This is a genomic window from Roseateles hydrophilus (assembly GCF_026712245.1).
GTDB lineage: Bacteria > Pseudomonadota > Gammaproteobacteria > Burkholderiales > Burkholderiaceae_C > Pelomonas > Pelomonas hydrophilus.
In genome coordinates, this window is record NZ_JAPPUY010000006.1 from 165,904 (window position 1) to 221,210 (window position 55,307).

General features: G+C 69.3%; 53 protein-coding genes (2 of these 53 only partly in view). 24 read left to right on the forward strand and 29 right to left on the reverse strand.

Annotated elements, in window-relative coordinates; translation table 11 throughout:
• From NYO99_RS20405 to NYO99_RS20420, 4 genes are all read right to left on the reverse strand, one after another.
• Positions 1-506 carry the beginning of an IS110 family RNA-guided transposase gene (locus tag NYO99_RS20405; protein ID WP_268169140.1) on the reverse strand. Its footprint begins 511 nt before the window's first position, so only the first 506 of its 1,017 coding nucleotides appear in the window; the start codon lies at positions 504-506; its stop codon lies beyond the left edge, outside the window.
• Between the two features lie 1,003 nt (positions 507-1,509).
• Entirely contained in the window at positions 1,510-2,526 is a 1,017-nt protein-coding gene (locus tag NYO99_RS20410) for an IS110 family RNA-guided transposase (RefSeq protein WP_268169141.1), read from the reverse strand.
• Positions 2,527-3,299: 773 nt separating this feature from the next.
• A complete protein-coding gene (gluQRS, locus tag NYO99_RS20415) occupies positions 3,300-4,220 on the reverse strand; it encodes a tRNA glutamyl-Q(34) synthetase GluQRS (protein ID WP_268169142.1) in 921 nt (306 codons plus the stop codon).
• Positions 4,217-5,185, reverse strand: coding sequence for a LysR family transcriptional regulator (locus NYO99_RS20420; RefSeq protein WP_268169143.1), 969 nt, complete (start codon positions 5,183-5,185; stop codon positions 4,217-4,219). Before NYO99_RS20420 ends, gluQRS begins: the two co-directional genes overlap by 4 nt.
• Positions 5,186-5,285: 100 nt before the next feature.
• Between NYO99_RS20420 and NYO99_RS20425 the strand changes: the two genes are divergently transcribed.
• Positions 5,286-6,032, forward strand: a complete 747-nt coding sequence (locus NYO99_RS20425; protein ID WP_268169144.1) for a pirin family protein — start codon at positions 5,286-5,288, stop codon at positions 6,030-6,032.
• A 29-nt stretch (positions 6,033-6,061) separates the two neighbouring features.
• Positions 6,062-6,616: a flavodoxin family protein gene (locus NYO99_RS20430; protein ID WP_268169145.1), complete on the forward strand. Its 555-nt coding sequence runs from the start codon at positions 6,062-6,064 to the stop codon at positions 6,614-6,616.
• Here the strand turns inward: NYO99_RS20430 and NYO99_RS20435 are convergent.
• From NYO99_RS20435 to NYO99_RS20445, 3 genes are all read right to left on the reverse strand, one after another.
• Positions 6,609-7,799 (reverse strand): DUF1501 domain-containing protein, encoded by a 1,191-nt coding sequence (locus NYO99_RS20435; protein WP_268169146.1) that lies wholly within the window; start codon positions 7,797-7,799, stop codon positions 6,609-6,611. The two genes, NYO99_RS20430 and NYO99_RS20435, sit on opposite strands and share 8 nt — an antisense overlap.
• A 5-nt stretch (positions 7,800-7,804) precedes the next feature.
• The gene (locus tag NYO99_RS20440; RefSeq protein ID WP_268169147.1) at positions 7,805-9,331 is read right to left on the reverse strand and encodes a DUF1800 domain-containing protein; all 1,527 of its coding nucleotides are present in this window, start codon (positions 9,329-9,331) and stop codon (positions 7,805-7,807) included.
• A gap of 154 nt (positions 9,332-9,485) precedes the next feature.
• Positions 9,486-10,469: a sulfate ABC transporter substrate-binding protein gene (locus tag NYO99_RS20445; protein ID WP_268169148.1), complete on the reverse strand. Its 984-nt coding sequence runs from the start codon at positions 10,467-10,469 to the stop codon at positions 9,486-9,488.
• A 204-nt stretch (positions 10,470-10,673) separates the two neighbouring features.
• On the opposite strand from NYO99_RS20445, the gene NYO99_RS20450 reads away from it, so the two are divergent.
• A complete protein-coding gene (locus NYO99_RS20450; protein WP_268169149.1) occupies positions 10,674-11,606 on the forward strand; it encodes a dioxygenase family protein in 933 nt (310 codons plus the stop codon).
• Here the strand turns inward: NYO99_RS20450 and NYO99_RS20455 are convergent, their stop codons facing one another.
• On the reverse strand, positions 11,607-12,578 hold the full coding sequence (locus tag NYO99_RS20455) for a CysB family HTH-type transcriptional regulator (RefSeq protein ID WP_268169150.1): 972 nt from the start codon (positions 12,576-12,578) through the stop codon (positions 11,607-11,609).
• Between the two features lie 133 nt (positions 12,579-12,711).
• Between NYO99_RS20455 and NYO99_RS20460 the strand changes: the two genes are divergently transcribed.
• Positions 12,712-13,593 carry a dienelactone hydrolase family protein gene (locus NYO99_RS20460; protein ID WP_268169151.1) on the forward strand — a complete coding sequence of 294 codons (882 nt, stop codon included), beginning with the start codon at positions 12,712-12,714 and terminating at the stop codon, positions 13,591-13,593.
• Positions 13,594-14,303: 710 nt separating this feature from the next.
• Here NYO99_RS20460 and NYO99_RS20465 read toward each other — a convergent pair.
• From NYO99_RS20465 to NYO99_RS20495, 7 genes are all read right to left on the reverse strand, one after another.
• Positions 14,304-14,891, reverse strand: coding sequence for an RBBP9/YdeN family alpha/beta hydrolase (locus NYO99_RS20465; RefSeq protein WP_268169152.1), 588 nt, complete (start codon positions 14,889-14,891; stop codon positions 14,304-14,306).
• Between the two features lie 10 nt (positions 14,892-14,901).
• The gene (locus NYO99_RS20470) at positions 14,902-15,120 is read right to left on the reverse strand and encodes a TOBE domain-containing protein (protein ID WP_268169153.1); all 219 of its coding nucleotides are present in this window, start codon (positions 15,118-15,120) and stop codon (positions 14,902-14,904) included.
• 152 nt (positions 15,121-15,272) lie between these two features.
• On the reverse strand, positions 15,273-16,217 hold the full coding sequence (locus NYO99_RS20475; RefSeq protein WP_268169154.1) for a PEP-CTERM sorting domain-containing protein: 945 nt from the start codon (positions 16,215-16,217) through the stop codon (positions 15,273-15,275).
• Between the two features lie 142 nt (positions 16,218-16,359).
• Positions 16,360-17,418: a sulfate/molybdate ABC transporter ATP-binding protein gene (locus NYO99_RS20480; protein ID WP_268169155.1), complete on the reverse strand. Its 1,059-nt coding sequence runs from the start codon at positions 17,416-17,418 to the stop codon at positions 16,360-16,362.
• Positions 17,418-18,299: a sulfate ABC transporter permease subunit CysW gene (gene cysW / locus NYO99_RS20485; protein WP_268169156.1), complete on the reverse strand. Its 882-nt coding sequence runs from the start codon at positions 18,297-18,299 to the stop codon at positions 17,418-17,420. The genes NYO99_RS20480 and cysW overlap by 1 nt, the downstream gene beginning before the upstream one ends.
• Entirely contained in the window at positions 18,296-19,162 is an 867-nt protein-coding gene (gene cysT, locus NYO99_RS20490) for a sulfate ABC transporter permease subunit CysT (protein WP_422395520.1), read from the reverse strand. Before cysT ends, cysW begins: the two co-directional genes overlap by 4 nt.
• A 247-nt stretch (positions 19,163-19,409) precedes the next feature.
• Positions 19,410-20,420 carry a sulfate ABC transporter substrate-binding protein gene (locus tag NYO99_RS20495; RefSeq protein ID WP_268169157.1) on the reverse strand — a complete coding sequence of 337 codons (1,011 nt, stop codon included), beginning with the start codon at positions 20,418-20,420 and terminating at the stop codon, positions 19,410-19,412.
• Positions 20,421-20,548: 128 nt separating this feature from the next.
• Here NYO99_RS20495 and NYO99_RS20500 point away from each other — a divergent pair, with 128 nt between their 5' ends.
• The 4 genes from NYO99_RS20500 (at position 20,549) to NYO99_RS20515 (ending at position 25,328) form a co-directional block, all read left to right on the forward strand.
• Positions 20,549-21,718 carry a PAS domain-containing sensor histidine kinase gene (locus NYO99_RS20500; protein ID WP_268169158.1) on the forward strand — a complete coding sequence of 390 codons (1,170 nt, stop codon included), beginning with the start codon at positions 20,549-20,551 and terminating at the stop codon, positions 21,716-21,718.
• 85 nt (positions 21,719-21,803) lie between these two features.
• On the forward strand, positions 21,804-22,451 hold the full coding sequence (locus tag NYO99_RS20505; protein ID WP_268169159.1) for a response regulator: 648 nt from the start codon (positions 21,804-21,806) through the stop codon (positions 22,449-22,451).
• Between the two features lie 96 nt (positions 22,452-22,547).
• Positions 22,548-23,327: a hypothetical protein gene (locus NYO99_RS20510; RefSeq protein ID WP_268169160.1), complete on the forward strand. Its 780-nt coding sequence runs from the start codon at positions 22,548-22,550 to the stop codon at positions 23,325-23,327.
• Positions 23,328-23,447: 120 nt separating this feature from the next.
• Positions 23,448-25,328: a glycoside hydrolase family 43 protein gene (locus tag NYO99_RS20515; protein ID WP_268169161.1), complete on the forward strand. Its 1,881-nt coding sequence runs from the start codon at positions 23,448-23,450 to the stop codon at positions 25,326-25,328.
• 166 nt (positions 25,329-25,494) lie between these two features.
• Here the strand turns inward: NYO99_RS20515 and NYO99_RS20520 are convergent, their stop codons facing one another.
• The gene (locus NYO99_RS20520) at positions 25,495-25,902 is read right to left on the reverse strand and encodes a hypothetical protein (protein ID WP_268169162.1); all 408 of its coding nucleotides are present in this window, start codon (positions 25,900-25,902) and stop codon (positions 25,495-25,497) included.
• Positions 25,903-26,180: 278 nt separating this feature from the next.
• Positions 26,181-27,026, reverse strand: coding sequence for a hypothetical protein (locus NYO99_RS20525; RefSeq protein WP_268169163.1), 846 nt, complete (start codon positions 27,024-27,026; stop codon positions 26,181-26,183).
• A 369-nt stretch (positions 27,027-27,395) separates the two neighbouring features.
• On the opposite strand from NYO99_RS20525, the gene NYO99_RS20530 reads away from it, so the two are divergent.
• From NYO99_RS20530 to cynS, 4 genes are read left to right on the forward strand one after another with little or no spacing between them, the layout of a single operon-like run.
• On the forward strand, positions 27,396-28,778 hold the full coding sequence (locus NYO99_RS20530) for a CmpA/NrtA family ABC transporter substrate-binding protein (RefSeq protein WP_268169164.1): 1,383 nt from the start codon (positions 27,396-27,398) through the stop codon (positions 28,776-28,778).
• Positions 28,741-29,649: a nitrate ABC transporter permease gene (ntrB, locus tag NYO99_RS20535; RefSeq protein ID WP_268169165.1), complete on the forward strand. Its 909-nt coding sequence runs from the start codon at positions 28,741-28,743 to the stop codon at positions 29,647-29,649. The genes NYO99_RS20530 and ntrB overlap by 38 nt, the downstream gene beginning before the upstream one ends.
• The gene (locus NYO99_RS20540; protein ID WP_268169166.1) at positions 29,639-30,520 is read left to right on the forward strand and encodes an ABC transporter ATP-binding protein; all 882 of its coding nucleotides are present in this window, start codon (positions 29,639-29,641) and stop codon (positions 30,518-30,520) included. Before ntrB ends, NYO99_RS20540 begins: the two co-directional genes overlap by 11 nt.
• Positions 30,517-30,960, forward strand: a complete 444-nt coding sequence (cynS, locus tag NYO99_RS20545) for a cyanase (RefSeq protein ID WP_268169167.1) — start codon at positions 30,517-30,519, stop codon at positions 30,958-30,960. Before NYO99_RS20540 ends, cynS begins: the two co-directional genes overlap by 4 nt.
• Before the next feature lie 5 nt (positions 30,961-30,965).
• On the opposite strand, the gene NYO99_RS20550 is transcribed toward cynS, so the two are convergent.
• From NYO99_RS20550 to NYO99_RS20560, 3 genes are all read right to left on the reverse strand, one after another.
• Entirely contained in the window at positions 30,966-31,679 is a 714-nt protein-coding gene (locus NYO99_RS20550; protein WP_268169168.1) for a YebC/PmpR family DNA-binding transcriptional regulator, read from the reverse strand.
• Positions 31,680-31,772: 93 nt separating this feature from the next.
• Positions 31,773-32,000 (reverse strand): hypothetical protein, encoded by a 228-nt coding sequence (locus NYO99_RS20555; RefSeq protein WP_268169169.1) that lies wholly within the window; start codon positions 31,998-32,000, stop codon positions 31,773-31,775.
• Positions 31,997-33,076 carry a S1C family serine protease gene (locus NYO99_RS20560; RefSeq protein ID WP_268169170.1) on the reverse strand — a complete coding sequence of 360 codons (1,080 nt, stop codon included), beginning with the start codon at positions 33,074-33,076 and terminating at the stop codon, positions 31,997-31,999. The genes NYO99_RS20555 and NYO99_RS20560 overlap by 4 nt, the downstream gene beginning before the upstream one ends.
• A gap of 58 nt (positions 33,077-33,134) precedes the next feature.
• On the opposite strand from NYO99_RS20560, the gene NYO99_RS20565 reads away from it, so the two are divergent.
• The 5 genes from NYO99_RS20565 (at position 33,135) to upp (ending at position 36,701) form a co-directional block, all read left to right on the forward strand.
• The gene (locus NYO99_RS20565) at positions 33,135-33,746 is read left to right on the forward strand and encodes a hypothetical protein (RefSeq protein ID WP_268169171.1); all 612 of its coding nucleotides are present in this window, start codon (positions 33,135-33,137) and stop codon (positions 33,744-33,746) included.
• Positions 33,747-33,828: 82 nt separating this feature from the next.
• Complete coding sequence (locus NYO99_RS20570; RefSeq protein ID WP_422395525.1) at positions 33,829-34,467, forward strand: acetyltransferase domain-containing protein; 639 nt, start codon at positions 33,829-33,831, stop codon at positions 34,465-34,467.
• 15 nt (positions 34,468-34,482) lie between these two features.
• Positions 34,483-35,277: a polysaccharide deacetylase family protein gene (locus tag NYO99_RS20575; protein WP_268169173.1), complete on the forward strand. Its 795-nt coding sequence runs from the start codon at positions 34,483-34,485 to the stop codon at positions 35,275-35,277.
• Positions 35,278-35,287: 10 nt separating this feature from the next.
• A complete protein-coding gene (gene rlmB / locus NYO99_RS20580; RefSeq protein ID WP_268169174.1) occupies positions 35,288-36,040 on the forward strand; it encodes a 23S rRNA (guanosine(2251)-2'-O)-methyltransferase RlmB in 753 nt (250 codons plus the stop codon).
• 34 nt (positions 36,041-36,074) lie between these two features.
• A complete protein-coding gene (gene upp, locus NYO99_RS20585; protein ID WP_268169175.1) occupies positions 36,075-36,701 on the forward strand; it encodes a uracil phosphoribosyltransferase in 627 nt (208 codons plus the stop codon).
• Between the two features lie 148 nt (positions 36,702-36,849).
• On the opposite strand, the gene NYO99_RS20590 is transcribed toward upp, so the two are convergent.
• Both NYO99_RS20590 and NYO99_RS20595 read right to left on the reverse strand, forming a co-directional pair.
• On the reverse strand, positions 36,850-38,031 hold the full coding sequence (locus tag NYO99_RS20590) for an acetylornithine transaminase (protein ID WP_268169176.1): 1,182 nt from the start codon (positions 38,029-38,031) through the stop codon (positions 36,850-36,852).
• Positions 38,028-38,630 (reverse strand): DJ-1/PfpI family protein, encoded by a 603-nt coding sequence (locus NYO99_RS20595; protein WP_268169177.1) that lies wholly within the window; start codon positions 38,628-38,630, stop codon positions 38,028-38,030. The genes NYO99_RS20590 and NYO99_RS20595 overlap by 4 nt, the downstream gene beginning before the upstream one ends.
• Before the next feature lie 106 nt (positions 38,631-38,736).
• On the opposite strand from NYO99_RS20595, the gene NYO99_RS20600 reads away from it, so the two are divergent.
• Positions 38,737-39,696: a GlxA family transcriptional regulator gene (locus NYO99_RS20600; protein WP_268169178.1), complete on the forward strand. Its 960-nt coding sequence runs from the start codon at positions 38,737-38,739 to the stop codon at positions 39,694-39,696.
• Between the two features lie 3 nt (positions 39,697-39,699).
• Here the strand turns inward: NYO99_RS20600 and NYO99_RS20605 are convergent, their stop codons facing one another.
• Genes NYO99_RS20605 through NYO99_RS20615 form a run of 3 tightly spaced genes read right to left on the reverse strand, consistent with a single transcriptional unit; the run spans position 39,700 to position 41,790 of the window.
• The gene (locus tag NYO99_RS20605) at positions 39,700-40,227 is read right to left on the reverse strand and encodes a chromate transporter (protein WP_268169179.1); all 528 of its coding nucleotides are present in this window, start codon (positions 40,225-40,227) and stop codon (positions 39,700-39,702) included.
• Positions 40,228-40,234: 7 nt separating this feature from the next.
• Positions 40,235-40,786 (reverse strand): chromate transporter, encoded by a 552-nt coding sequence (locus NYO99_RS20610; protein ID WP_268169180.1) that lies wholly within the window; start codon positions 40,784-40,786, stop codon positions 40,235-40,237.
• Positions 40,783-41,790, reverse strand: a complete 1,008-nt coding sequence (locus NYO99_RS20615) for a D-2-hydroxyacid dehydrogenase family protein (RefSeq protein ID WP_268169181.1) — start codon at positions 41,788-41,790, stop codon at positions 40,783-40,785. The genes NYO99_RS20610 and NYO99_RS20615 overlap by 4 nt, the downstream gene beginning before the upstream one ends.
• 82 nt (positions 41,791-41,872) lie before the next feature.
• Between NYO99_RS20615 and NYO99_RS20620 the strand changes: the two genes are divergently transcribed.
• From NYO99_RS20620 to NYO99_RS20645, 6 genes are all read left to right on the forward strand, one after another.
• Entirely contained in the window at positions 41,873-42,382 is a 510-nt protein-coding gene (locus tag NYO99_RS20620) for a DUF1993 domain-containing protein (protein WP_268169182.1), read from the forward strand.
• Positions 42,383-42,556: 174 nt separating this feature from the next.
• Entirely contained in the window at positions 42,557-44,419 is a 1,863-nt protein-coding gene (locus NYO99_RS20625; RefSeq protein WP_268169183.1) for an O-linked N-acetylglucosamine transferase, SPINDLY family protein, read from the forward strand.
• 20 nt (positions 44,420-44,439) lie between these two features.
• Complete coding sequence (locus NYO99_RS20630; RefSeq protein WP_268169184.1) at positions 44,440-46,773, forward strand: type I secretion system permease/ATPase; 2,334 nt, start codon at positions 44,440-44,442, stop codon at positions 46,771-46,773.
• A 44-nt stretch (positions 46,774-46,817) separates the two neighbouring features.
• Positions 46,818-47,999 (forward strand): HlyD family type I secretion periplasmic adaptor subunit, encoded by a 1,182-nt coding sequence (locus tag NYO99_RS20635; RefSeq protein ID WP_268169185.1) that lies wholly within the window; start codon positions 46,818-46,820, stop codon positions 47,997-47,999.
• Between the two features lie 112 nt (positions 48,000-48,111).
• Positions 48,112-49,452: a TolC family protein gene (locus tag NYO99_RS20640; protein ID WP_268169186.1), complete on the forward strand. Its 1,341-nt coding sequence runs from the start codon at positions 48,112-48,114 to the stop codon at positions 49,450-49,452.
• 115 nt (positions 49,453-49,567) lie between these two features.
• Complete coding sequence (locus NYO99_RS20645) at positions 49,568-51,259, forward strand: hypothetical protein (RefSeq protein WP_268169187.1); 1,692 nt, start codon at positions 49,568-49,570, stop codon at positions 51,257-51,259.
• Between the two features lie 8 nt (positions 51,260-51,267).
• Here NYO99_RS20645 and NYO99_RS20650 read toward each other — a convergent pair whose 3' ends face one another.
• The 4 genes in view from NYO99_RS20650 to NYO99_RS20665 are tightly spaced (at most 31 nt apart) and all read right to left on the reverse strand, a layout consistent with a single transcriptional unit that may run on beyond the window.
• Complete coding sequence (locus NYO99_RS20650; RefSeq protein ID WP_268169188.1) at positions 51,268-53,244, reverse strand: hypothetical protein; 1,977 nt, start codon at positions 53,242-53,244, stop codon at positions 51,268-51,270.
• 2 nt (positions 53,245-53,246) lie between these two features.
• Positions 53,247-54,242: a hypothetical protein gene (locus NYO99_RS20655; protein WP_268169189.1), complete on the reverse strand. Its 996-nt coding sequence runs from the start codon at positions 54,240-54,242 to the stop codon at positions 53,247-53,249.
• Positions 54,243-55,100, reverse strand: a complete 858-nt coding sequence (locus NYO99_RS20660; protein WP_268169190.1) for an N-acetylneuraminate synthase family protein — start codon at positions 55,098-55,100, stop codon at positions 54,243-54,245.
• Positions 55,101-55,131: 31 nt separating this feature from the next.
• A protein-coding gene (locus NYO99_RS20665; RefSeq protein WP_268169191.1) for a Gfo/Idh/MocA family oxidoreductase crosses the window boundary here: on the reverse strand, positions 55,132-55,307 show its end. 1,069 nt of this gene lie beyond the right edge of the window; the window shows 176 of its 1,245 coding nt (coding positions 1,070-1,245); its start codon lies beyond the right edge, outside the window; it ends in the stop codon at positions 55,132-55,134.

A 55,307-nucleotide genomic window follows, 5' to 3' on the forward strand; every position in this document is an offset into this window, starting at 1 on the left:
AGGCACTCGCAGGCACGGCGGCGCACGGTGGCGGCCTTGAGCGGCAGCACGATGCCGAACTCGCTGAGCAAGCCGCGGATGCGGTTGATCGTGGCGGTGCGCTGCTCGACAAACCCCTGGCGGGCGCGGTGCACCATCAGGCGCGACTGCTGTTCGAGGTTCTTGAGCGGCACGAAGCGCATGTGGGGCCGCTGGATGGCCTCGCAGATCGCTGCAGCGTCGGCGGCGTCGTTCTTGCCGCGCTTGCCCGTCATGCGGTAAGGCGTGACGAACTTCGGTGCGATCAGCCGCACGGTGTGGCCCGAGGCCTGGAACAGCCGCGCCCAGTGGTGGGCGCCGGAGCAGGCCTCCATGCCGATGACACACGGTGGCAGGCTGGCGATGAGCTCGTGGAGCTTGTCGCGCGGCACTGCCGGGCGGATCAGTTCGGCCTTGCCGGCGTCGTTGACGCCATGAACCGCAAAAACGTTCTTGGCGAGGTCGATACCCACGGTCAGAATCGTCATGGACTTCCCCTTCCGGATGAGTTGATGAGAGATCGCACTTCCCATCGTGGCACCTGGTTGCCGTTTGCCGCAACGTGGCTAGTTCGGGACGGGGAAGTCCCTTTCATTCGTTAGGTTTGCCATGGGATCGTCAATACCGGCCCTCATCGCGATTTTGTTGGCGCCATTGGTGCAGCAACTCCCGATGGTGCTCTTGTCCGCGCTAATCTTTGCTGCACTCAGGAAACGGGAAGAAAGTCTGTCCTCCCTGAAGATATGGAGTGCTTCCTTTCAAATCTACGCTTTGGCAGCGGTAATACATCTGTCAGCCTGGCTAATTTGGTATGCCCGGAATTTCTCGACCAAAGATGGATTCCTCGCCCGTCCTTCATTCCTGGTCACAAATCCCATTGTTTATCTATTTCTGGGAAGTAGTGTTTATTTTGCAGTGTTGGGTTCGCAGGGCAAATTCTCCCGACCCGCCCTATTCAAATCATGGATTTATTTCCTTTCCGCAGGCCTATTGTTGCTACTCTTGACGCGGCTCAGTGGGTTGTCATTTTGAGAAAATTCATGCAAGCGTGGAAACTCAGTGCTATTGAGGCACAGAAACCTAACCTGGCATTGCAGCGGACGCCTTCGGCGCACGCTGAATTTCAACTACAAGGGCTTCCCCGTCCGTCAAGCCAAACGAATCCCTGATGGCCCGCCGTGCGGGCCATCTCTTCATCTGCATTCCCTTCTAGACCTGCCACCGTGGCGTCAGCGTGCGCTGACGAGAAGAACAACAAGGTGCGGACTGGCCAAACTACAAACGGTCATCGATGTGGCGTTCGATGCCACGGACCCTGATGAAGGACGCACGCGGGGGACCCATTCGTTAGCCGGCAAGCTTGCGCCGCCCTTGAATTCATCGGTCACGCCCCGCGCAGGTCCAAACCTGTTGTCATCAACGCTTGCCGTCACACGGCGGTGGTTCTGTGTTTCTCTGGCTTCGGTGTGTGGCGAGTCGGGTCGGATTGGGTCAAGCAGGCAGCACGAACTCATCGCCGCGCCGCAGGACCGCCCAGGCCATGCGTGCGTTCTTGGCTGCGATGGCCACCACGGCCCGCCAGTAGCCGCGCCGCTCAGCCAAGGCGAGGGCCCAGCGGCTGACGGGGTCGGCCTTGTTCTTGGCGGCGGCCAGCAGCGCCTTGGCGCCCAGTACAAGCAGGCTGCGCAGGTAGGCGTCGCCGGCCTTGGTGATGCGCCCGAGCCGGGTTTTGCCACCCGAGCTGTACTGGCCCGGCGTCAGGCCCAGCCAGGCGGCGAACTGGCGGCCGCAATCGAAGTCGTGCCCGTTGCCGATCATGGCCAGCAGGCAGGTGGCCGTGGTGGGCCCCACGCCGCCGAGCTGCATCAGCTGCTTGGCCCGCTCGTCGTCCTTGGCCATGGCCTGGATGTGGGTGTCGTACTGCGCAATGCGCTCGTCCAGGTGGGTGACCTCGCTGAGCAGGTCGCCGATGACGGTGTTGGCGTGGCCCGGCAGGTCTTCCAGGCACTCGCAGGCGCGGCGGCGCACGGTGGCGGCCTTGAGCGGCAGCACGATGCCGAACTCGCTGAGCAAGCCGCGGATGCGGTTGATCGTGGCGGTGCGCTGCTCGACAAACCCCTGGCGGGCGCGGTGCACCATCAGGCGCGACTGCTGTTCGAGGGTCTTGAGCGGCACGAAGCGCATGTGGGGCCGCTGGATGGCCTCGCAGATCGCTGCGGCGTCGGCGGCGTCGTTCTTGCCGCGCTTGCCCGTCATGCGGTAAGGCGTGACGAACTTCGGTGCGATCAGCCGCACGGTGTGGCCCGAGGCCTGGAACAGCCGCGCCCAGTGGTGGGCGCCGGAGCAGGCCTCCATGCCGATGACACACGGCGGCAGGCTGGCGATGAGCTCGTGGAGCTTGTCGCGCGGCACCGCCGGGCGGATCAGTTCGGCCTTGCCGGCCTCGTTGATGCCATGAACCGCAAAAACGTTCTTGGCGAGGTCGATACCCACGGTCAGAATCGTCATGGACTTCCCCTTCCGGATGAGTTGATGAGAGATCGCACTTCCCATCGTGGCACCTGGTTGCCGTTTGCCGCAACGCGGCTAGTTCGGGACGGGGAAGTCCCTTTCATTCGTTAGGCCGCATAGCCCTCCGTCTTGCCATCTCGAACCTTCGTCGCCGCGTGAGCTACTGGTCTACTCCAGACGATCCCCATTTCGCCGCAGGTCACTACGTGGAGCCTTGGGAACTGGAATACATCAGCTCCGCGTCAAGTGCAGTTCGCGCGCTGCTCACACAGGAGGCAGCAACCGGCAACAAGCTCGTTGCAGTGACCAGGCGGTCCTTCCAGTTCAGTCGCGCTCTTGGCACCAGCGTACTGTCCTTGCCCGAGGGCTTGGCATTCGTCACTCCTCTCAGCTCCCATGGCGCACGCGTACTCGACGGAGATGAAGACGGTGTTGTCCTGTGCCTAGCGTCTGGCGCACGCGCGTTCCCTCATGGGCATGAGCGACAACCCGACGACTGGCTGCAACCGAATGCGGCCTAACCCTTCGCTCAAGGCGACCCCCAACGGCATGGCACCTGGGCCGCTGCGGTCGGCTTACTATCTTGCCCTTCGCGGCCCAGGCGCCACACCGCCGGGGTCGCCTTAGCTCAAAAGTTGGGCAGCTGCATCCCGGCTTTGACCAGTCTCTGACCGTGCCGTAGCGAATTACCGCTCCTGGCCGTCATCCGCCGCCCAACGATTCGTTGTGGCCGCGGCCTTTCCCGTCGGACGGTATCCCGCGCAGCGGGTTCACCCCACCGCATCTCCACGTGGCGCCGTGTCACAAGACAGACGGTTGGCCTGCCGCCATTGCTCAGCCGCAGCGGCCAGCAGCTCCGCAGGCGTTGCGGCGCTCTCGGTGAGCGTGAGCCCCAGCCGCACCGCAGCCTCGCGCAGCCGCGCGAGCGGGGCGGCGAGATCGAGGGCCGCCGCACCGTTCTGCTTGGACAGCTTGTGCCCGTCCGCCGCCAGCACCAGCGGCGTGTGCAGGTAGCGCGGTGTGGCCACGCCCAGCGCGCGCTGCAGCGCGATCTGCCGCGGCGTGTTGTCGGCCAGGTCTTCGCCGCGCACGACGTCGGTGATGCCCTGCTCGGCGTCGTCCACGACGACCGCGAGCTGGTAGGCCCACAGGCCGTCGGCGCGCTTCAGCACGAAGTCGCCGACGTCGGCGTCGAGGTCCTGCGACTGCGCGCCGAGCCGGCGGTCCTGCCACGCGATGCAGCCTTGCACGCGGTAGCGCCAGGCGCGCGGCGGGCGAGCGCCGGTGCCCGCGCGGCAGGTGCCGGGGTAGACCAGCTCGCCGTGCTTGGGGCGCGGGCCAAGGCTGCGTTCGTAGGCGGCGGCGATCTCGGCACGCGTGCAGGCGCAGCCGTAGGCGTGGCCGGCGGCGATCAGGCGGTCCAGCGCGGCCTGGTAGCGGTCCCCGCGTTGCGATTGCCACACGGGCGTTTCGTCCGGGTGCAGGCCCAGCGCAGCAAGCTGGCCCAGGATGAGCTCGCCCGTGCCCGGCGGGCAGCGCGGGCCGTCCACGTCCTCGATGCGCACCAGCCACTGGCCGCCGTGGGCGCGGGCGTCCAGCCAGCTGGCCAGCGCTGCCACCAGCGAGCCGTCGTGCAGCGGGCCGGTGGGCGAGGGCGCAAAACGGCCTCGGTAGCGGGCGCTTCCGGTCACAGCACCAGGCCTTCGTGCTGCTCCAGCAGGGCGCGGCGCGTGGCCTCGCTGCGCAGCTTGTCCAGCCACCAGGCCAGGGCCTTGCCGGGCGCCTGGCCGGTGTCGCGCCAGGCGTAGTGCATGACGCCGGAGCGCCGGCCCTCGTAGGTGGCCTTGCGCACCAGGCGGCCGGCGTCCAGGTGGCGGCGCACCATGCTGACGGGCAGTGAGCCGCAGCCCAGGCCGCGCAGCAGGGCTTCGAGCTTGGTGGCCATGGAGGGCATGGTCAGCACGTCCTGCCCGGGCAGCAGGCCCACGGTGATGGGCGCCAGCGTGCGGGCGCTGTCGGCCACGGCCACGATGCGGTGTTCGGCGATTTGCGCGGCCGTCAGCGGCTCGGGCAGCGCGGCCAGCGGGTGGTGCGGCGCGATGCAGAACGCGAACTCCAGCTCGCCGGCCGGCTCGCAGTGGATGTTGCTGCTGGCGGCCTGCGCGGGCACGCCCAGTGCGAGGTCGGCCTGGCCGTGCAGCAGCGCCTCCCAGGTGCCGGCCAGCACCTCCACGCGCAGCTTCAGCCGCGTCGGCGGCGGTGTGCCGTCCTCGCAGCGCTCGGCGTAGAAGGCCTCCATCAGGTCGAACACCGCGCGGCGGGCGACGGCGTCGTCCATCACCAGCGTGAGCTCGCTCTCCCAGCCGGTGGCGATACGGCGCACGCGGTTGGCCACGGCGTCCAACTCCTGCAGCAGGCGCCGGCCTTCCATCAGCAGCTCCTGGCCGGCGGAGGTCAGCACGGCCTGGCGGGAGCTGCGGTCGAACAGCAGCACGTCCAGCGCGTCCTCCAGCTGGCGCACGGAGTAGGTCAGCGCCGACGGCACGCGGCCCATCTCGCGCGCGGCGGCGGCAAAGCTGCCGGTGCGGGCAATGGTGTCCATCATGGACAGGGCCTCGGGGGTCAGGGCACGGCGCTTGTCTTGGGCATGGGGCATGCGTTCAGTCTATTTGAACGGTGTCCTCAAGCCGCGCTGGTCGATAGGGGATAGGCTGGCTCCTACATTGACTCCATCGCCAACAAGCAAGGAGCCTCAGATGACCACCCAACTGATCAAGTCTTCGGACCGCGGCTATGCCGACCATGGCTGGCTGAAGTCCTTCCACAGCTTCTCGTTCGCCGACTACTACGACCCGGCGCGCATGGGCTTCGGCGCGCTGCGCGTCATCAACGAGGACCGCGTGGCCCCGGGCCGTGGCTTCGGCACGCATGGCCACCGAGACATGGAGATCATCAGCTACGTGCTGTCGGGCGAGCTGGCGCACAAGGACAGCATGGGCAATGGCGAGCGCGGGGCGGCGCAGAACGGCAAGGAGGCGGGCGTCATCCGCCCCGGTGACGTGCAGCGCATGAGCGCCGGCACGGGCGTCATGCACAGCGAGTTCAACCATGCCAAGGACGAGACCACGCATTTCCTGCAGATCTGGATCCAGCCCGACCGCCGCGGCATTGCGCCCAGCTATGAGCAGAAGCATTTCGACCCGGCGTCCAAGCGCGGCAAGCTGCGCCTGGTGGCGGCCAACGATGGCGAGGCACAGGCGCAGGGCGCGGTGACCATCCATGCTGACGCGAAGCTGTATGCCGGCCTGTTCGACGGCGCGGAGAGTGCCGAGCTGGCGCTCGACCCCGCCCGCCTGGCCTACATCCATGTCGTGCGCGGAGCGCTGACCGTCAACGGCCAAGCCCTGACGGCGGGCGATGCCTTGCAGGTGCGTGCAGCATCGCGGCTTTCGCTGTCCGCCGGCCACGACGCTGAAGTCCTCGTCTTCGACCTCGCCGCCTGAATCCCTTCCACCCCTCACAAGGAACTGTCATGAGCAAGATCGTCGTTCTGTACCACTCCGGCTACGGCCACACCAAGAAGGTCGCCGAGGCCGTGGCCGGCACTGCTGGCGCGCAGCTGATCGCCATCGACGCCGAAGGCAACATCACCGAGGCCGACTGGGCCACGCTGGCGGCGGCCGACGGCATCATCTTCGGCACGCCGACCTACATGGGCGGCCCGAGCTGGCAGTTCAAGAAGTTCGCCGACGCGAGCAGCAAGCCCTGGTACGCCCAGCTGTGGAAGGACAAGATCGCCGCCGGCTTCACCAACAGCGCCACGCTCAATGGTGACAAGCAGGGCACCATCCAGTACCTGCATGCGCTGAGCCAGCAGCACAGCATGATCTGGGTCGGCACCGGCATGAAGGCGCCCAACCACAAGGCCGCCACGCGCGACGACGTCAACAACCTCGGCGGCTATGCCGGTCTCATCACGGCCACGCCCAGCGACGCCTCGGCCGAGGAGATGGTGCCGGGCGACATCGCCACGGCCAAGGCCTTCGGCGAGCGCGTGAAGGCGGTTGTGGAGCGCTGGACTAAATAAGGCCCAGGTCGCGCGGGCTGGCGCCAGGAAAGACCTGCGCCAGCTGCGCGTCGTTCAGGCCGTACATGCGCCGGAACAGGCCACCCAGCGTGGCCCGCACCTCGTTGAGCACGGGCCAGTCGCGGTTCTGGTGCAGCGTGGCCGCGCTGACGGCCACCTGCTCGCCCGCGATGCGCCCGCCGCGCACGGCGCCGCCCAGCACCCAGTAGGCGCTGCCGTGGCCGTGGTCGGTGCCGCGGTTGCCGTTCTCGCGGAAGGTGCGGCCGAACTCGCTCATCACCACGACGACGGTGTGGCGCCATTGCGGCCCCATCTCGTCGGCAAACAGCGCCAGGCCGCGCCCCAGCTCGCCCAGCCGCGTGGCCAGCGTGCCAGTGGCGCCGCCCTGGCCCACGTGGGTGTCCCAGCCGCCCACGTCGATGAAGCCCAGCGTGACACGCTCGCGCATCAGCCGCGCGACGCGGCGCGCCTCCAGCGCGAAGCCCTTGGGCGCGATGGCGCCACGGCTGGCGGCCTGCATCTCGGCGGCCATCTCTTCGGCCTTCATGCCGGCCATCTCTCGGGCGACCTCGTCGCGCACCTCGAAGCCGCCGCTCACGGCCTCGGCGAAGCGTGTGCCGGCGTACATGCCGCTGATGAGCTGGGCCTGGGCCGGCGTGATGGCCGGCTTGTTCACGTCGCGAAGCGCCTGGTTGGCCACCGGCTGCTCGCCGCGCAGGATCAGCGGCAGCTGGTCGGTGAAGGCCATGGCCTGCAGGCGCGTGGGGCTGCCCAGCACCGTGGCCAGCCGGTTCATGAAGCCGCTGCGGAAGTCGCGCGGCCCCTGCTCGGCCTGGCCCAGCTCGATGTGGTCCTGCGTCTCGAAATGGCTGCGCGACAGGTCGCGGCTGCCGGCAAACGGCACGAAGGCCGCTTGCTGGCGCCGCCACAGCGGGTGCACGCTGTCGGCCAGCGCGGGCGCCAGGCCCCAGTCGCTGTCCAGCGCCAGCGCGGCGGCCTTCGGGATCGCAATGTTGGGGCGCGCCTCGGCATAGAAGGGCGCCGTGGGCACCAGCAGGTTGGCGGCGTCGTAGCCGCCGCGCAGGAACACCACCAGCAGGCGCGGCGCGTCTGGTGCGCCGGCCCATACGCGGGCGGGCAGCGCGGCGCCCAGGCCCAGTTGAAGCAGCAGTCGTCGGTCCATGGCGCTCACCGGTGCATGAGTTCGGGGGAGGACAGCAGCAGGCCGTTCCATTCCTGCTGCGAGCCGGCCGCGGCCAGTGCCTGCCGCGTGGCTGCGGTCAGACGCGGCGCGATGGCGTCGAAGTACAGCGGCTGCGCCAGCTGCGGGAAGGCCGGCCGCTCGCGCGTGTCGCCCTCGGGCTTGAACAGGCCGGCGCTGCCGCTGCCCAGCGTGCGGGCGATCTCGAAGCGCGTGTTCAGCTGGCCGGGGCCGGCCCAGGCGCTTTCGTCCAGCGGGTAGCCATCGGGTGTCTGTCGGTTGAAGGGCGACTGCCCCAACCGGCCCAGCCAGCCCAGCATGGGGCCGGTGTTGAGCACCACGCGGTCGGCATAGGCCAGCCGCACCGCGCCGATCACGAAGTGCGCCGGGTCCTTGAACTTGGCGCCCAGCGAGGCCTCGAACTCGGGCGCGCTGACCATGGCGCGCAGCACCTCGTCCAGCCGGCCGTCGGTCTGCTGCCAGCGCTGCACCATGCGCGCCACCAGCGCGGGCGGCGGCGTGTCGGCCACGAAGTACTGGGCCAGCTTGCGCGACACGTGGCGGGCGGTGCTGGGGTGGCGGGCCAGCAGGTCCAGCACCTGGTCCAGCTCGGCCTCGCCCTGGCCCTTGATCGTGAGGCCCAGCAGCTGCTTGTCGCCGAAGTCGTGCCGCGCGGGGTGGAACTCGGTCAGCCCGGCCAGCCGGTAGCCGGCCTCGTGCTCGGGCTTGAGGCGGGGCCTGCTGCCGCTGGCGTTGACGCCCAGGCCGGTCAGCACGCGGGCGAGCTCCTGCACATCGCGCTGGCTGTAGCCGCCGTCCACGCCCAGCGTGTGCAGCTCCAGCAGCTCGCGCGCGTAGTTCTCGTTGAGGCGGCCGGCGGCGTTCTGGTCGTTGTCCAGGTAGCGCAGCATGGCCGGGTGGCGGGCCGTGTAGCCCAGCAGGTCGCGGAAGCGCCCGAGCGAGCGCTCGTGCAGGCCCTGCTCGTAGTCGCCCACCATGGCGCGCAGGTTGTGCTTGTACTGGTGGACGTTGAAGTGGTTGAACCAGAACCAGCCCAGCTGCGCCTGCAGTTGCTGCGGGGCGTACAGCGCCCGCAGCAGCTGGCGCGTGGCGGCGTCGCGGGCCAGCCGATTCATGGCGGCCTGGTACTGCTTCTGCGCCTCGGCCTTGGCCGTGTCGTCGGTCAGCGCATCGGCGGCCTTGCGCTGGGCTTCCATGCGCTGCACCAGCGCGGGCAGCGGCTCGCGCAGGCTGGGCAGCGCGTCGAGCTGGGCCTGGGCCGCCTCGGGCAGCGGGGCGTTGGTGGCCGGCTGCAGCTGGGCGGCCAGCCAGGTGCTGCGGCCCTGGCGGCGCAGTTGCGCCAGGTCTGCGCTGCGGGCACCCCAGGTCAGCCGGTCCAGCCACAGCGCGTCCCGTGCCGGGTCTTGCCCCGTCGCGGGCGATGTGGGCGCCGTGGCACAGCCGGTGAGGGCTGTCATGACCAGGGCGGCAAGGGTGAGGGCGAGCGTTCTCATGGCGGGCGCCATGATGGCGCGGCCGGGCTCGGCCGTCGATGGCGGCAACAAGACTTCACATGTCGGCGCTGCTGTCGTGCCTTGGCGCGGGCCGAGCGCCAGGCTGCCCCCAATGCCTGCGTTCAGCAGAAGCGCTTGGGGGCGAGGGCTTCGTTTACTTGATGTAGATCTTGTCGAACAGGCCGCCGTCGTCGAAGTGCGCCTTCTGCGCCGTGCGCCAGTCGCCGAACAGCTCGCCCAGCGTGAACAGCTTCACCGGCTGGAAGGTCTTCGCGTACTTCGCCGCCACCTTGCCATCACGCGGACGGTAGTAGTTCTGAGCGGCCAGCTCCTGGCCTTCGGGGCCGTACAGGAACTCCAGGTAGGCCTGGGCCTGCTTGCGCGTGCCGCGCTTGTCCACCACCTTGTCCACCACCGCCACCGGCGGCTCGGCCAGGATGGACAGGCTGGGCGTGACGATCTCGAACTTCTCCGGGCCTAGCTCCTTCACGGCCAGGAAGGCCTCGTTCTCCCACGCGATCAGCACGTCACCGATGCCGCGCTCGACAAACGTCGTCGTGGAGCCGCGCGCGCCGGAGTCCAGCACCTTGGTGTTGGCGTAGATCTTCTTGACGAACTCCTGCGCCGTGGCGGGCGTGCCGCCGTTCTTCAGGTTGTAGCCCCAGGCGGCCAGGTAGTTCCAGCGCGCGCCGCCGCTGGTCTTGGGGTTGGGGGTGATGACTTCCACGCCCGGCTTGACCAGGTCGTTCCAGTCCTTGATGCCCTTGGGGTTGCCCTTGCGCACCAGGAAGACGATGGTGGAGGTGTAGGGGCTGGCGTTCTGCGGCAGGCGCTTCTGCCAGTCCAGCGGCAGCAGCTTGTGGTCGGCCACGGCGTCGATGTCGTAGGCCAGGGCCAGCGTGACGACATCGGCCTCCAGGCCGTCGATGACGGAGCGGGCTTGCTTGCCCGAGCCGCCGTGCGAGGTCTTGATGGTGACGGTCTCGCCCGTCTTGGCCTTCCAGTGGGCCGCGAAGGCCTTGTTGAAGTCCTGGTAGAGCTCGCGCGTCGGGTCGTAGGAGACGTTGAGCAGCGTGGTCTGCGCAAAGGCGCCGGTGGCGGCAAGGGTCAGGGCGAGGGTGGCAAGAACGGTTCGCATGAAAGGCCTGCTGAAGTGATGGGCCTCACTCTAGGAAGGCGGCCCGGCACTCACAACGAAGGCTTGCGCAGCTGCTCATGCGTTTTTCGTTGCATCCGGCGGCGCATGTGTCGGCTTGGTGATATGGCAGCCACACACGGGAAACCCGGCCTTCCTACAGTGACCGCGAGACCCCAACGACGCCGCCGCAAAGGCGGCCTGCCCATGCGTTCCACTGCTGATTCCCCCACCCGCCCCGATGCCAATCGCCGCCGCCTGCTGGGCGCGTTAGGCGCCCTGTGTGCCCCGGCCGCCAGCCCGGCGGCCGATGGCGCCGTGCCGGTGACCACGGCCACGCCACTGGAGGCCGAACTGCAGCGACTGGCGGGTCAGGCGGCGGCGGGCTGCAGCGTGGTGGCCCACGAAACGGAAGGGCCTTTCCCGCTGCGCGCGGCGTTGGCCGGCTCGGCGCTGCTGCGCAGCGACATGACCGAGGGCCGCCCCGGCGTGCCGCTGACGCTGCGCGTCGTCGTGACGGACGCGAGCCGGCGCTGCGCCCCACTGGCGGGCGCCTGGGTCTACCTGTGGCATTGCGACAAAGACGGCGCCTACTCCGGCGACGAGCAGGCCGGCGCCGGCGCTGCCCAGCCCTCGACCTTCATGCGCGCTGTGCAGCGCTGCGATGCCGACGGCGCGGTGACGTTTCGCACCGTCTACCCCGGCTGGTACGAGGGCCGCATCACGCACATCCACTGCATGGTGTTCCTGCCCGGCAGCGCGCTGTCGGCACGCAGCGCCTCGGTGGCGACGACGCAGTTCGCGTTCCCGCCCGCGGTGACGGACACCGTCTACGCCAGCCCGCTGTACGGCCAGGGCCCCAACACCTCGGTGCGCAGCTTTGCGGAGGACATGGTGTTTGCCGACGGCACCGCCACCGAGATGCTGGCCCTGTCGGGCAGCGTGGCAGCCGGCTACCTGGCCGGCATCACGCTCGCAGTGGACCCGGCCGCGCCGCCGCGGGCGGAGCTGCTGGGCGAGCCGGGCGGCCCCGGCCGGGGCCCGCGTCCGCCGGACGGCGCGTTGCCGCCCCCGCCGCTGGGCCTGGGGCTGCGGCCCCTGCCTGGCGGGCCAGGACCGCGCTCGCGCCGTCCTGGCTGATCAGCCGCCCACGGCGCGCAGCAGCGGCGGCAGCGTGTCGCCGCTGTCGTCCGCCGTCAGCTGGCGCTGGGCGTCGACCACCTCGCGCGTCAACGGCGAAGCGAAGGTCTGGATGAAGGCGTACACGTAGTCGCGCAGGTAGGCGCTGCGGCGCACGGCCAGCCGCGTCATGTTGTCGGCGAACAGGTGGCGGGCGTCGAGTGCGCGCAGCTGGCGGTCGCGCTCGTCATCGAAGGCGATGGCCGCGACGATGCCCACGCCCAGGCCCAGCTCCACGTAGGTCTTGATGACGTCGGCGTCCATCGCGCTGAGCACGATGTGTGGCGCGAGCTGCGCGCTGGCGAAGGCCTCGTCGATGTGCGAGCGGCCGGTGTAGCCGGGCTCGTAGGTGACGATGGGGAACTGCGCCAGGCGGGCCAGCGTGAGCGGGCCGTCCAGCAGCGGGTGGCCCGGCGGCACGACGACCGAATGCGTCCAGCGGTAGCAGGGCAGGGCGATCAGCTCGGGGTACTCGGCCAGCGCCTCGGTGGCGATGCCCACGTCGGCCTCGCCGTCCAGCAGCAACTTGGCGATCTGCTGCGGCGAGCCTTGCTGCAGGTGCAGGCTGACGTCGGGGTGGTGGGCGCGGAAGTCGCGCACGGCGGGCGGCAGCGCGTAGCGCGCCTGGCTGTGCGTGGCGGCGATGCGCAAGCGGCCGCTGCCCGCCTGCGCGAAGTCATCGGCGGCGCGCTTGAGGTTCTCGGCCTCCTGCAGCAGCCGCTCGATGACGGGCAGCACATGCTCGCCCGGCTCGGTCAGCCCGGTCAGTCGCTTGCCGACGCGCACGAACAGCTCGATGCCCAGCTCCTCCTCCAACTCGCGGATCTGCCTGCTCACGCCGGGCTGCGAGGTGTGCAGGGCCTGGGCGACTTCGGTCAGGTTGAAGCCACGGCGCTGGGCCTCGCGAACGGAACGGAGCTGCTGGAAGTTCATGCGGCGGCATTCTGGTGAGTCGGGCTGCGCCTGTCGTCGAACGAATCGCGATATCGATATGCGTTTCCCGCCAGGCTCTCGGGGGCATTGCCGGCTCACTACAGTCGCGGCTTCCCGCACTTGGAGATCCGCGATGACCCGTCCGCACGAGATTCCGGCCGAGGCCTGGCCACTGTTTGACCGCTATGTGCACGGCGACCTCAGCCGCCGTGGGTTTCTGGACCAGGCGGCGCGCTTTGCCGGCGGCCCGGCCGGTGCGGCCGCGCTGCTGGCCGCACTCAGCCCCAATTTCGCCGCGGCGCAGCAGGTCAAGCCCGACGACGTGCGCCTCGGCACGCGCCGGCAGGCGTTTGCGTCGCCGGACGGCCATGGCGAAGTGAAGGGCTATCTCGCCAAGCCGGCGGGTGCGACGGGCAAGCTGCCCGCGGTGCTGGTGATCCACGAGAACCGCGGCCTGAACCCGCACATCGAGGACATCACCCGCCGCGTGGCACTGGCGGGCTATGTGGCCTATGCGCCTGACGCGCTGACACCGCTGGGCGGCTACCCGGGCACGGAGGACGAGGCCCGGGCCTTGTTCCAGAAGCTGGACCCGGCCAAGGCGCGCGCCGACATCGTGGCCAGCGCGCGCGGGCTGCTGAGGCTGGCCGATGCCAACGGCAAGGTCGGCGTGGTGGGTTTCTGCTACGGCGGTTCGCTGGCCAACCACATCGCCACGCAGGTGTCCGAGGTGGCGGTGGCCGTGCCGTTTTACGGTGGCGCCCCGGCGCTGGAGGACGTGCCGCGCATCAAGGCGCGACTGCTCATCCACCACGCGGCCAACGACGAACGCATCAACGCCGCCTGGCCGGCCTACGAGGCCGCCTTGAAGGCGGCCGGCGTGCGCTACGAGCAGCACAGCTACCCGGGCACACAGCATGGCTTCAACAATGACACGACGCCGCGGTATGACGCCGCGGCGGCGCAGTTGGCGTGGGAGCGGACGCTGGCGGCGTTCAAGCAGGCGCTGGGGTAGTGGGTGCGCGTGACGGTCGGGTAGGGGATGTCGACTAGCGGCCAGGAACGGGCGGCGGCCAAGGTTCGCTTTCGATGGCCACCCTTCCGGGCTGTTCCACAATCCGCGCCATGTCATTCGCCTTGGCTCTACTGATCTACGTAGGCGTCTACATCGCGTCACAGCGCTGGCTAGGCGACATCTTCACCGCCTACACGCGGATTTGCATCACCTTCCTACTGTCGCCTGCAGTTCTGTTCTGCTCTTTTGCATTGCTTGAGTTGCTAACTGGAGAGGGCAACGGGCTTGCTGCATTGGTGGCCATAGCCGTTTTCGGGCTTCCACTTTTCTTGCTTGCGTTGGTTGGCCTGTTTCTCGGGTCGGTAGTAGGTTGGGTTCGCTTGGGCGCAGGACCCAGCGTTGGCCGGCCTTCATCTGAAGAGCTTGCATCAGAAGCAACGTGTTCTCGCTGTGGACATCCGCTTGCTACACACCGCCTGAGTGATACCAAGCCGGTTTACTTGCAGTGCGACCATGCAGGGTGCGGATGCACTACGCATCAAGATGAGCAGCGTGGGAATTCCGTGTGAGTGAATGGAGCATAGGCAGGCTTCGAATCACTGCATCGAAGCGAGCGCCTCGGCGACACGAAGTACAGCTCCGGCTCGGGAACTGCCGGCCTCGGCTTCCTCGATGGTTGACGGGATCGCCGACTTTGCCAAGTCATCCGGCTACACCGCAAACGCCCATTCGCGGAACTCCGCGTGCCGGGGCCGTTGTTCCGCAGCGTGGCGCGCTCGCGCCGCATCGACCCAGCTCTTGGCCACGGGCAGCGGCCCGAAGCCGGCCTCTGCATTGATGTGGCCGACGGCGCCGAGGTTGCTGTAACTGGCGCCCCAGCGATGTGCCCACCGGGCGGCGCTGGCCGCGCTCATCCAGGGGTCGTTGCTGCTGGCGATCAGGCGCGCGCGACCCGGCAGGCGATGGTGGGGCAGGGCTTCAGCCAGGCCGAAGCGGTCGGGTTCGGCCGGGGCGACGAACAGCGCCTCGCGGATGGGCGAGTCGGGGTGGTCGGCCAGGTGTTTGGCCAGCGCCAGGCAGCCAAAGCTGTGGGCCACGGCCAGCCATTCACCTTCGCCAGCAACCTCCAGCGTGCGCTGGACGCGTTCGGCCCAGCGCTCCAGGTCGGGCTTGCTGGGGTCGCGTTGCACGACGCGGCGGGCGTCGCGGTACTGGCCCTGCAGCCAGGTCTGCCAGTGGGCCGGGCCGCTGTCGTGCAGGCCCGGGATGATGAGGACACGCGGCGGCTTGTAGGGCATGACCGTCTCCTCAGAGCGTGGCGATGGACACCTCGGTGGACTTGACCAGGGCCACGACCTCGCGGCCGACTTCGAGGCCGAGGTCCTTGACCGAGCGCGTCGTGATGACCGAGGTGACGATGTCGCCGCTGCGGGTCACGACGTCGACCTCGGAGACGACCGGGCCCTCGATGATTTCCTTGATGGTGCCGCGGAACTGGTTGCGGACGTTGATGGCGGTGATGGTCATGCTGAGCCTCAGGGAGTGAGGGCTCAGTGTGGAAGCCAGTGCGAGCGCGCGGAACGAAGGGTTTCGCAGAACGCCATGCGGTCGCCGAAGATGCAAGGGCCGGCCTTGCATGCAGCAAGGCCGGCCCCTGGGCTCGGTATTGGCTTGTGGACTCAGCGCTGCTTTTGCTGGCGGGCGCGCAGGCCCAGGCCCAGCAAGGCGACCGACACCAGGGCCAGGCTGCCTGGCTCAGGCAGTTTGTTGTCCGTGGTCTGCACCGTGAAGGTGGCGTTGGCGAATGCCAGTGTCTCGTCGCGGCTGCCGGCAGCGCCGTTGCCTTCGTAGTGGAAGTACCAGCGGTTGGTTGTCGGGTCCACGGTGAAGTTGGCCAGATCGCTCAACAGTGTGAGTGATGCGACGGTGCTGGTCGCGCCGTCACTCACGCGCTTGCGCAGGATGTTGGTGCTGTTGCCAGTCCAGGCTTGCGCATAGGTGATGTAGTCCTCGCCGCCAAAGTACTCCGCGACACCCCAGTGCGCCCAGTTCTCCGCACCCATCGCGTTGGTGGCCGAAGTCGAACCCAGGTTGGTCACGCTGCCCGTGTCGATGCTGACCTTGCGCGTTTGGCCTGACACGTCACGGACGATCACGCTGCCCCAGCCGGCATACACGCCGTTCTGACTGCTGCTCGTGCTGATCTGGAATGCCGTGCCCAGGGCCACGTTGTTGCTGGTGGGCTGGCCCAGCGCGTTCAGCTCGATCAGGTGGGTGATGTTGGTGGTGCCACCGTAGGTGTACGGCGTCGACGCAGAGGTGCCGAACGTGTAGGCCTTGCCGGTCGAGATGTCGGTGAACACGCCATCCATGACGCGCCCGGCATCGCCAGCGTAGACCAGCGAGTTCTTGTTGAAGCTGGCCAGCCGCCCGTCACCATTCAGAAGCACATTGCCGCCGCTCATCGCGATGCCACCGCGGTCATCGCCCGTGCGGGTATTGACTTCAACGGCCGTCACCTGGTTCAGGGTCAGGCTGTCGATACGGAAAGTGACAAGCGCGGCCTGGGCGACGCCGGTGGACAGCAGAGCGGTGGCAATCAGCGAACGAACGAGACGGGACATGTTCTTCCTTGTTGTTTGACTGTGCGCCCGTAGCGATTTCTGTGCCTGGCTGGAAAAATCCTTTTCGTTCAATGGCTTGTGTTTAGTGCATCCCTAGTTGTAGGGGTGGCTGTAAAACAGTGCGACACGCGTGAATCGGGGGTCAGATGCCGGCGCCGGCTTCGAACAAGCTCAACCGATTCGCCGCCAGCTTCACCCGCTGCCCGCCCTGCAGCCGCAGGGCTTCGGCCTGGTCGCGCGTCAACTCTGCCTCCAGCGGCTGGCCGTCCGGTCCGATCAGCTCGACCCGGGCGCTGGCGCCGAAGGACAGCACGCGCTCGACCGTGGCGGACAGGCCCTGCGCCGACTCGTCGGTCAGGATCTGCAGTTCGTGCGGCCGGGCGTAGGCCTGCACCTCGCCGCCTTCCTGTGAGCCGCCGTGCGGCAACTGGTGCTCGCCGATGTGCAGCACGCCGCCACGCGAGTGGCCGACGAAGCGGTTCACCGCGCCCAGGAAGCCGTAGACGAAGGGCGTCGCCGGGCGCTCGTAGACCTCCTGCGGCGTGCCGACCTGCTCCACGCGGCCGTGGTCCATCAGCACGATGCGGTCAGCCACTTCCAGCGCCTCGTCCTGGTCGTGCGTGACGAAGATGCTGGTGATGTGCAGCTCGTCATGCAGGCGGCGCAGCCAGCGGCGCAGCTCCTTGCGGACCTTGGCATCCAGCGCGCCGAAGGGCTCGTCCAGCAGCAGCACGCGGGGCTCGACCGCCAGCGCACGGGCCAGTGCGATGCGCTGGCGCTGGCCGCCTGAGAGCTGGGGCGGGAAGCGGTCGCCCAGCCAGTCCAGCTGCACGAGCTTCAGCAGCTCGGTCACGCGCTTCTTGATCTCGGCCTCGGGCAGCCGCTCCTTGCGCGGCTTCACACGCAGGCCGAAGGCGACGTTGTCGAACACCGTCATGTGGCGGAACAGCGCGTAGTGCTGGAACACGAAGCCGACCTGGCGCTCGCGCACATGGGTGTCGGACGCGTCCTCGCCGTCCAGCAGCACGCGCCCGGCGTCGGCCGTTTCCAGGCCGGCAATGATGCGCAGCAGCGTCGTCTTGCCGCAGCCCGACGGACCCAGCAGCGCGACCAGTTCGCCGCGCGGGAAGTCCAGGGACACGTCACCGAGGGCGGTGAAGTTGCCGAAGCGCTTGTGGATGTTCTGGACCTGGATGCCCATCATTCTTCCTTTGCCGACTGGCTGGCACGCCACTCGATGAATTGCTTGATCACCAGCGTCACCAGCGCGAGCAGCGCCAGCAGCGAGGCCACGGCAAACGCGGCAGCGAACTGGTATTCGTTGTAGAGGATCTCGACGTGCAGCGGCAGCGTGTTGGTCAGGCCGCGGATGTGGCCCGACACCACCGACACGGCGCCGAACTCGCCCATGGCCCGCGCGTTGCACAGGATGACGCCGTACAGCAGGCCCCATTTGATGTTGGGCAGCGTGACGCGGCGGAAGGTCTGCCAGCCGCTGGCGCCCAGCACGGTGGCAGCTTCTTCCTCGTCCTTGCCCTGGGCCTGCATCAGCGGGATCAGCTCGCGGGCGACGAACGGGAAGGTCACGAACACGGTGGCCAGCACGATGCCCGGCACGGCGAAGATGATCTTCACGTCGTGTTCTTGCAGCCAGGGGCCGAACCAGCCGTTGGCGCCGAACACCAGCACGTACATCAGGCCCGCCACGACGGGCGACACCGAGAACGGCAGGTCGATCAGCGTGATCAGGAACTGCTTGCCCGGGAACTCATGCTTGGCGATCAGCCAGGCCGCGCTGACGCCGAACACGAGGTTCAACGGCACGGCAATGGCCGCCGCCGTCAGCGTGAGCTTGATGGCCGACAAGGTCTCGGGGTCGGCCAGTGACGAGAAGTAGAGCTCCCAGCCCTTGCGCAGCGCCTCGGTGAACACCGCGACCAGCGGCAGCAGCAGGAAGATGGCGAAGAAGCCCAGCGCCAGCGTCAGCAGCGTGAACCGCACCAGCGGCGATTCGCGCGTGGCGGGGTTGTCCTGGTACTTGGCGCGGGCACGGGCCGGCGCGAGATGGAGGGCCGTGCTCATCGTGCACCTCGTTTGCTGGTCCAGGCCTGCAGCCCGTTGATGATGAGCAGCAGCACGAAGCTGACGATCAGCATGACGGCCGCAATGGCGGTGGCGCCGACGTAGTCGTACTGCTCCAACTTGGAGATGATCATCAGCGGCGTGATCTCGCTGACCATGGGGATGTTGCCGGCGATGAAGATCACCGAGCCGTACTCGCCCACCGCGCGCGCGAAGGCCAGCGCGAAGCCGGTCAGCAGTGCCGGCAGCAGCGTGGGCAGCACCACGTAGCGGAAGGTCGTCCAGCGCTGCGCGCCCAGGCTCGCGGCGGCTTCTTCCAGCTCGGTCTCCATGTCCTCCAGCACCGGCTGCACCGTGCGCACGATGAAGGGCAGGCCGATGAAGATCAGCGCCAGCAGCACGCCCAGCGGCGTGAAGGCGATCTTGAGGCCCTCGGGGCCGAACAGGAAGGCCAGTGCGCCGCCCGGGGCGAACAGCGAGCCAACCCAGCCGTTGGGCGCATACAGCGCCGTCAGCGCGATGCCGGCGACGGCCGTGGGCAGCGCGAAGGGCAGGTCGATGAGCGCATCGACCAGCTTCTTGCCCGGGAACTCGTAGCGCACGATGCACCACGCGAGCATCAGCCCGAACACGAGGTTGATGAGCGCGGCGATCAGCGACGCGCCGAAGCTGAGCTTGTACGACGCGACGACGCGCGGCGACGTGGCCGCGGCCCAGAAGGCGTCGAAACCGTGGCCCGATGACTTCAGGAACACCGCGGCCAGCGGGATCAGCACGATCAGCGACAGGTAGAACAGCGTGAAGCCCAGCGTCGGCGCGAAGCCGGGGAGCACGCGGCGTCTACCCAGGGAGAAGGAAGCCATAAATTGATTTATCTGGTGTATTCGGGCCGAGCGCCGGGCCGCCCCAAGCCGGCCCGCGTGGGCGATGTGCGAGCGGGGCACGCCCCGTGAGCATCGCGGTCCCCTCGGGGGCTGAGGCCGGGCACATGGAGCCCAGTGGGCGCGACGTGCCTGCCGAAGGGCTGCGGCACTGCCGCAGCGCGGTCTGCAGGACCGACCAGACCCGCCCGCGTCCAGCGCGGCGGGCTGGGCGAGGGGCCAACGGTCCTTATCGTTTGATGCTCGCCATCACCTGGTCAAACGAGCCGCCGTCCGCAAAGTGCTGCTTGCTGACCTTGGCCCAGCCGCCCAGCGTCTGGTCCACCGTGAACAGCTTGATGTTGGCGAAGCGCTGCTGGTGCTTCTTGAAGATGGCCGGGTCGCGCGGGCGGAAGTTGTTCTTGGCGATGATTTCCTGAGCCTCGGGTGTCCAGTGGAAGTCCAGGTAGGCCTTGGCCAGCGCGGCCGTGCCCTTCTTGGCGGCGACCTTGTCGACCAGCGCGACCGGCGCGTCCGTCTCGATGGAGATGCTGGGGTTGACCTGCTCGAAGTTGCCCTTGCCGAACTCGTTCTCGATCAGCTCCACCTCGGCCTCGAAGGTGACGAGCACGTCACCGATGCCGCGCTGTGTGAAGGTGGTCGTCGCGCCGCGGCCGCCGCCGTCCAGCACGGGCACGTTGGTCAGCACCTTGGTGACCAGCTCGCGCGCCTGGGCCTCGGTGCCGCCATTGGCGATGACGCTGCCCCAGATGGCCAGGTAGCTGTAGCGGCCGTTGCCCGTCACCTTGGGGTTGGGCAGGATGACCTGCACGCCGGGGCGGGCCAGGTCGGCCCAGTCCTTGATGCCCTTGGGGTTGCCCTTGCGCACCAGGAAGGTCATGGTCGACGAATAGGGCGCCGCGCCGTTGGGGAAGCGGCTGCGCCAGTCGGCCGGCGTGAGGCCGCTGCTGGCGAGCTGGTCCACATCGGTGGCCTGGTTCATCGTCACCACGTCGGCTTCCAGGCCGCCGATGACGGCGCCGATCTGCTTGCTGGAGCCGCCGTGGCTCTGGTTCACGGCGACGGTCACGCCCTTGGCCTTCTGGGCGGCGATGAAGGCCGGATTGATCTGCTTGTACAGCTCGCGGGCCACGTCGTACGAGACGTTCAGCAGCGTCGGGTCGGCGGCCAGCGCAGGCAGCGAGGCGGAGGCCGTCAGCAGGGCGAGGGCGGTGCGGCGGGTCAGCAGGGAGAGGGACATGTCGTGACCATCGGTGGAAGGAAAGCCGAGAGGGTGCCCCAAGTCCCTTATTCGCCAAACGACAGTTTGCTTATTTCCTTATTCGAAATGCACCAGTCGGTGGCACGTGGTTTGCTGGCCTGTTGCGCATGCCCTTGCCCGTGCCGCCCACGCTGACCGACCCGCCGCTGGCCTCCGAGGCAGCCCACCGCCGCCTGACGCTGCTGCTGGAAAGCACGGGCGAGGGCATCTTCGGCATCGACATGGCCGGCCGTTGCACCTTTGTGAACCGCGCCGCCTGCGAGCTGCTCGGCTGGCGCACCGACGAGGTGCTGGGGCGCAACATGCACCAGCTCATCCACCACTCGCGCGAAAGCGGTGCGCACTACCCCGAGTGCGACTGCCCCATCTTCAACGCCTTCCGCCGCGGCGACCCTTGCCGCATCGCCGACGAGGTGCTGTGGCGGGCCGACGGCAGCGCCTTCCCGGCGGAGTATTCGAGCTACCCGGTCATCGAGCACGGCGAGGTGCAGGGCGCCGTCGTCACCTTTGTCGACATCTCTGCCCGCCGCCAGGCCGAGGCCGCACTGCGCGCCAGCCACGACGAGCTGGAGCGGCGCGTGGCTGAGCGCACGGCCGAACTGCGCGAGCTGGCGCATCACCTGGAGGCCGCCCGCGAGGCCGAACGCAAGCGCATCGCCCGTGAGGTGCACGACGAACTCGGCTCGCTGCTGGTGGCGCTGAAGATGGACATGGGCTGGCTGGCGCGGCGCGTGGGCGACGCGGCCCAGCGCGAGGCCATGCTGGCCAAGTGCGACCGCATGGGCGGGCTGGTGGACACGGCCGTGGACGCGGTCGGCCGCATCATCACGGACCTGCGCCCCAGCATCCTGGACCACCAGGGCCTGTGGGCCGCGCTGGAGTGGCAGGCGCAGGAGTTTCAGCGGGCCGGCAGCGACGAGCGCGAGGTCGATGTCCAGATGCATGTTGCCGCCGACGTGATGCCGCCAGAAGGTGGCCTGGCCATCGCCGTGTTCCGCATCTTCCAGGAGGTGCTGTCCAACGTCGCCCGGCATGCGCGCGCGCGCCGGGTTCACATCCGCATCGACGTGGACGCGCCGCCCGGACCGGTGCTGTATCTGCAGGTGCGTGATGACGGCGTGGGGGCCACGCCCGCGGCGCTCGCCGATGCGCGCAGCTACGGCGTGCTGGGCATGCGCGAGCGGGCGGCGCATTTCGGCGGCCGCCTAACCATCGAGAGCCGCCCAGGGCGCGGCACGACGGTGCGGTTGGTGATGCCCTTGGAGACGCTGCAATGACGCGCACCGAGCGCCGGGCCGCCCCAAGCCGGGCCGCGCTCCGCTCGGGGGACCGGCCGACGTACTCGTCGGACGAGGGGAACGCATGATCCGCGTGCTGATCTGCGACGACCACCTCATCGTCCGCCAGGGCATCAAGCAGGTGCTGGCCGAGGCTGAGGACATCCGTGTGGTCGGCGAGGCCGCCAACGGGCCCGAGGCCATCCAGCAGGTGAGGGCGGCGCCGCCGGACGTCGTGCTGCTGGACATCGCGATGCCGCAGCGCGACGGGCTGGACATCCTGAAGGCGCTGAAGTCCGAGTTCCCCCGGCTGCCGGTGCTGATGCTCTCCACCTACCCGGACCGCCAGTACGCCGTGCGCAGCCTCAAGCTGGGCGCCGCCGGCTACCTGAACAAGAGCGCCGACAGCGAGCAGATGATCGACGCCGTGCGCAGCGTGGCACGCGGCAAGCTGTTCATCACGCCCAGCGTGGCTGAGCAGCTGGCCGGTGCCATTGGCGCGGGCGGGCGCACGCCGCAGCACGATCAGCCGCTGCACGAGACGCTGTCGCACCGCGAGCACCAGGTCTTCCAACTGCTGGCTGCCGGCCGCAGCGTGGGTGAAATCGCCGAGCAGTTGGTGTTGTCGCCCAACACCGTGTCCACCTACCGGGCCCGCGTGCTGGAGAAGCTCGGCGTGCGCAACGACGTGGAGCTGGCGCTGTTTGCGGTGCGTCGGGAGCAGGCGGTCTAGCGTCGCTTGCTTGAAAGTAAAACCGCGTTCCGTTTTGGCGCGGTACATTGCCGGCCGCATGAACCACCGCGCCGGCCGGCGCACAGAAAGAACCCCATGAGCGCCACCCAAGCCATCGCCGAAGCCTTCACCACTGCCCGCGCCGCCGGCCGTTCCCTGGACGCCTACCCCGGCACGCCGCCCGCCACGCTGGCCGAGGCCTACGCCATCCAGGCCGCCGCCATCGCCCACTGGCCCGACGCGGTCAAGGGCTGGAAGGTGGCCCGTGTGAACCCGGCCTTTGCCGCCCAGTTTCCTGAAGAACGCCTGATCGGCCCGGCCTTCGCGCCCAACGTCCACTTTGTCGAGGCCGCTGGCACCGCCACCTGCCCGGTGTTCGAGGGTGGCTTTGCGGCCGTGGAGGCCGAGGTCGTCATCGTCGTCGCCGAGGACCAGCCCGCCGGCAAGGCCGACTGGACGGCCGACACCGTGCGGCCCTTCGTCAAGTCCATGCACATCGGCGTGGAAGTCGCCAGCAGCCCGCTGGCGACGCTGAACGACATCGGCCCGGGCGCGGTGATCTCCGACTTCGGCAACAACTGGGGCGTCGTTGTCGGCGCCGAGATCGCCAATTGGCAAGCGCTGGAAACGATCGACGTCGAGACCTTCATCGACGGCGCCTCGGTCGGCACCGGCAAGGTCAACATCAAGGCCGGCCCGCTGGGCGCGCTGGCCTTCACGCTGAACAAGCGGGCTCAGCAGGGCACGGTGCTGAAGGCCGGCGACGTGATCTCCACCGGCATGATCACCGGCGTGCACGACATCCGCATCGGCCAGCAGTCGCGGCATGTATTCGCGGGCTGCGGTGAGGTTCAGGTGCAGATCACCAAGGCCTGACGACCTGCAGCCAGGCGCAGCCACCCGCTGCGCCTGGCGTTCGTGAAGACGCTTGCCGCCGCGCAGTCCGACGATCAAGAGGGTGGCCGCCTCTGCCGGGCGCCCCCTGAAAGTGCCGCCATGCCCATTGCCTCGCTCCGATTGAAGTTCTGTGCGGCTGTGCTGCTCGCCGCGTCCGCCACCATGGCTGCAGCGCAGACCAAGTGGCCGATCAACACCTGGGTGTTCACCTCGTTCCAGGGCAATGGCGACGGGCTGCACCTGTCGACCAGCGAGGACGGCCGCAGCTGGAAGGACCTGGGCAAGGTCTTCGTGAAGCCCTCGGTCGGCAGCGGCCTGATGCGCGACCCCCACATCCTGCGTGGGCCGGATGGCATCTTCCGCATGGTCTGGACGACCGGCTGGAAGGACAAGGGCATCGGCTACGCGTCGTCCAGCGACCTGGTGAACTGGTCCCGGCAGCAGTACCTGCCCCTGCTTGAGAAGGTGCCGGGCACCAACAACGCCTGGGCGCCTGAAACCTTTTTCGACGAGGCCGGGCAACAGTACGTCATCACCTGGTCGTCAGACATCGATGGGCGGTTCAAGGAGACCAAGTCCACGGAGCGGATGAACAACCGCACCTACTTCGTCACGACCAAGAACTTCGATACCTTCAGCGCCCCCCAGGTGCTGATCGACCCCGGCTTCGACCACATCGACACCACCTTGCTGCGCAGCGGCAAGCGCTACATCGCGGTGTTCAAGGAGGGTGACCGCCAGAAGGCCAAGGCCTGGGGCGCCATTCGTTGGGCGGTGGCGGATGCCGCCCTCGGGCCTTACCGCCTGATGCCCGAGCCGCTGGTGGCCGGCAAGCGAGTCGAGGGCCCGACGCTGGCTGTTGCAGGCGACAAGGTGCGGCTGTATGTCGACCATTACGCCGACGCCCGCTACGGCGCCTTCGAGACCACCGACTGGCAGACCTGGACCGATGTGTCCGAGGGCCTCGCCGTGGCCAAGGGCCAGCGCCACGGCACGGTGCTGGCCGTGCCTGCATGGCTGGCCAAGGACCTGGAGAGTGCGCAGCCCTCAGGCCAGCCGGCAGCGCCCGTGCCTGCGCCCCCGGCCGCACTGGACGGCTACACCGCCGACCCGGCCATCCGCGTGTTTGGCGACACCTACTACATCTATCCGACCTCGGACAAACCCAACTGGCAGACGACGGACTTCTCGGTGTGGTCCTCCAAGAACCTGGTCGACTGGAAGAACGAAGGCAAGGTGCTGGACGTCGCCAACGACCTGAAATGGGCTCGCATCGAGGCCTGGGCGCCGGATGTCATTGAGCGCAACGGCACCTACTTCATGTACTTCTGCGCCCAGGGCAACATCGGCGTTGCGACCGCTAAGTCGCCGCTGGGCCCCTTCGTCGATGCGCTGGGCAAGCCCCTGCTCGCCAAGGGCATGGGTGTGCAAACCAACACCATCGACCCTTACCCCTTCATCGATGACGATGGCCAGGCCTACCTCTATTTCGGCAACGGCAAGCTGGGCAACGTCGTCAAGCTCAAGCCCGACATGCTGACGCTGGACGGCCCGGTGCAGACCATCGCGTTGAAGGAGCACCGTGAAGGCGCCGTCGTGTTCAAGCGCGCGGGCAAGTACTACTTCATGTGGTCCATCGACGACGCCCGCAGCCCCAACTACCGCGTGGGCTGGGGCACGGCCGATTCGCCGCTCGGGCCGGTGACGTCGCCGCAGGACGGCTTCATCGTGCTGCAGAGGAACGGCAGCGCCGTGGGAACGGCTCACCACAGCGTCGTCAACGTGCCGGGTACCGACCGCTGGTACGTGGCCTATCACCGCCACGCGCTGCCGGAGGGCGGCGGCTTCCAGCGGCAGACGGTGCTTGCGAGGATGGAGTTCACGGCGGACGGGGCCATCCGGCCCATGGACCCGATGCGCGTGCCGTTCAAGCCTGGCGACCTGGGCGAACCCCTCGTCAACGGGCGCGGCCGGCCTTGAGGTGAGCGAGGCCCACCAGCCTGCTACCTGCGGAAAGTCTCGACGTAGCGCCTGGCCTCCTGCCCGACGACTTCGGCCAGCCCCGGCAGCTTCTCGACCAGCGGTGCCAGGTCTTGCAGCGCTTGCCCAGTGATGCAGCGGGGCGGCCCTCGGCCCCGATCGACTTTCAACGCTCGCCGTAGTCTGCACGCCAAGAGGCTGCGCTCAGCGCGCTGATGTCTCGATTGATGGCTGATTGAAGTGCCGATGGGTCAGTCGCCGCAGTTGCGGTCAGGGCGCGGTGCATGTGCTCTGCCAGCACCGACCCCACCGCATGAATCGCCTCGTGGCGCCGCAGCCCCTGGGCCTGCAGTCGCTGCATGGCCTGCACGGTCGGACCGAAGCCGGTGGCGATCTGGTTCTCCACGATTACGTGCAGGGCCGCATGGGCCTTTTGGCCACCAGCCCGCTCCTTGTGCACGCTGTGGAAGTGAGTGACCGCGTGGAGGCGTTGCGCCTCGGGCAGTGCCAGCCAGCTTGCTACATCGGGTGATGCATCGGGGTTGTAGGTGGTCAGGTGCTTGGCTGGGGACATGTCGTGCCTCGCCAGGATTCTGCAGAACCGGCTGGGTTCTGACGAGCGCGCGGTTCCAGCCTACAACTGCTCGCGCCGGCTGTGATTCGGGGTAGGTTGGGGTTAAGGAACTGAACCCCAACGATCGGGGCAGGTGTGAGGGTGTTGGGGTTCGCCTTGCTCACCCTAACCTACGGGCTGACCGCCTGTTCGTGTATTTGCTTCTTGGTTTGGGGCGGTGATGGGGACACCAATTTGTGCGTCGGGGCGCCGTTGGGGTTCGCCATGCTCACCCCAACCTACGGGCTGGGCTCGGTGGAGGAGTTAGCGGCCTCTCGCTCGGTAGGACGAAGGTCAACGCTATAGACGTCTCCGACTCGGTAGAGCAAAGACAGAAGAAACTCTCCTGCTGCCCCGGAGTAGGCATGAAGCATCTTGCGGCTGACCAGCACCGGCTGATTGATCTTCAGTTTTAACCATGGGCAGTCTGAACGGAGTCGCCTGTCAGCGCGGCCGCTGCGATGGGCTATCGCGTTTCTGATCTGCTGTAACTCAAAGAGAGTTTGGCCACAGCCGTCGGGCAACTGGAACGACAACCCGAACGGTTGCAACAAAGACTCAAACCGCGTGGCTCCACGCTTGAGAGGACTTGCGAGTTCTTGTTCTAGCAATTCCACCAGGAACTGCGCTTGCTCCGCCTTCTGAAGCAGCAGGTACTCGCCAAGTCTGACGCGCAGTTTTTGGACAGCCGGTACATCCAGTGCATCGCGTCGATGGGTGAGCCAAAGCGCGACGAATCCTTTCACGAAGTGTTCCATCCAGCTCCAAAGAGCGACGACAGCAAGTCCGTGCAACACGGGAAAGTCCTTTTCTACCTCTGTGCCTGCGAGTTCCGATTCCTTCTGGGCACGCTCCAACTTCTTCACAGAATCTGGGTGATCGGAATTGCCTTCCACATCAGCCAGCACTTTGACGATCTTCGGCATTCCGCGAAGCACGCTGATTCCTCGGGCGCTGATATCAGTGATCTGCATGAGTAGTTCGTGCGAGTTCAGTGACTCCTTGAAGTGGTCAGTGATCCACTCGGGCAGCTTTCGCGCGTTGGTTCCGGCGGATGGGCTCGCTACTTTGCGCTTTGCAGGCATTTAAGGCACCTAATGTGTTCTAGGGCGACATCAACCGCTGCTTTAGACAGCCTGCCTGCGCCCTAGAGCGGCGGCCAGCACGTTTGGCAAGCGCTTGAGTCGGCACAGAAAATCTCCCACAGCTCCGCTGTTCTATACAACACAAAATTTCCAGCAAATGCGACGCGCACTTACAAGTTCTCCGCCGTGCGTTTTGCTTGCCGTTGGCGGCTGATGATGCCAGGGGCGCTGGCGCTCGCCCCGCTTCTCCCCGCCGCTGAACCTCCAGGTTTTCCCTCGTAGTTCCACCCCTACAAAAACTCGCCGCCCCCCACGATTCCGCGACGGCGTGTGGGTTCCTAGAGTCGTTCCCATCCTGAGGAGCACTCGATGACCCACGATCCCTACGACGCCGACCGCCCACTGCTGATGCGTTGCGCCTGCGGCCAGCACGCCAGCGCGGCTGACCATGCCGCCGCCGAACTGCGCACCCGCAGCGAAACCGCCGACTTCGAGGCCGAGTCGGCCAGCTTCGTCGAGGCGTCGCTCGTGAAGGCGCTGTTCCCGCAGGACGCGCTGCGCCGCCGCTTCCTGAAGGCCGTGGGCCGCAACACGGCGATGGCGGCCATCTCCAGCGTGCTGCCCGTCGCCAGCCTGCAGGCGATGGCGCAGGGCACGACCGGTGCGCTGGAGAAGAAGGACCTGAAGATCGGCTTCATCCCCATCACCTGCGCGACGCCGCTGATCATGGCGCACCCGCTGGGCTTCTACAGCAAGCAGGGGCTGAATGTGGAGGTCGTGAAGACGGCGGGCTGGGCGCTGATCCGCGACAAGATGCTGAACAAGGAGTACGACGCCACGCACTTCCTGTCGCCGATGCCGCTGGCCATCAGCCTGGGCCTCGGCGCGCCGGCCACGGCTATGAATGTGGCCACCATCCAGAACACCAACGGCCAGGCCATCACGCTCAGCGTGAAGCACAAGGACAAGCGCGACCCCGCGAGCTGGAAGGGCTTCAAGTTCGCGGTGCCCTTCGAGTATTCGATGCACAACTTCCTGCTGCGCTACTACGTGGCGGAAGCGGGGCTGGACCCGGACCGCGACATCCAGATCCGCGTGGTGCCGCCGCCCGAGATGGTGGCCAATCTGCGGGCCGGCAACATCGACGGTTTCCTGGGCCCGGACCCGTTCAACCAGCGCGCGGTGTTCGAGGAGGTGGGCTTCATCCACCTGCTCACCAAGGAGCTGTGGGACGGACATCCGTGCTGCGCCTTCGGCACCAGCGCCGAGTTCATCCAGAAGAACCCCAACACCTTCATCGCGCTGTACCGCGCGGTGCTGACGGCCGCGGCGATGGCGCGCCAGGCCAAGAACCGCGAGCTGATCGCCAAGGTCATCGCGCCGCAGGCCTATCTGAACCAGCCCGAGACCGTCATCGCCCAGGTGCTGACCGGCAAGTTCGCCGATGGCCTGGGCAACGTGAAGGTAGTGCCCGACCGCGCGGACTTCGACCCCATGCCCTGGCAGAGCATGGCCGTGTGGATGCTCACGCAGATGAAGCGCTGGGGCTATCTGAAGGGCGATGTGAACTACAAGCAGATCGCCGAGAAGGTGTTCCTGCTGACCGACGCGCGCAAGCAGATGAAGGCGCTGGACATGGCGGTGCCGGAGGACAAGACCGGCGGCTACGCGAAGTTCAAGGTCATGGGCAAGGAGTTCGACGCGGCCAAGGCTGATGCCTACGTCAACAGCTTCGCCATCAAGCGAGCTTGACGTGCAGAAGTCTCTGACCTTCCGCGCTGGCCTGCTGTCGCTGCTACTGCTGGGCTGCCTGCTGGGCCTGTGGCATCTCGCCACGCTGGGCGGCACACAGGCTGCCGCGCCAGCAGCCATGACGCCCGAGCAGATCGAGTACGCCAAGCTGATGGGCAAGCCCATCGACGCCACGCCGGTGGCTGCCAAGAGCGGCTTCCCGACGCTGGCGCAGATGGGCAGCGTCGCGGTGCGCCACCTGTCCGAACCCTTCTACGACCGCGGCCCCAATGACAAGGGCATCGGTCTGCAGCTGGCCTACTCGCTGGGCCGCGTGGGGCTGGGATATCTGCTGGCCGCGCTGGTGGCCATTCCGCTGGGCTTCGTCATCGGCATGAGCCCGCTGATCCACCGCGCGCTGGACCCGTTCATCCAGGTCCTGAAGCCCATCTCGCCGCTGGCGTGGATGCCGCTGGCGCTCTACACGATCAAGGACTCGGCTGCGAGCGGCATCTTTGTCATCTTCATCTGCAGCCTGTGGCCCATGCTGATCAACACCGCCTTCGGCGTGGCCGGCGTGCGGCGCGAGTGGCTGGACGTGGCGCGCACACTGGAGGTTAGCCCACTGCGCCGCGCCTTCGAGGTCATCCTGCCGGCGGCGGCGCCCACCATCCTGACGGGCATGCGCATCAGCATGGGCATCGCCTGGCTGGTCATCGTGGCCGCCGAGATGTTGGTCGGCGGCACAGGCATCGGCTACTTCGTCTGGAACGAGTGGAACAACTTGAGCCTGCCCAACGTGCTGTTGGCCATCCTCGTCATTGGCCTCGTGGGCATGGGGCTGGATCTCCTTTTCGCTCGTGCCCAGAAAGCGGTGACCTATGCCGACTGAACTCGTCCAAGTCCAAGGCCTGGCCAAGCGCTATGGCGACGCGACCGTCTTCGACGGCGTCAACTTCACGCTGACCGAGGGTGAGTTCGTCTGCATCATCGGCCACAGCGGCTGCGGCAAGACGACCATCCTCAACGTGCTGGCCGGGCTGGAGCAGGCCAGCGGCGGCCACGTCTTCATGGCCAACCGCGAGGTGAACGCGCCGGGCCTGGAGCGTGGCGTCGTGTTCCAGGGGCACGCGTTGATGCCGTGGCTGACGGTGCGCCAGAACATCGCGTTCGCGGTGCGCAGCAAGTGGCCGGGCTGGAGCCGTGCCGAGGTCGATGCGCAGGTGCAGAAGTACGTCGCGCTCGTCGGCCTGACGCCAGCTCTCGACAAAAAGCCCAGCCAGCTCTCCGGCGGCATGAAGCAGCGCGTGGGCATCGCGCGGGCCTTCGCCATCGAGCCGCGCATGCTGCTGCTGGACGAGCCCTTTGGCGCGCTGGATGCGCTGACGCGCGGCACCATCCAGGACGAGCTGCTGAAGATCTGCGCCGCCACGCGCCAGACCGTCTTCATGATCACGCACGACGTGGACGAGGCGATCCTGCTGGCCGACCGCATCCTGCTGATGGCCAACGGCCCGCAGGCGCGCGTCGCGGAGATCGTCGTCAACACGATGAGTCGTGACCGCCAGCGCGCCACGCTGCACCACGACCCACAGTACTACCGCATCCGCAACCACCTCGTCGACTTCCTGGTGGAGCGCAGCGCCACGCTGTCCCATGGCAAGGCACCCGAACACCCGCCCGAAGTGCGGCCAGGCCTGGCGCCGGTCGCTGAAGTCATTCCTCTCGAATCCGTCCCCACCTCACTCAGGAGCCACGCATGAGCCGCCTCGCCGTCACCGAAAAAATCATTGCCACCAAGGTCGCCAAAGGCATCAAGTGGGCCGACGTGGCCGCCGACATCGGCCTCAGCAAGGAGTGGGTCACCGCCGGCTGCCTGGGCCAGATGACCTTCAACGACGAGCAGGCCGCCAAGCTGGCCAAGACCTTCGACCTGACCGAAGCCGAGGCGCAGTGGCTCAAGGTCGTGCCCTACAAGGGCAGCCTGCCGACCAGCGTGCCCACCGACCCGCTGATCTACCGCTTCTACGAGTTGATCAGCGTCTACGGCACGACCTTCAAGGAACTGATCCATGAAGAGTTCGGCGACGGCATCATGAGCGCCATCGACTTCAAGATGGACCTGCAGCGCGAGCCCAACGCGATGGGTGACCGCGTCAGCATCGTCATGAGCGGCAAGTTCCTGCCCTACAAGACCTACTGACAGGTTCAGCCGGCCAGGCCGGCGTAGACGTGCTGCACGTCGTCGTTGTCGTCCATCGCGGCCAGGAAGCTCTCCACCTCTTCCAGCTGTTCCGCCGTCAGGCTGCTGGCGGCCACCGGGTTCTTGGGTCGGTAGCCCAGCTTGGCGCTCAGCACCGTGAAGCCTTGCGCCGGCAGCGCCCGGCTGACCAGATCCAGGTCGGTCGGGTCGGTCAGGAAGACGGTGACGCCGTCTTCGTCGGCCGGCAGCAAGTCTTGCGCGCCGGCCTCGATGGCGGCCGCGTCGGCATCCGCGCCGGCCGCGGCGGGCTCGGCCTCGATGAGGCCGACATGATCGAAGTCCCAGCTCACCGAGCCCGGCGTGCCTTGCTGGCCCTTGCGGAACAGCACGCGCATGTCCGACGCGGCGCGGTTGGTGTTGTCCGTCAGCACCTCCACCATCACCGGCACGCGGTGCGGCGCAAAGCCTTCGTAGATGACCTGCTCGAAGTTCACGGTCTCGCCGGTGAGGCCGGCGCCCTTCTTGATGGCGCGGTCCAGCGTGTCCTTGGGCATGGACACCTTGCGCGCCGCTTCCACGGCCATGCGCAGCTTGGCGTTGTCCTTGGGGTCAGCGCCGCCGCGCGCTGCCAGCATGATGTCCTTGGCCAGCTTGCCAAACAGCTTGCCCTTGGCATTGGCCGCGATGTCTTTGTGTTTGGCTTTCCATTGCGCGCCCATGGGGAGTCCTGTGTCGTCGGGTGGGTGGGCCCGGTGCACAAGGCGTGTCGGGCGGGGGCGTTACTGTAAGTCGCCAGCCGACGCGGCCGGCTGTCAGGCTCGGCGGCGCCAGGGTTGCCACCGGCGTGTGATGGCGAGCGCGAGGCAGTAGGCCCACAACACGGCGATGGCACTCGCCTGTGCGGCCAACGGAAGGGCCGATGTGCCCGGAAAGTAGAAGCGCGTGAAGCCGTAGAACCAGATGGTTTCCGCCAGCAGCCAGCCGGCCGTCAGCACCGCGCCGACGGTGCCGACAAGTCGCGGCAGGCGGGTCGAGCTCAATCCGAACTCCCCAAGGTCGCCACCACTTTTCGCGACTGCCCGCTGCGCCACACCGTCAGCGTCACCCGCTCGCCGATCTGCCGCGTCTCCAGCAGCGACAGCATGTCGTCCAGGTCGGCCACGGCCTGGCCGTCCACCGCGGTGATCACGTCGCCCTGCACGATGCGGCCGCTGCGGTCGCGGCCGAAGGCCTTGAGGCCAGCGGCGGCGGCCGGGCTGCCGTTGCCCACGTCCACCAGCAGCACGCCCTTGGGCGCCCCCAGCGCACGAGAGAGGTTCTCCGGCCCGGCGGTCACGCCCAGCGCGGGGCGGATGAAGCGCCCATCGCGGATCAGGCGCGGCACGATGCGGTTGACCTCGTCCACCGGGATGGCGAAGCCGATGCCCGCGCTGGCGCCGCTGGGGCTGTAGATGGAGGTGTTGACGCCGATGAGCCGGCCAGCGGAGTCCAGCAGCGGGCCGCCGGAGTTGCCGGGGTTGATGGCCGCGTCGGTCTGGATGGCGCCCTTGATCGTGCGCCGCGTGACGGACTCGATCTCGCGGTTCAGCGCCGAGACGATGCCGGTGGTCAGCGTCTGGTCCAGGCCGAAGGGGTTGCCGATGGCGTAGACCTTCTGGCCCACCTGCAGGTCGCGGCTGGCGCCGACCGCAATCGCCGGCAGCTTGGTCGCAGGCGCTTCGATGCGCAGCACGGCGATGTCACGGTCGGGGAAGGCGCCCACCAACTTGGCCGGGTAGCTGCTCTGGTCGTGCAGCGTGACGGTGGCGCGGTCGCCGCCCTGGATGACGTGGAAGTTGGTGACGATGTGGCCGTCGGCATCCCACACAAAACCGGTGCCGGTGCCGCTGGGCTGCTCGCTGGTGCGTAACGAGAAGAAATCTCTCTGCACTTGTAGCGTTGTGATGTGCACCACCGACGGGCTTACGCGTTTGAACACACCGATGTTGTTCATCTCCTCGGCGTCCAGCGCGCCGCGGGCGCTCACCGGCCGGGGCTGGGCGGCCTTGTTCTGGGCCTCGGCAGCGCCGGCGGCGAGCCATACGATGAGCGAGAGTGCGAGCAGACGCAGGAACATGGCGCAAGCCGTGGCGGTGTCGATGCCGCGCATTGTGGTGGCACAGGAAGGGTTGCACATGAGGCGAGCGTTATGGGGGCTGGGGCTGGGTCTGGCGATGTCGGCGGCGTCGGCCCAGCAGGTGTGGCGCTGCGAGGTGGATGGCAAGGTCAACTTCAGTGACAAGCCCTGCCCGCAGGCCGGCAAGCCGGTGGCCGAGCGCAGCCTGCGGCCCAATGTGGTGGACGCGATCAAGCCGGAGCTGGTGGACGCGGCCATGGGCCGGGGCGCGGCGTCCGCGCCGGCCGCCGCGCCCACGCCGGGCAATGCCTGCCCGGGTGACGGCGAACTGCGCGGCATGGAGACGCGCGCGGGTTCCACCACGCTGGGCGAGCCCGAGCGCCAGTTCCTGCAGGACGAGCTGCGCCGCGCCCGCCAGTGCCGCGCGGGGCAGGGCCGCTACCGCGACGCCGACTGGGACATCAGCCGCGAGGCGCAGGCCGCGCAGACGCAGTTCAGCGACCGCGTGCGCCTGGCCGCCCGCGAGCGCGCCGAGGCCATGCACAGCGCGGCCGACCCGGTGGAGGGCGACCGCATCGCGCGCCGTCGCCTGGCCGAGGAGCGCGCGGCGCAGCGCCAGCAGCAGCAACAGCAGCGGGCCCAGAATGCGGCCTCCGTGCCCTCCCGCTGAGCCCTTGCTGCCGGCCGACCTCGACTTGACTGCCTCCCGTTCCGACCGCCTCGACGCCCTGCGCGGCGCTGCCATCGTGTGGATGGCGGCGTTCCACTTCGGCTTCGACCTGAACCACTTCGGCTGGATTCGCCAGGATTTCTACCGCGACCCCGTCTGGACCTGGCAGCGCACCGCCATCGTCAGCCTGTTCCTGTTCTGCGCGGGCGGCGGCCAGGCGCTGGCCGTGGCCGCGGGGCAGGGCGCGGCGCGCTTCTGGCGGCGCTGGGGCCAGGTGGCGGGCTGCGCGCTGCTGGTGTCGGCCGGTTCGTGGGTCATGTTCCCGAACAGCTGGATCAGCTTTGGCGTGCTGCACGGCATGGCGGTGATGCTGGTGCTGCTGCGGCTGGGCCTGGCGCGCTTGCCGGATGGCGTGCTGCTGGGCGTCGCGCTGCTGGCCCTGGCAGCGCCGCAGCTGGTGGCGCAGCGCTGGTTCGATACCCGCTGGACGAACTGGGTGGGGCTGGTGACGCGCAAGCCCATCACCGAGGACTACGTGCCCGTGCTGCCGTGGCTGGGCGTGATGCTGCTGGGCTTCGTCGTGACGCGCCGCTGGCCGGGGCTGTGGGCGGGCGCTGCGCCGCGCCCGCTGGCCGTGCTGGGGCGCTGGTCGCTGAGCTTCTACATGGTCCACCAGCCCGTGCTGATCGGGCTGTTGCTGGCCGTCCAGTTCCTGCGTTGAGGAGACCTGTCCATCATGAAGAACAAGCTGCTTGCGGCCGCCCTGGGCCTGCTGCTGTCCGCTGCCGCCAGTGCGGCGCCCTTCACCTGGCCCGGCGGCGCGAAAGCGGCCGTCAGCCTGGGCTATGACGACGCGCTGGACAGCCAGCTGGATCACGTCATCCCGGCGCTGAACCAGCGCGGCCTGCGCGCCAGCTTCTACATCCCCATCAACGGGCCCACGTTGCCCGCGCGCCAGCACGAGTGGAAGGCCGCCGCGGCGGCCGGGCACGAGCTGGGCAACCACAGCCTGTTCCACAGCTGTTCGGCCAATGGGCCCGGCCGCACCTGGGTGCAGCCGCACCGCGACCTGGAGCGCCAGACGGCGGCGCAGGTGCAGGAGCAGGTCATCGCGGCCAACACCTGGCTGCAGTCGCTGGACGGCCGCACGCGCCGCACGTTCACGCCGCCGTGCTTCGACCTGACGGCCGGCGGGCAGGACTTCGCCAAGGCGCTGCAGCCGCACTTCGTCGCCTTCCGCGCCGCGCCGCCCGCGCTGACGACCGATACCGCGCAGCTGGACCCTTATGCGATGCCGGCCTACTTCGTCGAAGGCTGGACGGGCGAGCAGTTGATCGCCCTGGTCGAGAAGGCGGCGGCGCAGGGCGCGATGGTGTCGCTGCTGTTCCACGGCGTGGGCGCCGAGCACCTGAGCGTGACGCGCGAGGCGCACGATGCGCTGCTGGACCATCTGGCGAAGAACAAAGCGCGCTTTTGGACCGACTCGATGGTCAACATCATGGAAAACCTGCGCAAGCAGGCGGGCCGCTGACAATACGGGCATGAGTTCGCCCAAGTCCGTCCTGTTCGGCTTTCACGCCGTCACCGTCCGCCTCAAGACCCAGCCGGGTTCCGTTGCCGAGGTCCACTTCGACCCCGCGCGGCGTGATCAGCGCATGCGCGCCTTCATCGAGCGTGCCAAGGAGGCCGGCGCGAAGCTGGTGGAGAGCAGCGACGAGCGGCTCAGCCAGCTGGCCGGCAGCCCGCGCCACCAGGGCGTCGTCGCCCGCGTGGCGGCCATCGCGCAGCCGCATTCGCTGGACGACGTGCTGGACGCCGTGGAAGACCCGCCGCTGGTGCTGGTGCTCGACGGCGTGACCGACCCGCACAACCTCGGTGCCTGCCTGCGCGTGGCCGATGGCGCCGGGGCGCATGCCGTCGTCGCGCCCAAGGACCGCGCCGTGGGCCTGAACGCTACGGTGGCCAAGGTGGCCAGCGGTGCGGCCGAGACGGTGCCCTACCTGATGGTCACCAACCTGGCACGCACCTTGAATGAGCTGAAGGAACGCGACATCTGGGTCGTCGGCACGTCGGACCAGGCCGAGCGCTCGATCTATGACCTCGACCTGAAGCGCCCCATTGCCTTCGTGCTGGGCGCCGAAGGCGAGGGCATGCGGCAGCTGACGGCCAAGACCTGCGACGAGCTGGTGCGCATCCCGATGGCCGGCGCCGTCGAGAGCCTGAACGTGTCGGTGGCGTCGGGCGTGTGCCTGTACGAGGTGCTGCGCCAGCGGACTGCGTCGGGCAGTCGATAATTCTGACTGTTTAGAAAAACTGGGAGTTCCCGCCATGGCCGTCATCGAAGTCAAGCACCCGCTCGTCAAGCACAAGATCGGCTTGATGCGCGAGGCGGACATCTCGACGAAGAAGTTCCGCGAGCTGACGGGCGAGATCGCACGGCTGCTGGCTTACGAGGCCACGGCGGACTTCCCGACCGAGAAGGTCACGATCAACTGCTGGAGCGGCCCGGCCGAGTGCGACCAGATCGCCGGCAAGAAGGTCACCGTGGTGCCCATCCTGCGCGCGGGCCTGGGGATGCTGGACGGCGTGCTGGACATCCTGCCCAACGCCAAGGTGTCCGTCGTCGGCCTGGCGCGCGACCACGAGACGCTGAAGCCGGTCAACTACTTCGACAAGTTCGTCGGCAGCCTGGAAGCCCGCACGGCGCTCATCATCGACCCCATGCTGGCCACGGCCGGCAGCATGATCGCCACCGTCGACCTGCTGAAGGCGCGCGGCTGCAAGGATGTGCGCGCGCTGGTGCTGGTGGCCGCGCCCGAGGGCGTGAAGGCGCTGCAGGAAGCCCACCCCGATGTGCGCTGCTGGACGGCCGCCATTGACAGCCACCTCAACGACGTCGGCTACATCATTCCGGGCTTGGGCGACGCCGGGGACAAGATTTTTGGCACGACATGAGGCCCCCCGCTCAGCCTCGCGCCGCTGAACGCGGGCGAGGCTGATCAGCCCCCCGAGGGGGCGGCGATGCTCGCGGGGCGTGCCCCGCTCGCACATCGCCCCAGGCGGGCCGGCTTGGGGCGGCCCGGCGCTTGGCCCGCAAATGCGGTCAGCGCAGCACGTCTTTGAGTGCCTGGCGCAGCAGCGCCAGCCCGTCCGCCAGCTCGGCTTCGCTGACATTCAGCGCCGGCATCAGCCGGATGAGGTGAGGGCGGGGCGCGTTGAGCAGCAGGCCGACGGGTTCCAGCGCCTGGGCGGCGGCGACGACCGCGGGGGCCACGTCCGCAGGCAGCACCAGCGCCCGCAGCAGGCCCAGGCCGCGTTCACCGATCAGACCGAACTCCCGCGCCAGCGACTTCAGGCCCGCTGACAGCTGCTCGGCGCGCGCCCGCACGCCGGCCAGGAACTCGGGGCGGCACACGGCGTTGACAACGGCCAGGCCCACGGCGGCCATCAGCGGGTTGCCGGCGAAGGTGCCGCCCTGGTCGCCGGGCTCGAAGCAGTTGAATTCTTCCTTGCACAGCAGTGCCGCCAGCGGCACGCCGCCGCCCAGGCCCTTGGCCAGCGTCATCACGTCGGGTTCGATGCCGTAGTGCTCGTACGCAAAGGCGTGGCCGCAGCGGCCGATGCCGGTCTGCACCTCGTCGGCGATCAGCAGCACGCCGCGCTCGGCGGTCAGCGCGCGCAACTCGCGCACGAAGCCCGGGTCAGCGACGACAACGCCGGCCTCGCCCTGCACCAGCTCGATCATGACGGCCGCCGTGCGCGGCGTCAGCGCGCGCTCCACCGACGCGATGTCGTTCAGTCGTGCCTTCGCAAAGCCCGCCGGCATGGGCGCGTAGATATCGCCCCAGCCCGGCTTGCCCGACGCGCTCATCATGGCCAGCGTGCGGCCATGGAAGGCCTGCTCGAAGCCGACGATCTCGTGCGCGCCGCTGCGCCGGCGGCTGCCCCAGCGGCGTGCCAGCTTCACCGCACCCTCGTTGGCCTCCGCGCCCGAACTGGCCAGGAACACGCGGTCGAAGCAGCTGATCGCGACCAGCCGCCCGGCCAGGTCCAGCAGCGGGCGGTTGTAGTACGCCGGGCTGGGGTTCAACAGCCGCTGCGACTGGGCCAGCAGCGCCTGGGTGATCAGCGCCGGGCTGTGGCCCAGGCTGTTGACGGCCCAGCCCTGGATGAGGTCGAGGTAGCGCTTGCCGCCCTCGTCGATCAGCCAGGCGCCGTGCCCGTCGGCAAAGACGGTGGGCGGCCGTTGCGTGATGGTGATCAGGTCTTGTCCGGGGTCGCTCATGGGGTGTCCTTCCAGTCGTGGTCCATCTGCCGCGCAGTGAGCGCGGCCAGTTCGTGGCCGTGCAGGCGCCGCACCAGGTGCAGGCACATGTCGATGCCCGCGGTGATGCCCGCCGACGTGAGCACCGCGCCTTCGTCCACCCAGCGCACGCCAGCCCGCACCTGCACGGCCGGGCGCAGTGCCTGCAGCGCTGCGAGGTCTTCCCAGTGCGTGGTGGCGGCCAGGCCGTCCAGCACGCCGGCCTGGGCCAGCATCAGTGCGCCAGTGCAGACCGACGCCAGTACGGGCGCCGACCGCCGCTGCGCGGCGATCCAGGCCAGCGTCTGCGGCTGCTGCAACTCGGCATCGACCACGCCGCCGGGCACGATGGCGGCGTGCAGTGGCGGATGGTCGTGCAGCCCATGGTCGGGCTGCACGCGCAGTCCGGCGCGAGCCCGCACCGGCGCGGCGTCGCGCGCCACGGTGCTGACCGTGAACAGCGGGGCGGTGCCGGCCGGCTGGCTGCGGCCATGCACCCGCGCGGCGGTGGTGAACACCTCGTAGGGGCCGGCCATGTCCAGCAGCTCCATGTCGTCGAAAACCAATATGCCGATGTGCATCGTGGGGCGGCCTCCTTGCGCCAACGTGATCGCCAGGCCGGCAGTGTGCGGCGCTGCTTGCATGGCCGCCATGACGCAGTTCCCACCTTTTCTGCCAAGATGCGGCATGGCTTGTCGCATCACCTTCGTGCTGTTCCCCGGCTTTCAGCAGCTGGACCTGGCCGGCCCCATGGCCGTGTTCGAGGTGGCTCGCCTCGCGCGGCCCGGCAGCTATGACTGGCGGCTGGTGGCGAGCGCGCCGCCGGCTGCGCACAGCTCGGCCGGTGTGGCCTGGCCGGTGCAGGGCCTGCCGCGTCAGCTGGGCAGTGCGGACCTGGTGATGGTGATCGGCGGCGACGGCGTGGATGCCGCGTGTGCTGACACCCGGCTCATCCGCTGGCTGCAGCGCGCGGGCGGCTCGGGCGCGCGCATCGCCAGCATCTGCAGCGGCAGCCTGGTGCTGGCGGCGGCCGGGCTGCTGGACGAGCGCACGGCCACCACGCATTGGTCGCGCGAGCGGCAGTTCGCGACCGACTACCCGGCGGTGCGGTTGCAGCCCGATCGCATCTATGTGCGCGAGCCTCCGGTGCGCGGCCGCCTGCCAGAGGTGTGGACCAGCGCCGGCATGACCGCCGGCATCGACCTGTGCCTCGCGCTGCTGGCCCACGACCACGGCGAGGACCTGGCCCGCGAGGCGGCGCGCCAGCTGGTGGTGGAGCGGCGCCGGCCGGGCGGGCAGTCGCAGTTCTCGCCGCTGCTGGAGCTGCAGCGCCCGGAAGGCCGCTTCGCCGCGCTGCTGGACGAGGTGCGCCGCGACCTGCGACCAGACCATGGCGTGGAGGCGCTGGCGGCCCGCGCCTGCATGAGCCCGCGTCACTTCGCGCGCAGCTTCCGCGCCGAGACGGGGGCGACACCGGCCGAGGTGGTGGAGCGGCTGCGCGTGGAGGCCGCGCGTGCGGCGCTGGAGGGCGGGGCGGCGTCGGTGCAGCGGGTAGCGCTGGACTGCGGCTTCGGCAATACCGAGCGCATGCGCCGCGCTTTCGTGCGCCGCCTGGGTCGGCCGCCGGCGGCCTTCCGCCGCGGCTGAGGCTTACACCCAGCCCAGCGCCCCCAGCACGCCGCCGCCCAGCACCAGCCACACCAGCGCCAGGCGCGTCTTCAGCGTCAGGCTGATGGTGGCGGCCATCAGCGCCAGCGCGCCCCAGCGGTGGCTGTCGTCGCGCGCGAAGGGCAGGGCCAGCAGCCAGCCGGTGGCGAACACCAGGCCCAGCGTCAGCGGCATCAGCCCGGCCGAGAACGCCCGCAGCGCCAGGTGGCCGCGGTTGGCGCGCATCCAGCGCGTGGCGGCCAGCGTCAGCACGGTGGACGGCAGCAGGATGCCGGCCATGGCCGCGGCCGCCCCCTGCAACCCGGCGACGTTGAAGCCCAGCACCGCCACGAACAGCACATTGGGACCGGGCGCCGCCTGGGCCAGCGCGATCGACGAGGTGAAGCCGGCCTCGGTCAGCCAGCCGGTGCGGTCGACCAGGAAGCGGTGCATCTCCGGCACGGTGGAGATGGCGCCGCCGATGGACAGCAGCGACAGTGTCAGGAAGTGCAGGAACAGCTCGGTCAGCATGGCGCGCTCAGCGGGGCAGGCGCCACCAGGCCAGCGCCATGCCCGCGCCACCCAGCAGCGCCAGCACGGTCACCAGCGGCCAGCGCAGCAGCGCGATCAGCACGAAGGCCAGCGCGGCCAGTGTGAAGGCCAGCGGCCGGCCCAGCGGGCTGGTCGTGAGCGCCGGCAGCATCTTGATGCCGGTGGCGACGATGAGGCCGGCCGCCACCGCCCCCATGCCGCGCAGCGCGTCCAGCGCCACCGGATGGGCGCCCAGCTGCTGGAAGCCAGCGGCCAGCCCCAGCACGAGCAGTCCCGGCACGGCCAGCATGCCCGCCAGCGCTGCCACCGCGCCGCGCAGGCCGAAGAAGCGGTCGCCCACCATCATGGACAGGTTCACCACGTTGGGCCCGGGCAGCACCTGCGCAATGGCCAGCGTCTCCACGAACTCCTCGGTGCTGAGCCAGCCCAGGCGCTCCACCAGCTCCCGCTGGGCAACCGCCAGCACACCGCCGAAGCCCTGCAGCGCCAGCCGCGTGAACGCGATGAAGAGATGGGCCGGCGAAGTCGGGCGGTTCAACGCAGGACTTTCAGCGCCTCGGGGTTGACGATGTTCGTGGGCGCGGCGTTGATGAAGTTCAGCACGTTGTCGAAGGCCGCGTCGAAGTACATCTCGTAGCTGTCCTGCTCCACATAGCCGATGTGCGGCGTGCAGACGGCGTTCTCCAGCCGCAGCAGCGGGTGGCCCTGCAGGATGGGCTCGGTCTCGAACACGTCGATGGCGGCCATGCCCGGCCGGCCGCGGTTTAGCGCCGACACCAGCGCGCCCTCGGTCAGCAGCTCGGCGCGCGAGGTGTTGACGAACAGCGCCGTGGGCTTCATGCGGCTCAGGTCCTCGGTGGTGACGATGGCGCGCGTGGCGTCGCACAGCCGCAGGTGCACGGACAGCACGTCCGACTCGGCGAACACCGCCTCGCGGCTGGGCGCGGCGCGGTAGCCGTCGGCCTCGGCGCGCAGCCGCGAGCTCTCGCTGCCCCACACCACCACGTTCATGCCGAAGGCCCGGCCGTAGCCGGCCACCAGCTGGCCGACCTTGCCATAGCCCCAGACGCCCAGCGTCTTGCCGCGCAGCACCATGCCGACGCCGAAGTTGGGCGGCATGGACGCGGCCTTGAGCCCGGCCTGTTGCCAGGCGCCATGCTTGAGGTTGCCGATGTACTGTGGCAGCCGGCGCATGGCCGCCATGATGAGCGCCCAGGTCAGCTCGGCCGGCGCCACCGGGTTGCCCCCGCCCTCGGCCACTGCGATGCCCAGCCGCGTGCAGGCTTCCACGTCGATGTGGCTGCCGACCCGGCCGGTCTGCGAGATCAGCTTGAGCCGTGGCAGCTTCTCCAGCAACTGGCGCGGGAAGGCGGTGCGCTCGCGGATCAGCACCAGCACCTCGGCGTCGCGCAGCCGCACCGACAGTTGGCCGATGCCCTTGACGGTGTTCGTGAAGACCTTGGCGTTGAGGTGGTCCAGCTTGGCCGCGCAGCGCAGCTTGCGCACGGCGTCCTGGTAGTCGTCGAGGATGATGACGTTCATAGCTCGGGCCATTGTGCCGCGTGCTACGCGGTGTCATGACGGCAGCGCTAGCATCGACCGATCGTTGAACGGAGACCCCGCGATGACCCAGATTTCCATGCACGGCGCCAGCGCGCCGGTGTTCGCCCGCATGCTGGACAACATGCTGGCCTGGCTGGATGCCGCCCGCGCCCACGCCGAGGCCAAGAAGTTCTCGACCGACGTCTACCTGACGCTGCGTCTGGCGCCGGACATGCTGCCCTTCCCCAAGCAGATCCAGATCGCCAGCGATGCCGCCAAGGGCTGCGTGGCGCGGCTGGCCGGCGTGGAGCTGCCGCGCTACGAGGACACCGAGGCCACGCTCGACGAGCTGGCCGAACGCATCCGCAAGACGCGTGACTTCGTGCGCTCGGTGCCGGCGGCGGCCTTCGACGGCAGCGAGGCGCGCGAGATCAGCATCCCGCGTCGCGTGGGTGAGCCGCTGAAGTTCGACGGCCTCAGCTACCTCAACCATTTCGCGCTGCCCAACTTCTATTTCCACGCGACAACCACCTATGCGCTGCTGCGCCATGCCGGCGTGCCGCTGGGCAAGGGCGACTACCTGGGCGCCTGAGCGCGCTGGCGGGTCTCCCGCGGCGGCAGCTGGCGGCGAAAAGTGCGCAGGCGACCCGCCAATTGAGCGGATCTGAACGCCGTTGACGGCGCAGAATCGAGGCCAACTGACACCGGTGGGCATCCCGCCGCCGGTGTGTCGCGTCCGCACGAGCCCTTGCCACCCATCCATACCATGGACATCGCCAGTCCCAGCATGCTGACCCTGAGCGTCCCGCAGGCGCTTCAGGCCGATTGGGCGCAGCTGATGGACGACGTGAAGGCACGCCGCCTGGCGCTGCCGGCGCTGATGACGCGCGCCGCCGAGCTGCAGGCCCAGGGCCACGGCGAGCTGGCCGGCGAGCTGTACCGTGCGTGGGTCGACCACGACGACAGCCCGCTGCGGCTGGCGGCGCTCTACAACCTCGGCACCGTCTGGTCGGGGCTGGGCCGGCACCAGGACGCCGAGCAGGTCTACCGCGAGGCGCTGGCGATCAAGCCCGACTTCCTGCAGGCCCGCGTGAACCTGGGCCACCAGCTGGAGAACCAGGGCCGCAAGGACGAGGCGCTGCAGACCTGGCAGGAAGCCGCCGACAGCACGACGACCGCCGAGTTCATGGGCTCCTCGGCCCACGGGCTGCGCCTGCACGCGCTGAAGAACATGGCCCGGCTGCTGGAGCAGGAGCGGCGCTTCCCCGAGGCGGAAGCCCTGATGCGCCGGTCGCTGGCGCTGCAGGCCGATCAGCCCGATGTGCTGCAGCACTATGTGCACATCCGCCAGAAGCAGTGCGCCTGGCCCGTCTACGAGCCGGTGGGCGAGGTCACGACCAACCAGCTTCTGTGCAACACCTCGCTGCTGGCCATGCTGAGCTACAGCGACGACCCGGCGCTGCAGCTGATGACGGCCCAGCGCTTCGTCCACGAGAAGGTGGCCAAGATCAGCGCGCCACCGCTGCACAGCCGCGTCAAGCGCGAGGGGCGGGTGCGCATCGGCTATCTCTCCGGCGACCTGCGCATGCACGCCGTGGGTTTTCTGACGCCGGAGATCTTCGAGCTGCACGATCGCTCGCGCTTCGAGGTGTTCGCCTTCTGCTGGAGTGGCGACGACGGCAGCGCCCAGCAAGCGCGCATCCGCCGCGCGATGGACCATGTGATCCCGCTGCAGGGGCGCAGCGATGAGCAGGCAGCTGAGCTGATCGCATCCTGCGGCATCGACGTGCTGGTGGACCTGCAGGGCCTGACCAACGGCGCCCGCCCCGACATCCTGGCCCGCCGGCCGGCGCCGGTGCAGGTCGGCTACCTGGGCCTGCCGGCCACGTCGGCGCTGCCGGGGGTGGACTGGATCATCGCGGATCGCTACGTGATGCCCCCCGAGTACCTACCGTACTGCACCGAGCGGCCGATCTACCTGAAGCACTGCTACCAGTCCAGTGACCGACAGCGCCCGGTGGGCCCCACGCCCACGCGTGCCCAGGTCGGGCTGCCGGACGAGGGCTTCGTGTTCTGCTCGTTCAACAACAACCACAAGTACACGCAGCCCATGTTCGAGGCCTGGATGCGCATCCTGGCCGCCGTCCCGGGCTCGCTGCTGTGGCTGCTGGCCGACAACGACAAGGCCCGCCAGAACATGCTGGCCCAGGCCGAGCGCATGGGCGTGGCGGCCGAGCGCTTGTTCTTCGCGCCGCGCGCGGCGCCGCCGGATTACCTGGCCCGCTTCCAGCTGGCCGACCTGGTGCTGGACACCTTCCCGTTCAATGCCGGCACCACCGCGAACGACTGCCTGTGGATGGGCACGCCCATCCTCTCCCTGAGTGGCCGCAGCTACATCTCGCGCATGGCCGGCAGCCTGCTGACGGCCGTGGGCCTGCCCGAGCTGGCGGTGAACTCGCTGGCCGAGTACGAACGCATGGCCATCACCATCGGCCGCCAGCCGGCGCGGGCGCAGTCCTACAAGCGCTACTTGGCCGAGCACGGCCGTTCGTCCCCGCTGTTCGACATGCCGGCGCTGGTGCGCGACATGGAAGACCAGTTCGAGCAACTGGCGCTGGCGCGCCGCTGAGCTGACCCGGAGACGCCCAGGTGCCGCAACGTCGCGACGACTTCTTCGACCCGCCTGGTGAGGCGGGGCGTTCGTACGCGCATCTGTCGGAAGTGCCGCCCGCGCCGCCGCGCCGGCCCGAGGCCGAGGACGCCCCGGGCGCCGCCGCTGACCTGGGCGACCCGTTGCTGCACGCGCTGGTCTGGCTGACTCAGCACCATGGCCGGCCGCGTTCGGCAGCTTCGCTGCGCGCTGACGGTGCGGTGGACGGCTCGCTGGCGCCCGAGCAGGCCGTGCGGCTGATGCGTGAGGCCGGCTACGAGGCCGCCATGCAGCGCCGCCCGCTGGGGCAGATCAACGGGCTGATGTTGCCGGCCGTGCTGCTGCTCAAGGGCGGCGACGCCTGCCTGCTGGTGCGCCAGCTCGCCGAGGGCGCGGACCGCTTCGAGGTCGTTTTCCCTGGCGCCGATGCCAAGGCCTGCGAGGCCACGCTGGGCGAGCTGGAAGGCGAGTACAGCGGCTTCTGCCTGCTGGTCAGCCCGGCCGAGAAGCCGCGCTCGCAGGCCCGCGCCCACCAGCACCTGATCCAGCTCGACGCCACCGATCACTGGCTCTGGGGCACGCTCAAGCGCTTCATGCCCTACTACCGCGGCGCCTTGCTCGCGGCCTTCCTCAGCAATGTGCTGATGCTGGGCACGGGCATGGTGACGGCGGTGATCTACGACAAGGTCATCCCGCATCACGACGCCATGGCCACGCTGTGGACGCTGGTGATCGGCGGCGCGCTGTGCGTGGCCTTCGACCTGTTCGCCAAGCACCTGCGGGCCGACCTGATCGACCTGGCCGGCCGCAAGGCCGACCTCATCATCGGCTCGCGGCTGTTCAAGCACATCCTGTCCATCCGCATGGAGCACCGGCCGGCGTCGGCCGGCTCCTGTGCGCACTACATGGGCCAGGTGGAGACGGTGCGCGACTTCTTCGCGTCGGCGTCGATGTCGGTCATCAGCGATGTGCCGTTCATCTTCATCTTCATCGGCATGGTGTTCGTCGTGGGCGGCCCGCTGGGCTGGGTGGTCACGCTGACGGTGCCGCTGATGCTGATCATGATCCTGGTGCTGCAGCAGCTGGTGCGGCGCTCGGTGCGCGTGGGCATGGCCGAGCATGCCGAGCTGCAGGGCAACCTCGTCGAGGCGCTGGAGGGGCTGGAGGACGTCAAGACCTCGGGCGCGGCGCCGCAGTTCCAGCATCGCTACGAGCTCAGCAATGCCGTGGCGGCCGACTCCGGCCACCGCATGCGCAGCATGCACGGGCTCATCAACCACCTGACGCAGTCCATGCACCAGGTCACCACGCTGGTGATGTTGCTGGTGGGCGTCTACCTGATCCGCGACGGCGCGCTCAGCCAGGGCGCGCTGATCGGCTCCATCATGTTCACCATGCGCGCGCTGGCGCCACTGGGTGCGCTGGTGGGGCTGGTGACGCGCTACCAGGGCGCACGCGCCGCCATGCAGAGCCTGGACGCGCTGATGAGCACGCCCACCGAGCGCCAGGCCGGCCAGGCCTATGTGCCGCTGACCCAGGTGACGGGCCGCGTCGGGCTGAACGACGTGGGCTTCAGCTACCCGCCGCCGGCCCCCGGCCAGATCGCGCCCAAGGTGTTGAACAGCGTGTCGCTGCGCATCGAGGCCGGTGAGCGCATCGCCATCCTGGGTCGCATCGGCAGTGGCAAGTCCACGGTGCTGCGCCTGCTGGCGGGGCTGTACCAGCCCACCGAGGGCCTGGTGGAGGTGGAGGGCATCGACCTGCGCCAGGTCGACCCGGCCGAGTACCGCGCCCATGTGGGCTTTGTGTCGCAGGAGCCGCGGCTGTTCCACGGCTCGCTGCGTGACAACGTGCTGATGGGCCGCGGCGACGTGGACGCGGCGCGCCTGGTGGAAGTCGCCAAGCTGACCGGGCTGGACCGGCTGGTGGCTGCCCACCCCCAGGGCTGGGACCTGCAGGTGGGCGAGATGGGCGCCTTGCTGTCCGGTGGCCAGCGGCAGCTGGTGGCGCTGGCGCGGGCGCTGGTCAACAAACCCAAGATCCTGCTGATGGATGAGCCCACCAGCTCCATGGACGCGCAGTCCGAGACCAGCTTCCTGCGCCAGCTCAAGCAGGCCTCGGAGGGTGTCACGCTGGTGGCGGTGACGCACCGGCCGGCGGTGCTGGAGCTGGTCAGCCGCGTCGTGGTGATGGACAACGGCAAGGTCGTGCTGGACGGCCCGCGCGACAAGGTGCTGGCGGCGCTGTCCGGCGTGCGCCCGGCGGCCGAGCAGCAGCCGCAGGTGCACATGCACCCGAGCGCCCAGCCGGTGCAGCGCCAGGCTTCCGTCTAGGCGGTTGAGAGTCGCTGATGGCGGGAGGCAGTCAACGAGACGGCATGTTCACCAGCGCGCTGGCCAGCGCGCTCGCCGACGAGCCGCTGCCGCGCTCGATGTGGGCGCTCTACCTGCTGGCGGCTGCCCTGGTGGCGGCCATCGCCTGGGCCAGCATCGCGGAGGTGGACCAGGTCAGCCGCGTGCAGGGCCGCGTGGTGCCCGAGGCGCGCGAGCAGGTCATCGCCAGCCTGGACAGCGGCCTGCTGGCAGAACTCAAGGTGCGCGAGGGCGAGGAGGTGCAGGCCGGCCAGGAGCTGGCGCGGCTGGACCCGACCCGCGTGGAAGCCCAGGAGAACGAGGGCGTGCTGCGCCGCACGGCGATGCGGGTGGCGATCGCGCGACTGCGGGCCGAGGCCTATGGCAGCAAGTTCGAGTTGCCGGCAGACCTGCCGACGACCTCCGAGGCCGTGGCGCTTGAGCGGCAGGCCTTCGAGGCCCGGCAGCGCCTGCTGGACGAGGCCGTGTCCAGCCTGGACCGCAGCGTCGGCCTGCTGGCTCGCGAGCTGAAGGTGGCGCAGGACCTGTCGGCCAAGGGGCTGATGTCCGAGGTGGAGGTCATGCGCGTGAACCGCCAGATCAACGACCTGCGCCAGCAGCGCCAGGAGCGGGTGAGCCGCTTCCGCCAGGAAGCCAGCCAGGAGCTGACGCGCCAGGAAAACGAACTGGCCGCGCTGGAGGAGCAGCAGGTGGTGCGCCAGGACGCGATGAAGCGCACGGTGCTGCGCTCGCCGGTGCACGGCATCGTCAAGAACATCCGCATCACGACGCTGGGCGGCGTGGTCACCAGCGGGGCGCCCATCATGGAGATCGTGCCGCTGGGCCCCACGGTGCTGATCGAGGCGCGCATCCCGCCCAGCGAGGTGGGCTTCATCCAGATCGGCCAGCGCGCCATCATGAAGATCACCGGCTATGACTACAACGTGCACGGCGGGCTGGAGGGCAAGATCGAGGTCATCAGCGCCGACACGCTGGGCGACAACGACAAGCCGAACGCAGCCGGCGACGCGCGCTACTACCGCGCCCTGCTGCGCGCCGAGCGCAACAACCTGCAGCGCAACGGCCAGCCGCTGCCGGTCATTCCGGGCATGAGCGCCACGGTCGAGATCAAGACCGGCGAGCGCACCGTGCTGAGCTACCTGCTGCGGCCGCTGATGCGCTCGCAGGAAGCGCTGCGCGAGCGCTGAGGCGGCCGCCGCCCGGCGCGAAGTAGCCCGGCGCAGCCCCGCTTCTCGCGGCTTCAGCGCCGCACCGCGCATGGTCTAGTGAGGGCTGACGTCTCATTGCCGTATCCGACCCATGCCCGCCTTCCACCGCCTCCTGCTGCTGGCCCTGGCCTGCGGCATCGCTGCGCCCGTCGCCGCGCAGGTGCGCTGTGTCGACGACGATGCGACGGTCGTCAGTGATCGCGCCAAGGGCGTGGACCTGTCCATCTCGTCCACCGACCCGCGCGGCCAGCTGGTCTCGCTGGTGGAGACCGCGCTGCAGCGCAGCGAGCAGATCGGCTCGGCCACGCTGCTGGCGCAGGCGGCGCGTGAGGACTGGGTGCAGGCCAGCGAGGCCTACCGGCCCAGCGTCAACGCCACCGTCAGCGGCGCCGCGGCCGGCCAGCATGCCGGCGGCCAGCACCGCCAGCAACTGCAGTCCCAACTGTCGCTGGGCTTCAGCATGCCGTTGTGGGATGCCGGCCGCGCGGCCTACACCAGCGCCTGGCGCGGGCAACTGGCCGAAGCCTCGCGCCAGGGCCTGTTCAGCGCCGAGCAGCAGATCGCGATCCAGGTCGTCAACCATTCGCTGGACCGCGGCCGGCTGCTGCTGCAGGCCCAGATCTACCGCCAGTACATGCGCCGCATGGCCTGCCTGGTCGAGGCGCTGGAGGGCATCGTCAAGGTCGACAAGGGCCGGGCCAGCGAGCTGATCCAGGCGCAGAAAAGCCAGATGACGGCCGAGCTGTCCATGGAGCAAACGGTCAGTGCGCTGCGCTCCACCGAGTTCCGCCTCAAGCGCCTGGTCGGCGACGAGCTGCCGCCCAGCGCCAGCTATGCCACCGTGCTGAACCAGCTGCCCGACATCGAGTCGCTCAAGCTCGCGGCGGCGCAGTCGCCCGACATGCTCTCGCTGCAGGCCAACTCGCGGGCGCAGCGCCGCTACGCCGAAAGCGTCAGCGCGCAGAGCAAGCCGCAGGTCAACCTGGGTGGGGCGACGGTCGCCACTGCCACCAACCGCGGCACCAAGGCCGGCGAATGGAATGCCGGCGTGAGCCTGACCGTGCCCTTGCTGCAGCCTGGCCAGAACGCCGCCGAGCAGGCCGCCGCCAAGCGCGCCGCGGCCGCCGAAGCGCAGGTGCGCGACGCGCTCAACGCCAAGGTCTACCAGATGAGCGACCTGCACGGCTCTGCCGAGGCGGCGCTGGAACGCTCGCGCCGCATCGTCGAGATCCTGCGCAGCAGCGAACGCCTGCGTGCCGCGACGCTGGTGCAGTGGCAGCAGATGGGGCGGCGCTCGCTGTTCGACGTGATGGGCGCCGAGGCCGACTACTATTCCCTGCGCGTGGCCCAGCTCAGCACGCTGTTCGAGGCCCAGCAGGCGCTGGCCATGCTGTGGTCTCTGGGGCCGGGTGTGATGGCGGCGCTGCGTTGAGGACGCTCGCCGCGACGGCGGGTGCGCAGAAGATGGCAGCTTGTGGGGGAACGGTGTTGCGGCCAGTGAGCCATGAAAGCCGGCGCGCGGCGCCGCAGCGCTGCGAGGGCACGCGATGGCCGGGCTGATTGCCGTCACCCACCGGCTGGACCTGCCCAGCGCCGCCGCGCTGCGCGAGCAGCAGCAGGCCGAGCTGCTGGTGGCCGACCCCTTGCTGTGCGGCCGCGTGATCAGCCATCCGCTGCCCGAGCCGCAGGTCTTCACGCGCGTCGATGCGGCCGTGGCCCGCGGCGCGCTGGCCGAGGCGCTGACGCGGGCGCGGGCGCTGGGCCAGGCGCTGGCGCCGTGGCTGGCGCAGCTGGTGCCGGGCAGCCGCCAGGTGCCCTGGTCCACGCATCGCTACCAGCAGCTGTTCTGGACGGCGCTGGGCTACCGCGGCGTGTGGCAGCAGGTGCTGGCGGCGCACGAGCCCGAACGCTGGCATGTGATCCTGCCGCGCCAGCCGCACCGGTACGGCGGCCATTCCTTCGTGCCGGGGCTGATGCTGCTGGAGCAGCTGGTCGCGCGCGGCAAGCCGCACGCGGCCTACCTGGTCGACGTGCCGTCGCTGGACGGCGGGCAACTGCCCGACCTGCGGCAGTTGCCAGCGGATGTGCAGCTGCTGGCCCATCTGCCAACCTGCTTCCATGACGCCGCTCACTTCAGCGAGGAGATCCTCGCCAGCGGGCTGCGCTGTGGCCTGCTCAGCGCCGAGGTGTACGACGTGCCGCTGGAGGGCCTGCCCGCCACCGGCCTGGTGGACGCCCGCGAGGTGCGCGGCCTGCTGCCGCCCGAGCGGCTGGCGGCGCTGGACGCACTGGCCGGGCCGGTCTGCGACGTGCTGCGCGAGCACCTGCAGCCGGTCATCACGCACAAGGGCTTTCGCGACACGCAGGTCACCGCGCTGTGGCAGGCGCTGGAGGCCCAGGCGCTGCTGTGCTTTTGGCTGGCGCAGCACTTCGCCGGCCGCCTGCCGCGCCGCCTGCTGCTCTCCAACCACGACGCCACCATCCACGGCGCGCTGCTGAGCTTTGCGGCCAGTCACGCCATCCCGGTCACGCTGGTGCCGCATTCCAAGGTGTTCAACCAGCCGGTGTTCAACATCGACGGGCTGGACGCGCTGTGCCTGCACCACGGCCTGCAGGACGGGCCCTGCCTGGACTTCGGCGGCCGCCAGCTGCCGGCCGGGCGGCTGGCTTACCCGGGCGGCTGGCCCGAGCCGCCGCCGCCGCCCGCTGCGCTGAAGACGGTGGGCGTGGTGCTCAACGGGCTGAGCGCCAACGGCGTGAGCCTGCTGAGCTTCGAGGACTATGCCGCTGGCCTGGCCGAGTTGCTGGCCGGCTGCCGGGCACTGGGCCTGCAGCCGCGCCTGCGTGCCCGCCTGGCCGAGACGCCGCTGCAGATGCTGGCGCAGCGCCTGGCGCTGCCGCTGGAGCCGCTGCTGGCCGACACCCAGGGCTCGCTGGTGGACTTCGCGGCCGGCTGCGACCTGCTGCTGGGCTACGACATGCCGACATCCGGCCTGCACGAGGTGCTGCGCGCGGGCGTGGGCGTCCTGCAGGCTGAGATCCGGCCGCTGGCCAGCGACGAGTGGAAGATCGTCGACCGCGCCGTGGCGCCGCGCATGCATCCGGTTGAGCTGATGGACCGGCTGCGCGTGATGGCCGCCAACCCGGCCTGCCTGCATGAGTTCCTGCGCACGCAGCAGCAGCGCGCACGCGACGCCCAGGCCGGCGCCCGGCCGCTGCGCGACTGGCTGGTCGGCTGAGCTGCCGCTCAGCCCGGTGTCAACGTCAGGTCGAAGTCCCGCAGCGTGCCACCCGGCCGCGTCGTGTCGTCCAGCTCGGCAAGCGAGAACTTGATGCGCGTGAACGGCGTGGGGCTGGTGTCCTGGTGCGTCAGCATGGGCGCGGCGGCGCAGCGCGCCGGGTCCCATTGCAGCGTCAGCACCGGGCCGCGTGCGTCGGTCAGCCGCAGCCGGCCGTCGGTGGCGCCGAAGGCCGCCGTGCTGGACACCAGCGTGGACGCGGCCACCGCATGGCTGGCTGGCCGGTCCAGCGTGAAGTGCTCCTCGGCGCCGCCCTGGCGGCAGTGCAGCGTCAGCGGCTCGGCCAGGTGCTCGTGCAGCAGCGTCAGCACGCCCACGCGCAGGCTGCCCAGCGGCCGCTCGACGCCCTCGAAGTGATAGCCCAGCCGCAGCGCAGCCGTCTGCAGCGAGACCGCCAGGCGCTTCTCCAGCACGCCGCCCGCGAACGGCAGCCGGGCGCGCAGCAGCAGCTCGCCGTCGAGCAGCGCGGCCTCGGGCTGTACCCATTCCAGGTCGGTCAGCCGCGCCCGGTTGACGGGTGACTCCAGCAGCACGCCGCCGGAGTAGAAGTCTGCGCCCAGCTCGATGCTGTCGAAATGCCCCTGGGCCAGCGTGCCGATCACCGAGCGCCAGCCCTGGGCCGCAAAGGCCAGCGACTGCAGCGTCAGGCCGCGGCGCTGGTTCAGCGTCAGTGCCGTGTGGGCCGTGCGCAGCGTCAGCAGGATGCCGGAGTCGTCGCTGCCCAGCGTCACGCCGGCCGGGGGCGTGAAGGCGGCCAGCGGCTGCCAGTTGATGGTCGCTTCGGCGGCTGGCGCCTCGTGCCGGCCCAGGCGTTGCAGCAAGGCCTGGCGGCGCTCCTGGGCCTGCGCCCAGCGCGGCTCGGTGATGTGGGTGCGCAGGTCGCTGGCCCACAGTTCGCACAGCGTGCGCCAGTCCTCGGGCACTGCGTTGCCGGCGGCCAGCAGCGCCGCGCACAGGCGGTGGCAGTCGCTGTTCAGCGCGAGGTCGTCTCGGCCCGTCACCGCCCAGCGGTTGATGTTGTACTTGGCCTGTTTCTTGACCGGGATGGGGTGGGCCACGGACGACAGCACACGGGCCTGGCGCGGCAGGCTGGCCTGCACTGCCGCCAGCGCAGCCGACGGGCTGAGCCACTGCAGGCCCAGGTCGGCCTCCAGCCGGTCGCACAGCTGGGCGAGCTTGTCCCATTCGCTGTCGCCCGTCAGCACGGCCTCGGTGGTGAAGCGGCCGGGCCGGAAGTCGAAGATCTCGGCGTCGTTGCAGTAGATCGGCAGCACCGTGCCGTCGCGCTCGGCGCGGCGCGCGACATAGGCGAGGTACTCGGCCATGGGCTTGTCGCCATGCACGACGCGTTGCAGGCTCTGGAACAGGATGGAGTCGCCCCACAGCACCGGCAGCGCCGTGGCCTGCGCCGGCTCGCCGCAGCCCAGCGCGTGGGTGGGCGTGGCGCTTAGCGGCGCACCGGCCAGGCCCAGCGCCAGCCGCACGTTGTCGCGGTCCATCACCAGGCCCTGATAGCCTGCCTCGGCATAGATGTCCACCATGCCGGTGGAATAGGCCATCTCGTTGACCAGCACGATGGCGGGCGTCACGTCCAGCAGCTCGCGGTAGGCCTGCAGGCCCAGGCGCTGGTTCCAGCGGTTGGCCTCGGGCGCGGCCAGCGGGCCGATCATCTGTGTCCAGCCGCTGCCGACGAGTTCGCAGCGGCCGGCCTTCAGCAGCGCGGCGAACTTGGTCACCCAGGCCGGGTCCAGCGCGGCGATCTGCGTCAGCGTCCAGCCGGTCAGCTCGATGCCCACGGGCAGCGTCCGCGTCTCGGCCAGCCGCAGCAGCGGCCAGTAACACTTCTCGATGACCTGCGGCCGCAGCTCTGTCTTGATGGACGAGAACGCCAGGTTCAGGTGGAACAGCAGATAGCCTTGGGGCATGGTCAGGGCAGCAGGTCCTGGAGGGCGCGAGCCAGCCGCTCGCCGCCGGGAGTATGGAGCTGGCGGCGCGCGTTGCGCGACAGCGCGGCGGCGCGTGCCGGGTCTTGCATCAGCGCGGCGAGCTGACGGGTGGCGTCGTGCTCGTCGCAGGCCACGAGGGCGATGTCCAGCGCGGCGATGCCGGCGAGCTCGGCGTCGTCCTTGCGACCGTAAGGCGAGAACACGACGGTGGGCACGCCGCGCTGCAGCAGCTCGAAGCAGCTGACGCCGAAGACCGTGACGGCGAAATCGGCCGCAGCCATCAGCGGGCCGAGCCCGGCCGGTGCGTGGTGCTCGACGACGGCGGCCAGGCGCGGCGCAGCGGGCAGCGCGGGCGCTGCGGAGAACGGCCCCGTGACCCAGTGCAGGCGGGCATCGGCCGGCAGCGCGGCGTCCAGCGCGGCGGGCCAGTGGCGGCCCAGGCCGGTGGCGTCGCTGCCGCCGGTGAGCGCCAGCACGTTGCGGCCGGGCGGGCGCGGGGGTGTGGCGGGGAGCGGGTCCAGCAGCAGGCAGTCCCACCCGAACAGAATGGGCGCGCCGTCGGCCAGGCCGGCGGGCGGCTCGAAGCGGTAGGCCGGCAGGAAGATCAGGTCCAGCAGCGGCCGCCAGGCCAGCAGGCCGTCGATGGCCACGATGCGCCGGCCGGCGGCGCGCCAGTCGCGCAGGTGCTGGGCCAGCCCGGGCGGCACGCGCTGCGGCTGCAGGTCCAGCAGCAGCACGTCGATGGCCTCGGCCTGGCAGTGCGCGTCCAGCGCGGCGCCGAGGTCGGCATCGGCCGGCAGGAAGCGGTGCGGGAACGCGGCCAGGTCATCCCGCGCGAGCGGCTCGCCCTGCACCAGCAGTTGCACGCTTGCGCCCAGACTGCGCCGCAAGGCGCGTGCGGCCACCAGGCAGCGCGTCAGGTGGCCCAGCCCCACGCCCGGTCCGGCGTGGCAGGCCAGCAGCAGCCGGGCGGCCACTCAGGCGGGCTGCCAGGTCTGGCGCAGCACCTTGAACGGGCGCAGGCCGTCCGACGGGTCGGCGCGCCACAGGCGGTCGGGCAGCTCCGACGGCACCGGCGCCTTGACGCCGTCGCCATCCGCGCCCAGTGCGTGGGCGACGTCGGTGATGACGCGGCCGATCTGTTCCGGCAGCCAGCAGTGGCCGGCGGCGTACTCCTCGCCCTGGCGGTCCAGGTCGATGTGGAACTCGACGACGCGGGCGTCGTAGCGGTGGATAGCGCGGTGGATGACGCCGGGCTCGACGGTGTGGTCCGACCAGCCCACCTCGCAGCCGGTGGCCTGGCGCAGGGTGTCGATGGCGGCGAGGTTGGCGTCCTGGTAGGGCGTGGGGTAGGCCGAGGTGCAGTGCAGCAGCGTGGGCGCGGCGCAGCCGTTGCGCTTGAGCACGTCGACGGCATGCAGGATTTCGTCCATGGTCGCCATGCCGGTGGACAGCACGACCGGCTTGCCCGTGGCCGCGCAGGCGGCCAGCAGCTCGTCCCACAGCAGCTCGTAGGAGGCGATCTTGTAGAAGTCCACGTGCGGCTCCAGCTCCGCCACCGCCTCCAGATAGAAGGGCGTGCAGGAGAACTCGATGCCGCAGTCGCGCGAGCGCTGGGCCAGCAGCGGCAGGAACTCCAGCGGCAGCTCCCACTGGCGGCGGCGGCGGTGGGTCTCGGACTTGGCGAGGATCTCCGGGGCGAACAGCTGGTCGATGCGGAACAGCTGGAACTTGACCGCCTCGCAGCCCGCCTGGGCCGAGGCCTCGATGAAGCGGTAGCAGCGCTCGATGTCGCGGCTGTGGTTGCTAGAGACTTCGGCGATGAACTTGACCATCACGCTTCCTTGATGTGCGAGCGTCAGGCGCTCAGTGCTGCACCTGCAGGCGGCCAGCCTCGCGCTGCAGCGCGACGACGGCGGAGCCGTTGGCCAGGCTGAGGTCGGCGGCCTCCAGGATGCCGGTCACGCGCTCGGACTCGGCCAGCGTCGGCAGGTGCATGCCCGCGCTGGCGCCGCCGCCGGCCAGGGCCAGCTCCACGAAGG

Excerpts from the sequence above, each read along its gene's own strand:
- NYO99_RS20410 (WP_268169141.1), bottom strand. The coding sequence starts at position 2,526 with ATGACGATTCTGACCGTGGGTATCGACCTCGCCAAGAACGTTTTTGCG.
- NYO99_RS20420 (WP_268169143.1), bottom strand. The coding sequence starts at position 5,185 with ATGCCCCATGCCCAAGACAAGCGCCGTGCCCTGACCCCCGAGGCCCTG.
- NYO99_RS20425 (WP_268169144.1), top strand. The coding sequence starts at position 5,286 with ATGACCACCCAACTGATCAAGTCTTCGGACCGCGGCTATGCCGACCAT.
- NYO99_RS20430 (WP_268169145.1), top strand. The coding sequence starts at position 6,062 with ATGAGCAAGATCGTCGTTCTGTACCACTCCGGCTACGGCCACACCAAG.
- NYO99_RS20435 (WP_268169146.1), bottom strand. The coding sequence starts at position 7,799 with ATGGACCGACGACTGCTGCTTCAACTGGGCCTGGGCGCCGCGCTGCCC.
- NYO99_RS20440 (WP_268169147.1), bottom strand. The coding sequence starts at position 9,331 with ATGAGAACGCTCGCCCTCACCCTTGCCGCCCTGGTCATGACAGCCCTC.
- NYO99_RS20445 (WP_268169148.1), bottom strand. The coding sequence starts at position 10,469 with ATGCGAACCGTTCTTGCCACCCTCGCCCTGACCCTTGCCGCCACCGGC.
- NYO99_RS20450 (WP_268169149.1), top strand. The coding sequence starts at position 10,674 with ATGCGTTCCACTGCTGATTCCCCCACCCGCCCCGATGCCAATCGCCGC.
- NYO99_RS20455 (WP_268169150.1), bottom strand. The coding sequence starts at position 12,578 with ATGAACTTCCAGCAGCTCCGTTCCGTTCGCGAGGCCCAGCGCCGTGGC.
- NYO99_RS20460 (WP_268169151.1), top strand. The coding sequence starts at position 12,712 with ATGACCCGTCCGCACGAGATTCCGGCCGAGGCCTGGCCACTGTTTGAC.
- NYO99_RS20465 (WP_268169152.1), bottom strand. The coding sequence starts at position 14,891 with ATGCCCTACAAGCCGCCGCGTGTCCTCATCATCCCGGGCCTGCACGAC.
- NYO99_RS20470 (WP_268169153.1), bottom strand. The coding sequence starts at position 15,120 with ATGACCATCACCGCCATCAACGTCCGCAACCAGTTCCGCGGCACCATC.
- NYO99_RS20475 (WP_268169154.1), bottom strand. The coding sequence starts at position 16,217 with ATGTCCCGTCTCGTTCGTTCGCTGATTGCCACCGCTCTGCTGTCCACC.
- NYO99_RS20480 (WP_268169155.1), bottom strand. The coding sequence starts at position 17,418 with ATGGGCATCCAGGTCCAGAACATCCACAAGCGCTTCGGCAACTTCACC.
- cysW (WP_268169156.1), bottom strand. The coding sequence starts at position 18,299 with ATGAGCACGGCCCTCCATCTCGCGCCGGCCCGTGCCCGCGCCAAGTAC.
- cysT (WP_422395520.1), bottom strand. The coding sequence starts at position 19,162 with ATGGCTTCCTTCTCCCTGGGTAGACGCCGCGTGCTCCCCGGCTTCGCG.
- NYO99_RS20495 (WP_268169157.1), bottom strand. The coding sequence starts at position 20,420 with ATGTCCCTCTCCCTGCTGACCCGCCGCACCGCCCTCGCCCTGCTGACG.
- NYO99_RS20500 (WP_268169158.1), top strand. The coding sequence starts at position 20,549 with ATGCCCTTGCCCGTGCCGCCCACGCTGACCGACCCGCCGCTGGCCTCC.
- NYO99_RS20505 (WP_268169159.1), top strand. The coding sequence starts at position 21,804 with ATGATCCGCGTGCTGATCTGCGACGACCACCTCATCGTCCGCCAGGGC.
- NYO99_RS20510 (WP_268169160.1), top strand. The coding sequence starts at position 22,548 with ATGAGCGCCACCCAAGCCATCGCCGAAGCCTTCACCACTGCCCGCGCC.
- NYO99_RS20515 (WP_268169161.1), top strand. The coding sequence starts at position 23,448 with ATGCCCATTGCCTCGCTCCGATTGAAGTTCTGTGCGGCTGTGCTGCTC.
- NYO99_RS20520 (WP_268169162.1), bottom strand. The coding sequence starts at position 25,902 with ATGTCCCCAGCCAAGCACCTGACCACCTACAACCCCGATGCATCACCC.
- NYO99_RS20525 (WP_268169163.1), bottom strand. The coding sequence starts at position 27,026 with ATGCCTGCAAAGCGCAAAGTAGCGAGCCCATCCGCCGGAACCAACGCG.
- NYO99_RS20530 (WP_268169164.1), top strand. The coding sequence starts at position 27,396 with ATGACCCACGATCCCTACGACGCCGACCGCCCACTGCTGATGCGTTGC.
- ntrB (WP_268169165.1), top strand. The coding sequence starts at position 28,741 with ATGCCTACGTCAACAGCTTCGCCATCAAGCGAGCTTGACGTGCAGAAG.
- NYO99_RS20540 (WP_268169166.1), top strand. The coding sequence starts at position 29,639 with ATGCCGACTGAACTCGTCCAAGTCCAAGGCCTGGCCAAGCGCTATGGC.
- cynS (WP_268169167.1), top strand. The coding sequence starts at position 30,517 with ATGAGCCGCCTCGCCGTCACCGAAAAAATCATTGCCACCAAGGTCGCC.
- NYO99_RS20550 (WP_268169168.1), bottom strand. The coding sequence starts at position 31,679 with ATGGGCGCGCAATGGAAAGCCAAACACAAAGACATCGCGGCCAATGCC.
- NYO99_RS20560 (WP_268169170.1), bottom strand. The coding sequence starts at position 33,076 with ATGTTCCTGCGTCTGCTCGCACTCTCGCTCATCGTATGGCTCGCCGCC.
- NYO99_RS20565 (WP_268169171.1), top strand. The coding sequence starts at position 33,135 with ATGAGGCGAGCGTTATGGGGGCTGGGGCTGGGTCTGGCGATGTCGGCG.
- NYO99_RS20570 (WP_422395525.1), top strand. The coding sequence starts at position 33,829 with ATGGCGGCGTTCCACTTCGGCTTCGACCTGAACCACTTCGGCTGGATT.
- NYO99_RS20575 (WP_268169173.1), top strand. The coding sequence starts at position 34,483 with ATGAAGAACAAGCTGCTTGCGGCCGCCCTGGGCCTGCTGCTGTCCGCT.
- rlmB (WP_268169174.1), top strand. The coding sequence starts at position 35,288 with ATGAGTTCGCCCAAGTCCGTCCTGTTCGGCTTTCACGCCGTCACCGTC.
- upp (WP_268169175.1), top strand. The coding sequence starts at position 36,075 with ATGGCCGTCATCGAAGTCAAGCACCCGCTCGTCAAGCACAAGATCGGC.
- NYO99_RS20590 (WP_268169176.1), bottom strand. The coding sequence starts at position 38,031 with ATGAGCGACCCCGGACAAGACCTGATCACCATCACGCAACGGCCGCCC.
- NYO99_RS20595 (WP_268169177.1), bottom strand. The coding sequence starts at position 38,630 with ATGCACATCGGCATATTGGTTTTCGACGACATGGAGCTGCTGGACATG.
- NYO99_RS20600 (WP_268169178.1), top strand. The coding sequence starts at position 38,737 with ATGGCTTGTCGCATCACCTTCGTGCTGTTCCCCGGCTTTCAGCAGCTG.
- NYO99_RS20605 (WP_268169179.1), bottom strand. The coding sequence starts at position 40,227 with ATGCTGACCGAGCTGTTCCTGCACTTCCTGACACTGTCGCTGCTGTCC.
- NYO99_RS20615 (WP_268169181.1), bottom strand. The coding sequence starts at position 41,790 with ATGAACGTCATCATCCTCGACGACTACCAGGACGCCGTGCGCAAGCTG.
- NYO99_RS20620 (WP_268169182.1), top strand. The coding sequence starts at position 41,873 with ATGACCCAGATTTCCATGCACGGCGCCAGCGCGCCGGTGTTCGCCCGC.
- NYO99_RS20625 (WP_268169183.1), top strand. The coding sequence starts at position 42,557 with ATGGACATCGCCAGTCCCAGCATGCTGACCCTGAGCGTCCCGCAGGCG.
- NYO99_RS20635 (WP_268169185.1), top strand. The coding sequence starts at position 46,818 with ATGTTCACCAGCGCGCTGGCCAGCGCGCTCGCCGACGAGCCGCTGCCG.
- NYO99_RS20640 (WP_268169186.1), top strand. The coding sequence starts at position 48,112 with ATGCCCGCCTTCCACCGCCTCCTGCTGCTGGCCCTGGCCTGCGGCATC.
- NYO99_RS20645 (WP_268169187.1), top strand. The coding sequence starts at position 49,568 with ATGGCCGGGCTGATTGCCGTCACCCACCGGCTGGACCTGCCCAGCGCC.
- NYO99_RS20650 (WP_268169188.1), bottom strand. The coding sequence starts at position 53,244 with ATGCCCCAAGGCTATCTGCTGTTCCACCTGAACCTGGCGTTCTCGTCC.
- NYO99_RS20660 (WP_268169190.1), bottom strand. The coding sequence starts at position 55,100 with ATGGTCAAGTTCATCGCCGAAGTCTCTAGCAACCACAGCCGCGACATC.